This window comes from Bradyrhizobium sp. WSM1743 (assembly GCF_000473065.1).
Taxonomy (GTDB): domain Bacteria; phylum Pseudomonadota; class Alphaproteobacteria; order Rhizobiales; family Xanthobacteraceae; genus Bradyrhizobium.
This window is the reverse complement of sequence record NZ_AXAZ01000016.1, coordinates 42,501-98,462: the sequence shown is the minus strand read 5'-3', so window position 1 is coordinate 98,462 and position 55,962 is coordinate 42,501. Positions and strand designations below refer to the sequence as shown.

Here is a 55,962-nt window from a genome sequence, read left to right as displayed (position 1 = left end):
GAATATGCAGCTGGTGTTCCAGGATCCGTTCGCCTCGCTCAATCCGCGCATGACGGTCGGTGCCATCCTCGGCGAGGCCTTCACCATCCATAATCTCGCGACCTCAGCCAAGGAGCGTGAAGAGCGCGTCGCCGGCCTGCTGGTCAAGGTCGGGCTCAAGGCCGAGCACATGCGGCGCTATCCGCACGAATTCTCCGGCGGCCAGCGTCAGCGCATCGTGATCGCGCGCGCGCTCGCGGTCGAGCCGAAGCTGATCGTCTGCGACGAGCCGGTCTCTGCGCTCGACGTGTCGATCCAGGCGCAGGTCATCAACCTCCTGGAAGACCTCCAGGCCGAGCTGAACCTGACCTATCTGTTCGTCGCCCATGATCTCTCGGTCGTCGAGCACATCTCCGACCGCGTCGCGGTGATGTATCTCGGCCGCATCGTCGAGCTGGCCAAGGCCAGCGACCTCTACCGCAACCCGCAGCATCCCTACACCAGGGCGCTGTTGTCGGCGGTGCCGGTGCCCGATCCAAAACTCAAGCGCGAGCGCATCCGTCTCAAGGGCGACGTGCCGAGCCCGATGAAGCCGCCGTCGGGCTGTCACTTCCACACCCGCTGTCCGATCGCACAGCCGCGCTGCGCGGAAAGTGCGCCGGCGCTGAAGGAGGGGGCGGGCGGCCACTTCGTGGCGTGCCACCTCGCCTGACGTGCGCGAAGCGATTCAGCCAGAAGCGTACGGTGCTGGCTGACGGCGGGTCGATGGTGGGCTCTGAGAGCACCGTCGGCGAGTCTTGCAGATGGCATCCAACGTGGGGCCGCAGTCACTCTTCGAGCGTGAAGCCTACGCGCAAGGTTACTTGATAGTGGCCGACAGTACCGTTCTCGATGTGGCCACGAGTCTGCACCACCTCGAACCACCTCATCTCGCGAATGGTCTTCGACGCGCGGCTGATGGCGTTCTTGATCGCGTCGTCGATCGAGGTTTCGGACGATCCGACCAGGTCCAGGATCTTGTAGACGTGATCGTGCTCGGCTGCGGGCATGATGGCCTCCCTCGGTTGGGCTGCGCCACGCGTCGACGCGTGTGCTCCCATTTGAACGAGCGCCAGGCGGTCCGGTTCCGTCCTGCGCGATGGCCCGCATGGGCCAGCCGAGGTGGAGCGGCCAACGTTCGCCTGCTAAGCGCTGTTCATGGATTCGACGCGGCGCGACGGGACGATCGGCTCTCTCTACCTCTGCGTGACGGCGTTCGGCTGGGCGTTGAACTGGCCGCTGATGAAGCTGTTGCTGCAGCAATGGCCGCCTCTGTTCGCGCGAGGCCTTGCCGGGGTCTGCGCCGTCTGCCACCGACCACCGCCTCGACCGGCATGCTGATCGCTCACGCTCGGCGGCGTGACGCTTGCCTTGCAGCGGGCGTAACGCGCGGAGGCTCGCGTCCTACGGATCCAGCTCCGTATCCCAGTACAGATAGTCGAGCCAGCTATCGTGCAGATAATTCGGCGGGAAGAGACGGCCGTTGCGGTGGAGCTGGTGCACGGTCGGCGCGAACGCGCTCTGGCGCGGAAACATTTTTGCTTGCGCCGGCGTCAGGTTGCCCTTGCGCAGGTTGCACGGCGAGCACGCCGCGACCACGTTCTCCCAAGTGGTCTGGCCGCCTTTGCTGCGCGGGATGATGTGATCGAAGGTGAGGTCTTCGGGCGAGCCGCAATATTGGCAGGCGAAACGATCGCGCAGGAAGACGTTGAATCGGGTGAAGGCGGGATGGGTGGTCGGCTTGACGAAGGATTTGAGCGAGACGACGCTCGGCAGCTGCATTTCCAGCGTGGGACTTCGAACCGCCTGATCGTAATGCGCTACGATGTTGACGCGGTCGAGGAACACCGCCTTGATCGCGTCCTGCCACGACCATAACGACAGTGGGTAGTAACTCAGCGGCCGGAAGTCCGCATTCAGCACCAACACCGGCCAACTGCCTTGCGAGACATGTGCGTTCAAGTAACGCTCCCGGCCTCCAATGTACGCTGCGAAGCAGCATGTATTGACATACTACATGCAGCGTGACGGGATTGTGAAGCCCGTTGAGCGACTTATTCAAGCGCAAGCAATGCGGCGGCGGGGTGGCAAAAGTGCTCAAAAAGCCGCGATCCCAGGGGGCGCACGGAACCGCCCGCCCCAGCAGGGGCTCGCCTTGCCATGGCAGCTACGCCCGTACCCGCTCCAGCTTCTGCAGGCACCGCGTCGCGCGCACCGCGGCCGGCATCTCCTCGTCCGGAAAGCTGGTCTCCCAGTTGGTGACGCCGACCTCGCCGACATAGATGTCGCCCCTCGAATCCAGTGCGACCCCATGCGGCGCGAGGAATTTGCCGCTGGCAACGCCCGGGCCCTCCTCGCCGCCAAGCCGTGCGATGCGATTTCCCCTGGCGTCCACGATCGACAGCCGCGGGCCCAGATTGGGCACATTGCGGTTGATGGCAAGGCCGGGGCCGAGCTCGCCGATCAAAAAGGTCGGGTTCTTGGTCCCGCCACAGCGGCACAGCGCGCAGGGGCGGTGCAAATTGTTCCACTGCGTCTCGTATTTCCCCTCGCCGTCGAACACCTGCACCCGATGGTTCTCGCGGTCGGCGACATAGACCCAGCCGTCGGCATCGGTGGCGATATTGTGCACGATGTTGAACTGGCCGGGGTCGGTGCCCGGCTCGCCCCAGCTCTTGATCAGCTTGCCGTCGGGCGTGAACTTGTGCACGCGCGCATTGCCGTAGCCGTCGGAGACGTAGATCTCGCCCTTCGGCGACAGCGCGGTGTGGGTGCAGCGGTGGAACGGCTCGCCGCTCATGAACGGCGCCGGCTTTGCGGGGATGCCGATCGTCAGCTGCACCTTGCCGTCGGTGGTGCATTTGCGCACGGTGTGGTCGCCGTCGTCGGTGCAATAGAGATTGTCGTCGGCATCGATGTGCAGGCCATGCGCGCGGGAGAACAGTCCTTCGCCAAAACTGCGGAGGAAATTGCCCTCGCGGTCCAGCACCACCATCGGATGGGCGCCGCGGTTGAAGACGTAGATCTGGTCCTTGCTGTCGACCGCGACCGAGGCGACGTCGGTGAGCTGCCAGCCGTCGGGCAGCTTTGCGAAGTGTTCGACGACGCGGTAGCGGTGCTCGCCGCTGCCGAGAATGGCTGGCATGTGTATCTTCCCTCAATTCCCTATCGGGGCTGCGATGCTATCTCCACGTTGTCATTGCGAGCGCAGCGAAGCAATCCAGAATCCCTCCGCGAAGACAGCCTGGATTGCTTCGCTGCGCTCGCAATGACGGAGTTCAAGTTGCACCCACCTCACGCCCCAGGACTCCCTGCTCGATCGCCTTGATCTGCAGCGCGAGATATTTCGAGTTGATCCGGCATTGCGCGAGGCTGCCGGCGATGAACCAGAGGCCGGGCTGCTTCGTGCGCGCATACATGTTGCGCAGCTCAAAGCCGTCGCCGAAGCCCCAGATCGGGCCGACGCGGTCGGCGATGGCATCGCCGAACAGCTTTCGCACGAGGTACTCCTGCGGCTTGTAGCCGGTCGAGAGCACGATGAGGTCGGCCGCAATGATCGAGCCGTCCTTCATCCGCGCGCCTTCGGTGACGAAGCTTTCGATCTCGGAAAACTGCCTGAGCTTGATCTTGCCCTCGACGATGAGGTTGGAGCAGCCGACATTGAAATAATAACCGCCGCCGCGGGTGAGGTATTTGAACTGCCAGCCGGTGCCGGCCTCGCCGAAGTCGAGCTTGAAGCCGACGCGGGTAAGGCCGTCGAGCAGCTCCTTGTCGAGCTGCTTCGACTGCTCGGTCAGCATCACATGCGTCTTCCTGGCGAGCGGCGTCGGCATCGAGGCTGCGATCAGATCATTGTCCTCGAGCGTGCCCTCATTGTAGGTGGCGTAGGCGAGCTGCGCCGACGGCTCGATATTGGTGACCAGCGTCGGCGAGCGCTGGACCAGCGTTACCTCGGCGCCGCTGGAATGGAGGTCCTGTGCGATGTCGTGGCCGCTGTTGCCGGTGCCGATGACGATGGCGCGCTTGCCTATCCAGCTCTCGCCGTCCTCGTAGCGGCTGGAATGCACCAGCGTGCCCTTGAAATTGTCGAGAGTCGGAATGTCTGGAATATTGGCGATGCCGCTGACGCCGGTCGCCATGATCACGTGATGCGGATGCATGGTACGCCGGCTGCCGTCGGCGCGCCGCAGCGTCACCCTCCACTGCCCATTGGCCTCGTCATAGGCGCCATCCTCGAACTCCGTGCCGGTCCAGAAGTTCAGCTCCATCGCGTCGACGTAAGCTTCGAACCAGTTGGCGAGCTTGTCCTTGGGGATATAGACCGGCCAGCTCGGCGGGAACGGCATGTAGGGGAGGTGATTGACCTGCACCTGGTTGTGCAGCGTCAGTGCGTGATAGCGCTTGCGCCAATTGTCGCCGATCCGCATCCCGCGATCGACGATCAGGGTATCGACCTTCAACTGCTTCAGCCGCGCCGCGATCGCGAGGCCGGCCTGGCCGCCGCCGACCACCAGCACGGCCGGATCGTGGTCGGCGTAGCCGCGCGAGGCGTTGCGCTGGTCGAGCCAGTTCGGCCCGCGGAAATCGCGCGAATAGGCCTGTCCCCGCGGCCGCGAGGTACCGAGCTGTTCCTCGAAGCCTTTCAATTCATCGAGCGCAGTGAGCAGCGTCCATGCCTTCAGTCGGTCGCCGTCGGCGGCATCAGGGACGAGCCGCACGATGCCGCTGCCGCGGCCGATCGAGGTCTCGAAACTGAAGATGGCTTCGATGTTGTTCGTGCCGGCCCGCATCACCCACCGCGGCGGCGCCCGGTTGGGTGCGATCTCGAATTTGGCTGGTGCCGCCTTGGGCGCGAGCGCTGCCAGCGCTTGCGTAATCGTATCGCGGCCCGCGACCGTCTGCAGGTTCCAGCTCAGCGCCAGCACGTCGCGCCAGAAGCCGTCGGTGACGAAGAGGGGAACCAGCGCGGCGGGATCGGGCTTGCCCAGCGTGCGCTCGAATGCGTCGAGCCAGGCCTGTGCGGCGATGGAAATATCCTGCGTCCGGTCCAGCATGCGCGACCTCATGGCCGTCTTCGCGGCGTTTCCTCTGAGATCGAACGCTATACGGTTTCGCCGCCGGCCAAAAGCGGCGAACCCGAGCGAGGCCGGCATGCGGCCCTGCTCGGACGGAATATGACCGGCATTCCACTCGCGCGGATGCTGGCCGGAGAACGTCTAAGCGCCGCCCCGCCTCCGATCTGCCCAATAAGGATCGCGCAGCTTGCGTTTGAAGATTTTTCCGGTTGCCTCGCGGGGCAACGCATCCAGGAACTGGACCTCCTTCGGCACCTTGAAGTTGGCCAGGCGCTCGCGCAGAAAAGCCTGCACCGCGTTGGCAGAGAGCTGTGCGCCGGCTTCCGGCTCGATGCAGGCGCACAATCGCTCGCCATATTCCGCGTCCGGAATGCCGAACACGGCGCAATCGCGTACGCCAGGCATGGCGATCAGCGCGTTCTCGATCTCGGCGGGATAGATGTTGACGCCGCCCGAGATCACCATGTCGCGCTTGCGGTCGCACAGGAACAGATAGCCGTCCTCGTCGAGATAGCCGACGTCGCCGACGCTGACGAGGCCATCGCGCCCGGCCTCGGCGCGGGCCTGAGCCTTGCCGTGATAGTCGAAGTCCGGCACGGCGGTCTGGCGCATGTAGATCTCGCCAACCTCATTGACGTCGCAGAGGCTGCCGTCATCGCGAAAAATCTTGACGATGCCGCCTTCGATGGCGCGGCCGACTGTGCCGGGCTTCTTCAACGCCTCCTCGGCCGAGTGCCAGACCGGGATGCCGGTCTCGGTCGAGCCGAAATATTCGTTGATGACCGGTCCCCACCAATCGATCATGGCCCGCTTGACCTCGGGCGGGCAGGGCGCCGCGCCGTGCACAACGAAGCGCAGCGACGACAGGTCGTAGCGCTGCCTGACCTCCTCAGGCAGGCGGAGCAGGCGGACAAACATGGTCGGCACCATGTGGATATGCGTCACACGGTGGCGTTCGATCAGCGCCAGCAGCTCCTCGGCGTCGAACCGTGCCTGGAGGACGATGGTGCAGCCGTTGCGGAAGGCCATCATGCCGTAGGAATGCGGCGCCGAGTGATACATCGGCCCATTGATCAGCACCACCTGGCCCTCGCGCGGCTTGATGCCGTAGGCGATCGCGCCAACGCGTTCGGAGGCGGCGGCCTGTTCCGGCTGCATCGGCATGCGCCGCACGCCTTTCGGCATGCCCGTGGTGCCGGAGGTGTAGATCATCGCCGCGGCCCGGCGCGGCGGCTCCTGCATTTCCGGATGGCCATCGCGCCAGCGATCCCAATCGGTCAGTCCCGCCGGGACGTGGGTCAGTTCTGGGGGAATGGCGAAGGTCGCCGCGAGCTCCGGCGGCGTCGCGACGACGAGCAGGCGGACATCCTCCGGAATGCCGCCGCGAATTTGCGGCAGCAGGTCGGCGTGGCAGACCAGAATCTTCGCGCCGCTGTCGGTCAGGATGTAACGGACCTCCTCGGCCTTGAGGTGCCAGTTGATCGGCACCACCGGGCTGCCCAGCGCGGCCGAGGCCGCAACCACCTCGAACAGCGCAAAATCATTGCGCAGCATCATCGCAACCGGGTCGCCCTCGGCGAGCCCGAGCGCGCGAAAGCCGCTCGCCGCGCGTCTGATACGCGCCTGGATCTCGTCGTAGCCGATCCGGCGTTCACCGCTGATGATCATTGTGTGTCCTCGAGTCTAGCGATCGTCCAGCACGTCGCCGAAGCCCACCCAGCTCTTGCCGTTGAAGCGGCGGAGCTGAAGCTGCTGGAACGGCAGATAGTCGTCGGGGCCGGTCGAAACCGCCATGCCCGGGAGCAACAGCGGCAGCTTCACCTCCTTCAGCGAGGCCGCCTGGCGCATGATGTTGTCCCGGCTGAAATCATCCTTGCACGCCTTCAGCACCGTCATCAGCAGCGTCGCATAGTGATAACCGGCCGCGTAGTTGGAATTGGAGAGGTCCGCGTTCGGCATGTATTGCTTCATGAAGGTGAAATACTCCTTCACGCCGGGATCGCTGGCCCATTGCGGGTCCATCGTGTCCTTCTGATTGCTCGACGAGATCAGGCCGACGGCGTTGTCGAGGCCCGCAGGCTCCAGGAACGAGATCGACGAGGCCGAGGTCGGCACGAAGAACAGCTCGGGCTTCCAGCCGATCTCGGCCACGCCCTTGATCATCTGCGAGGTGAACTTGCCGAGCACGACGCCGAACAGCACGTCTGCCCCTGACGCCTTCAAAGTTGAGAGTTGCGAGCTGATCGTCGGCGCGCTGGTCTCATAGGTCTGCTCCGCAACGATCATGCTCGCTGCCTTGTCGCCGAGCGCGCGCTTGAATCCGGCGACATAGTCGCGGCCGAAATCGTCGTTCTGGGACAGGATGGCGATCTTCGCGTCGGGCTTGGTGCGCAGCACGTGCTTGGCATAGACCACGCCCTCAGATTCGTAAGCGGCCATGCCAGGCATGGTCCACGGGTATTTCTGCGGATCGGCCCATTTTGTCGCGCCCGAGAGCACGAACAGCTGCGGCACCTTCTTGCCGTTGAGGTAGCGCTGCACGGCGCTGTTGGTGGCGGTGCCGAGCGAACCGAACATCATCAGCACCTCGTCCTGCTCCACCAGCTTGCGGGTCTGCTCGACCGTCTTCGGCGGCGAATAGGCATCGTCCAGCGTGATGAACTTGACCTTGCGGCCGTTAATGCCGCCTTCGGCGTTGATCTTCTCGAAGAACGCCTCCTGCGTCCGTCCGATCGCGCCGAAGCCGGAGGCCGGGCCGCTATAGGGCAGGGTCTGTCCGATGCGGATCTCGCCCGTGCCTTCGGCATGGGCGCCGCCGCCGCTGAGCGCCAGCAGGGACAGGCCGAGCAATGCGGCTGCCAGCTTCATGATGTCCTCCCGTTTTATGTTGACAGTCCGAGACGTCAGGCGCTCACGCGCATCAGGAAATCGCGCCTCGCTTGATCGAATTCACCCTTCATGCGATCGACGAGCTCGGCGACGGGAGGGACGTCGGTGATCTGGCCGATGCCCTGGCCCGATCCCCAGATGTCGCGCCATGCCTTGGATTTCATGTTGCCGCCGGAGCCGAAATTCATCTTCGATTTGTCGGCGGCGGGAAGATTGCCCGGGTCGAGCCCGGCGGCGGCGATCGAGGGGCCCAGATAGTTGCCGTGCACGCCGGTGAACAGGTTGGTGTAGACGATGTCGTGCGCGGCGTGCTGTGTCAGCGCCGATTTGTAGGCTTCATCGGCATTGGCTTCCTTGGTCGCAATGAAGCGCGTGCCCACATAGGCCAGGTCGGCACCCAGCGTCAGCGCGGAGGCGATGCCGAAGCCGTCGCTGATCGCGCCCGACAGCAGGATCGCGCCATCGAACCATTGCTTGACCTCGCGCACCAGCGCGAAGGGCGACAGCGTGCCGGCATGTCCGCCCGCGCCGGCGCAGACCAGGATCAGGCCGTCGACGCCCTGCTCGGCGGCTTTGCGCGCATGCTTGACATTGATGACGTCGTGGAACACCAGCCCGCCATAGGAGTGCGCGGCCTCGACGATCTCCGCCGGCGGCCGCAGCGAAGTGATGATGATGGGCGCCTTATGCTTCACGCAGGTCTCCATGTCCTTCATCAGCCGGTCGTTGGAGGCATGGCAGATCTGGTTGACGGCGTAGGGCGCGACCTTCTTGCCGGGATTGCGCGATCTGTATTCGCCGAGCTCGTCCTCGATCCGGCTCAGCCATTCGCCGAGCTTCTCGACCGGGCGGGCATTGAGCGCGGGAAACGAGCCGACCACGCCCGCCTTGCATTGGGCGATCACCAGCTCCGGGCCGGAGACGATGAACAGCGGCGAGCCGACCACGGGCAGCTCGAGCGAATCCTTCAAGAGAGTGGGCAGCGCCATCATGTCCTCCCGAAACGCGGTCCCGCCGGCGGGCGGATGACGAGGCGTTTCCCTGTTGATTGTCGCCCGGGCGGATCGCCGCCCGTGTTGCGGATTTGATCCCACTATAAGGTTGGACGGCGCGCTCCGGCCGTTCAATAATGAACGGATGGTCATTCGGATATGAACGGGACAGCCGATGGACTGGGACCTTTGCAAGACCTTCGTCGCGGTCGCCGATACCGGCAGCTTCACCGCCGCCGCCCGCCGGCTGCACACCAGCCATCCCACCGTCAGCCGCAAGATCGCGGCGCTGGAAGCCCAGCTCGGCACCCGATTGGTGGCGCGCGCCACCGACGGCCTGGCGCTGACGGCAGATGGAAGGACGTTGCGCGAGCACGCCGAGGCGATGGCGGCCGCGGCCCTACGGGCCGAGACCGCGGTCGCAGCGGGAGGACACAAGGCGCGCGGCATCGTCAAGCTGTCGATCGGCGCGACGCTGGCCTCGCACTGGCTGATGCCGCGCTTGCCGGCCTTCCTGCGTGCGCACGATCATATCCAGCTCGAGATCATCACCCATCCGTTTCCGGCGAGCGTGCGCCGGCGTGAGGCGGACGTGGTGCTGCGGCCTTTCGACAGCGGGGAGGAGAACCTGGTCGGCCGCAAGATCGGCCGTCTCGGCACGGGCTTCTATGCCTCGCGCGATTATGCCGCCGGGCGGTCCTTGCCTGAACGCCGTGGCGAGTGGAAGGAGCACAGCGTCATCGGCTTCGCCGACCAGGCATCCAATGCGCAGCTTGCGCGCTGGAGCGACGTCGTCACGCGGCAGGCGAGGGTGGTGATGCGCTGCTCGTCCCAGGGGGACATGCTGGCGGCGGTCCGCGCCGGGATCGGAATCTCGGCGCTGTCGTGCTTCGTCGCCGAAGCCTATTCCGATCTCGTGCGCGTCGCGCCGCAGAAACTCGCCAGCGTCGCGGATCTCTGGCTGCTGGCCCATCCCGATCTCGTCGAGCTCCCGGCGGTGCGCGCAGTGGTCGATTTCGTCGCCGAATGCGCCCGGGTCGACCGCGCGAGGCTGCGGGGTTAGCCTGATGCCGCGAGCACGCCCTCGCGTTTCTTCACGGCACGATAGTAGCTCCACCACAGATGCGCGGCGGCGCCGCGCAGCGGGCGCCAGGGTTCGGCGAGCGGCGCCATCTGCTTCTCCGTCGGCCGCGCCTTGAGGCCGAGCCCGATGCGGATGCCCTCCTGCACGGCGAGGTCGCCCGCCGGCCAGGCATCGCCGTGGCCGAGGCAGAACAGCAGGTAGACGTCGGCGGTCCAGGGGCCGATGCCCGGCAGCGCGATCAGCGTGTGATGCGCGGCGTCGGCATCCTCCTCCGCGAGCACGTCGAGGTTCAGTCGCTGCGCGGTGATCTCGCGGGCGAGATGCTTCAGCGTCTTGATCTTGGCGGCGGAGAGGCCGAGCCGCCCCAGCCGGTCGGTGCGGGCGCGGCGGACGGCGTCATGGTCGAAGGGATCGAACGCGGCCGACAGCCGTCCCCAGATCGCCGCGGCACTCGCGGTCGAGAGCTGCTGCCCGCAGACGATGTGTGCCAGCCCCGTAAAACCCGGCTCGCGCCGCCGCAGGGCCGGCATGCCCGCGAGCTCGAGCACGGGTTTGAGACGCGGATCGCGCTTGATCAGCGCGTGGACGGCCTCTTCGAGATCGGACTGGGTTTCGAGGTGGATGGTCATGAATTCATCGGCTCGCCGCGATGCGGATTGGTGTCCTGTGGACGGCTTGGGACGATAAGATTAAGACCATACTATCGGAATCCCGGAAGCGTTCGATGACTTTGAGAAGTATTCCCGTGGAGATGGACGGCGAGAAAGTCGCCCTGATCGATGCCATGCTGGATCGCGTCGTCGACGAACACCGCGTCTTCCTGCCGCTGGCCATCGAAAGCGGCAGCCGGGCCTGGGGTTTTGCCTCCCCAGACAGCGACTATGACTGCCGTTTTGTGTACGTGCGTCGCGCGGTCGATCACATTACGCCTTGGGTAAGTCGCGACGTGATTGAACTCCCGTTCGAGGGGGATCTCGATACCAATGGATGGGACTTGCGCAAGGCGTTGCAACTCCTGTTGAAGGGAAATGCGGTGATTGTGGAGTGGCTGTGCTCGCCCGTCGTTTACAGGGGGCAGGCATGGTTTCGCGAAGAGTTTCTGGCGTTTGCCAGAAAGGCCGCGAGCCGGGAGGCCGTTTGCCGGCACTATCTTCATCTCGGAGAGCGTCAGCGCCGGGTCTATTTTGGGGACGGGACGAGCGTCGCGCAAAAGAAGATCTTCTATGCACTTCGGCCCGCTGCCGCTTTGCGATGGCTGCGCATGCGTCCAACCGAAGCCGTCGCGCCGATGCATTTCCCGACCCTTATGGAGGAGTGTGATCCGCCGGGCGAATTGAGAGCGGAGATCACCAGTCTCATGGAGCGGAAGGCAGTCTCGCACGAACTCGGCTCTGCACCTCTGCCGCGTGCGGTCGCCAACTTCATCGATTCGGAATTCGAGCTGGCGCGCGGGATATTCGAGGGAGGTGGAGCGGGTGCATCGGAAGACATGATCCTTCGGGCGGAGCAGTTTTATCGCGACGTGGTCGAGCGCCTCGAGCGGGAGAACGGCGCCAGTTTTCCGTTTCGACCCGTCTGATGCCACCCGTTTTCCGATTTGCCCCGAGCCCGAACGGCTTCCTGCATCTCGGCCACGCCTATTCCGCGCTGCTCAACTTCGATCGCGCGCGGCAGACCGGCGGGCGGCTGTTGCTGCGGATCGAGGACATCGACGCGGCGCGCTGCCGGCCGGACTATGAGACGGCGATCTACGAGGACCTCGCCTGGCTCGGAATTGCCTGGGAAACGCCGGTGCGCCGGCAGTCCGAACATCTCGCCGACTATCACGCCGCGTTGGAAAAGCTCTCTGCGCTCCGTCTCCTCTATCCGGCCTTCGAAAGCCGGGCCGAGATCGCAAAGCTGGTGGCCGCGCGCGAGGCCGGTGGGCCGTGGCCGCGTGATCCCGATGGCGCGCCGCTTTATCCCGGTGATGCCAAATCGCTGTCGGCTGACGAGCGGACACGACTGATCGCCTCGGGCGTGCCCTACGCGCTCCGGCTCGACATGGCGGCCGCCTGCCGCCGCGCCGCCGGCCTGAGCTGGAACGAGCTCGGCGAGGGGCCCGATGGCGAGCGCGGCATCGTCCCGGCGCGACCGGAGGCCTGGGGTGACGTGATCCTGGGCCGTAAGGAGACGCCGACCAGCTACCATCTGTCTGTTGTCGTCGACGACGCGCTCCAGGGCGTCAGCGAGATCGTGCGGGGCCAGGACCTGTTTTACGCCACCTCGGTGCACCGTTTGCTTCAGGTCCTGCTCGGCCTGCCCGAGCCCGCCTATCGCCATCACCGGCTGATTCGCGATGAGGCGGGTCGGAAGCTCTCGAAATCGAGCCGTTCGACCGGTCTGCGCGAATTGCGCGCGGCCGGCGTGACGCCTGCCGTTATCCGCCAGCTGGTGGGATTAGGTTAAGTTTCTCTGGGGGTTAGCTTAAGGTCGCCGTGACTCCGGGCGTTCCTCCGTGTCATGCTTGGCCAGCGCGGGGTTCGAAGAGGGTACTTCGAAGGGGATTCATGGCGGCGAAAACGCGTCCAGTGCGCACCACGCGGACGTCCAGGCGGCTGCCTCGGAAGCGGCCGGGGGCGGCCGGCCGGTTGCGCAAGCGCAGCACCAAGGCCGTCGCGCCGGACGTCGTCCAGGCGGCGCTGGCCGCCTTTGCCCATGAGGTCCGCACCCCCCTGACCGGGATTCTGGCGATCAGCGACCTGCTCGCGACGTCCGATCTCGGCGAACGGGAGCGGCGCTGGGCCGATACCATCAAGGCCGGCGCCGAGCATCTGGCGAGCCTTGCCACGCTGTTCGTGGACGCTGCCAAAACGGGCAAAGGCGCCGGGAAGGGCGGCAGCACGCTGCGGCAAGACCTGTTCAATCTGCGCACGCTCGCCCGCAGCGCCGGCGATTCGCTGGCCGGCCGCGCCGCGGCCAAAGGTCTCCAGGCCGAGGTCAAGATCTCCGAAAAGCTGCCTGGACTCGTGGTCGGTGATCCCGTCCGCCTGCGCGCGGCGCTCGAGAACCTGATCGACAATGCCGTGAAATTCACCGACCAGGGTGGCGTGGCGATCGCAGTCGAGCCGTGGCGTCCCGCCAGAGGGAAAGCGAAGGGCAAGGGCAGGGCCGGCGTCGCCTTTGCGGTCTCCGACAGCGGGATCGGCCTCACCATGGCCGAGATCAAGCGGCTATTCCGCCCGTTCACCCAGGCCAATGTCACCATCGCCTCACGCTTCGGCGGCGCCGGCTTGGGGCTCTCCTCGGTCAAGCAATTGGCGCGCGCGATGGGCGGCGACATCACCGTCGCTCCGCGCCGCGGCGGCGGCGCCACCTTCACGTTAACGGTGTCGCTGGACGCGGCGGGATCGGGCAAGGCCCGCAAGGCGAAGAACGGCAGCGAGCCCGAGGTGGTGGCCGCCCTTCGCGTGCTCAGCGTCGAGGACAATCCGTTCGGCCGCGTCGTGCTCAACACCATCCTGACCGAGCTTGGCCATCATGCCGAGTTCATCGGGCGCGGCGAGGATGCCGTGAACCGGCTGGAGCAGGGCGCGTTCGACGCGGTGCTGATGGACATGGTGCTGCCGGGCATCGACGGCATCGAGGCCATCAGGCGGATCCGCGCGCTGCCGACACCGCTGGCTCAGATCCCGATCATCGGCGTGTCCGGCCGCGGCGAGGACGAGGCGGCCTCGCGCGAGGCCGGCGCCGACGCCTTCCTCGTCAAGCCTGTGTCTCCGCGGGCTTTAGCGACTGCGCTGCTTGAAGTGACACGCCGTGAGGCAGCCGCGACTTGATGATCGCGGCGTTGAGTTCGCCGCCGTAAACGAAGATCGCGGCGATGAAGTATAGAAACACCAGCGCGATGATCACCGAGGCGAGCCCCGCATACATCGTCACGTAGTTGTTGGCGAAGCGCGCCAGATATTGTCCGAACACGATACCGGAGATCAGCGACGCCACGATGGTGAAGACGATGCCGGGCAGGATCTGGAGGAAGCCGCGCCGTCCCGCCGGCAGCCAGGCATGCAGGATGATCAGCGCCACCACCAGCGCGCTGATGGTGATGCCGTAGCGCAACCAGGTGAGAATGCTTTCGTTCGACTCGACGAACAGCGGAATGTGCCGCCGCGCGGCCTCGATGATCAGCGGGCCGAGCACGATCAGGAACGCCATGGCGAGCGCAGTGAAGGCTGCAATCAGCGTGTAGGCAATCGATTCCAGCCGCAGCCAGTACCAGCGCCGCATCTCCACCACCGCATAGGCGCGGTTGAGCGCGACCCGCAGCGCCTCGACGCCGTTGGAGGCGAAATAGACCGACAATGCCGCGCCGATGGTCAGAATGCCGGTGCGGGTGGTGGTCAGCACGTCATGCACCTCGCCCGAGATCGAATCAGCGACCTGCTTGGGCCAGATCTGGAGCATCAGGCTGGCGGCTTGGTCGGCAAGTTCCTTGGAGCCGAAGACGCCGGCGAGCGAGGTCAGCACGATCAGGAACGGGAACAGTGCCATCAGTGTCGACAGCGCGATGTGGCTTGCGATCGCCCAGCCGTCATCGGCGAGGAACGTGTAGAAGGCGTCTTCCACGACGCAGTAGATGTAGCGGATGGCTTTCACGGCTCGCTCCGGAGCACCATTGCTCTCACGCCGCTTGCGGCCTCTCCCGGCAAGTGGCAGGGCAATCGCATATGGATTTCACGGGGATTGTCGGCGAGTTTGCTCCGCCTCTCCCGCTTGCGGGAGAGGCCGACGCGCTCGCAGAGCGCGGCGGGTGAGGGCTCTCGCCACGCAGGGACATTCTCCGCAATCCTTGGCAACCCCGACGCGGAGGTACCCCCACCCCAGCCCTCCCCCGCAAGCGGGAGAGGGAGCGCAGCGCCGATGCCGCCGCATCGTGCACACCATATGCGATTGCCCTGCCGCAAGCGGGGAGAGGCGAAGAGAACAGACCGCTCGCGCAAATCGAAAATCATCCTGCCAGCTTCTGATATTATTGGCCTAAAAGCCAGATCGCGAACGCCATGGCGGAGCGGCGCTCACGGTGTTATCTACCCTCAGATGGCATCTCTCTTGAGTACTTTCATCCTGCCGGCGGCAGCCGGCGCCGTGGCGTTGGTACTGCTGCTCGGGCTCATCAACATGATGCGCGGCGGCTCGCCCAACATCTCGCAGAAGCTGATGCGCTGGCGCGTGCTGCTTCAGTTCGTGGCGATCATCATCGCGATGCTCGCCGTCTGGGCGATGGGACGCTAACCATGGTCGTATTGAACCGCATCTACACGAAGACCGGTGACGACGGCACGACGGCGCTCGGAACCGGCGAGCGGCGTCCGAAATACGATCTGCGCATCGATGCCTATGGTACCGTCGACGAGACCAATGCCGCGATCGGCGTGGTCAGGCTCCACACCCGGGACATGCCCGAGTTCGATGCGATGCTCGGCCGCATCCAGAATGATCTGTTCGACCTTGGCGCGGATCTCGCCGTGCCCGAACGGGAGGGGAAAGCCGAGCGGCTGCGGGTGGTGACGAGCCAGGTCGAGCGGCTCGAGCGCGACATCGACACACTCAACGACAAGCTCGCACCGCTGACCTCCTTCGTGCTTCCCGGCGGCACGCCGGCCGCTGCCCATCTGCATGTGGCGCGCACGATATGCCGCAGGGCGGAACGCGTGATCGTGGAACTGGCGGCTCGGCCCGGCGAGCCGGTCAGCGCGGCTGGCATCCAATATATGAACCGCCTATCGGATTTCCTGTTCGTGGCCAGCCGGGCTGCCAACGGCAATGGCGCCGGCGATGTGCTCTGGGTTCCCGGCCAGAACCGCTGACCCGTCGGGCTCCGCATTTCAGAAGGTCAAAATTAGACCCGTTCGCGCGTTGACCGGGGCAGATCAGGCCTTTAGGTTCCGCGCCAGTTGATAACCCCTTCCCAAATTGAGTGAAAGAGGATCGATGAAGGTCTTAGTGCCGGTAAAGCGGGTGGTCGATTACAACGTCAAGGTCCGCGTCAAGGGCGATGGATCGGGCGTTGAACTCGCCAACGTCAAGATGTCGATGAACCCGTTCGATGAAATCGCGGTCGAGGAAGCGCTGCGCCTGAAGGAAGCCGGCAAGGCGACCGAAGTCGTGGTTGTTTCGATTGGACCGGCGCAGGCGTCGGAGACGATCCGCACCGGCCTCGCCATGGGCGCCGATCGCGGCATCCTGGTGAAGGCCGAAGGCAATGTCGAGCCGCTCGCGGTCGCCAAGATCCTGAAGAAGGTCGCGGAGGAAGAGCAGCCCGGCCTGATCATTCTCGGCAAGCAGGCGATCGACGACGACAGCAATCAGACCGGCCAGATGCTGGCCGCGCTGCTCGGCTGGTCGCAGGCGACCTTCGCCTCCAAGCTCGAGGTCGAAGGCTCTGACTTCAAGGTCACCCGTGAAGTCGATGGCGGCCTGCAGACCGTGAAGCTGAAGGGACCGGCGATCGTCACCACCGACCTGCGTCTCAACGAGCCGCGCTACGCCTCGCTGCCCAACATCATGAAGGCGAAGAAGAAGCCGATCGCGGAAAAGACCGTCGCCGATTACGGCGTCGACATCGCCGCGCGTCTCGAGGTTCTCAAGACGGCTGAGCCGGCGGGCCGCAAGGCGGGCGTCAAAGTCAAGGACGTCGCCGAGCTGGTGTCGAAACTCAAGAACGAAGCCGGGGTGCTCTGATGACGACGCTTCTGATTGCCGAACACGACAATGCGTCGCTCAAGGATGCGACCAACAAGGCCCTGACCGCGGCTGCCGCGCTCGGCGCGGATGTCGAGGTGCTGGTCGCCGGAAAGAACGCCAAGGCCGCGGCGGATGCCGCTGCCAAGCTTGCCGGCGTGAAGAAGGTGCTGCTCGCCGATGGCGATCTCTACGCGCACGATCTCGCTGAGCCGCTGGCCGCACTCGTCGTGTCGCTGGCGTCCGGCTACGACGCGATCGTCGCGCCGGCGACCTCGCGCTTCAAGAACGTGATGCCCCGCGTCGCCGCTCTGCTCGACGTCATGCAGGTCTCGGAGATCATCAAGGTGGTCGCCCCCGACACCTTCGAGCGCCCGATCTATGCCGGCAACGCCATCCAGACGGTGAAGTCGAAGGACGCCAAGAAGGTCATCACAGTCCGCACCTCCACCTTCGCCGCAGCGGGCGAGGGCGGCAGCGCGCCGGTCGAGAACGTGGCGGCGGCGGCCGATCCGGGCCTGTCGACCTTCGTCGGCGAGGAAGTCGCCAAGAGCGACCGTCCCGAGCTGACCTCGGCCAAGATCATCGTCTCCGGCGGCCGGGCCATGCAGAGCCGCGAGAACTTCGCCAAGTACATCGAGCCGCTCGCCGACAAGCTGGGCGCCGGTGTCGGTGCCTCGCGCGCGGCGGTCGATGCGGGCTATGCGCCGAACGACTGGCAGGTCGGGCAGACCGGCAAGGTCGTGGCGCCCGAGCTCTATGTCGCGGTCGGCATTTCCGGCGCCATCCAGCATCTGGCCGGCATGAAAGACTCCAAGGTGATCGTTGCGATCAACAAGGACGAGGACGCGCCGATCTTCCAGGTTGCCGATTACGGCCTGGTCGCCGATCTCTACCAGGCGGTTCCGGAGCTGACGGCCGAACTCGCCAAGCTCGGCAAGTAAAAGGCATCACAAACACCGGCCGGAGGTATAAACTCCGGCCGGTGTTGCATTTCTGGGGCGTTTTCTTTGGCGTGGGGGCGCCTTCGAAGCGATCCAATCTAGGTTTCGAGCCAAGGTTCTGATTAAATCAGGCTTCTGGTCAAATCAGACCTCCCGGCTCGGGGGATAGGCAGGGCGCGATGTGCGCGCCGTTCCGGTGGATGACATTATGGCGGCAGTGATCAAGAAGGTCGGCGTGATCGGCGCGGGTCAGATGGGCAATGGCATCGCGCATGTTGCGGCGCTCGCCGGCTTCGACGTGGTGCTCAACGACGTTTCGGCCGACCGCCTCAAGTCGGGCATGGCCACCATCAACGGCAATCTGGCCCGCCAGGTCTCCAAGAAGGTCGTTACCGAGGACGACAAGGTCAAGGCGATGGCGCGCATCACCCCCGCCGAAAAAGTCGACGATCTCGCTGATTGCGACCTCGTCATCGAGACCGCGGTCGAGAAGGAAGAGGTCAAGCGCAAGATCTTCCACGAGCTCTGCGCCGTGTTGAAGCCGGAGGCGATCGTCGCCTCCGATACGTCCTCGATCTCGATCACGCGGCTGGCCGCCGCCACCGACCGCCCGGAGCGCTTCATCGGTATTCACTTCATGAACCCGGTGCCGTTGATGGAGCTGGTCGAGCTGATCCGCGGCATCGCTACCGACGACTCCACCTTCGAGACTGCCAAGGAATTCGTCGGCAGGCTCGGCAAGCAGGTCGCGGTCTCCGAGGATTTCCCGGCCTTCATCGTCAACCGCATCCTGCTGCCGATGATCAACGAGGCGATCTACACGCTGTATGAAGGCGTCGGCAATGTCGAGGCGATCGACGCCGCGATGAAGCTCGGCGCGCACCATCCGATGGGCCCGCTGGAGCTTGCCGATTTCATCGGCCTCGATACCTGCCTCTCCATCATGCAGGTGCTGCACGAAGGGCTCGCCGATTCGAAATATCGACCGTGCCCGCTGCTGGTGAAATACGTCGAGGCCGGTTGGCTCGGCCGCAAGACCCAGCGCGGCTTCTACGACTACCGCGGCGCCAAGCCGGTGCCGACAAGGTAAGATTCTCTCGTGCCCCGGACGGCTGCGCAGCGCTTCAGCGATGCGCAGTAGAGCCGGGGCCCAGAAGCCGCGTGCGCAGGCATGGGTCCCGGCTCTCCGGCGTGTCACTGCGTGCCGCGCCTTGTCCGGGACACGGACAAAGCCCATCCGACCGTGACAATTCATGTCCCATTAACCCCTCGCGCCTAGGTTACGCCCGGTACGAGGGTTCGCGTAATGGACATGATGGCAATGGTCAGCACCATGCTGGCCGCTCAGCGAGGCGCGCTGCAGTCGAATATTGCGGCGACGCTGACCAAGCAGAACATGGATATGGAGAAATCCACCGTCCTGACGCTGCTCGGTGCCGGCCAGCCTTCGCTTGCCAATGTCGGCCCCGGCGTCGGCGGCAATCTCAACGTCGCCGCCTGAACCACTCTAGAGCGCCGCGGCAGCCTTGCCGGTCGCGGCGCGGATCAGCTTGAGCGCGTCCTCGCTCGCCCATTCCGCCGGCCCCGCGATCGTCGCGATCTCGCAGCCTTGGGGGTCGACCAGCACCGAGGTCGGCATGCCCAGCGCCCGGCCTATGGCCTTAAGATCCTGAAAGACCTTTGCTTTCTGGTCGCTGAAATAGCTGAGCCGGGTCAGATTGGCCTCTTTCAGGAAGGTTTTGGGCTTCTCGGGGTCGCGGGTGTCGATGTTGATCGCCACCACCTCGAAATTCGGGCCCGACAGCTTGCCCTGGAGCTCATCCAGCGCCGGCATTTCCTTGCGGCACGGCACGCACCAGGTCGCCCAGAGGTTCACCAGCAGTGTCTTGCCGCGGAAGTCGGACAGCTTTTTCGGCTTGCCGTCGGCATCCTCGAAGGCGAGGTCGGGCAGCTTCAACGGGGCGCTCGCCATGGTTAGCGCCGCCACCTCGCCATGGGCGAGCGGGGCAATCTTCTTCGCCGTTGCCACCGCCGTTCGGCACGCAGGGTCACCTGACGGCGCCCGGCTGAGGCCCAGTCCGTACAGCGCGGCGAAGCCGGCCAATCCGCCGATCGCCACAGTGGCGATGACGAGGGGGATGCGGCGCGTGGCGGAAGGCTTCTGGTCGAGCATATCGTTTGTCATCCGGTCGCAGATATGGCTATCAGGGGCCTCTTAATACGGCTGGCCGTGGCCAGCAAACGTGCGGCAAATCAAGGCGTGAGCAGGGGATCATGAGCAACAAGATGTGGGGCGGCCGGTTCTCGGAGCGTCCCGACGAGATCATGGAAGAGATCAACGTTTCCATCGACGTCGATCGTCACCTCTTCGCCCAGGACATTGCCGCGTCCAAGGCCCACGCCGCGATGTTGGCCAATCAAGGCATCATCACGGCTTCTGATGCGAAAAATATCGGCAAGGGTCTAGACACGATTTTGTCAGAGATCGGCAAGGGCGGCTTCGAGTTCAAGCGCGCGCTCGAGGACATCCATATGAATGTCGAGAGCCGCCTGTCGGAGCTGATCGGTCCTGCGGCCGGCCGGCTGCACACCGCGCGCTCGCGCAACGACCAGGTCGCGACCGACTTCCGTCTCTATGTCCGCGACGTGCTTGACGAGACCGACGCCGCCCTCGCCGCATTCCAGCAGGCACTGGTTGCGCGCGCGCTCGAGCATGCCGCAACCGTGATGCCCGGCTTCACGCATCTGCAGACCGCGCAGCCCGTCACCTTCGGCCATCATCTGCTGGCCTATGTCGAGATGGCCGCGCGCGACCGCGGCCGCTTCCAGGACGCGCGCAAGCGGCTGAATGAATCCCCGCTCGGCGCTGCCGCGCTCGCCGGCACCTCGTTCCCGATCGACCGCCACGCCACCGCCAAGGCGCTCGGCTTCGACCGGCCGATGGCGAACTCGCTCGACGCGGTGTCCGACCGCGACTTCGTGCTGGAGGCGCTGTCGGCGGCCGCGATCTGCGCCGTGCACATGTCGCGCTTTGCCGAAGAGATCGTGATCTGGACCTCGCCGCTGGTCGGCCTTGTCAGGCTCAGCGACAAGTTCACCACGGGATCCTCGATCATGCCGCAGAAGCGCAATCCGGACGCCGCCGAGCTGGTGCGCGCCAAGACCGGCCGCGTCATCGGCGCGCTCAACGGGCTTCTGATCGTCATGAAAGGCCTTCCGCTCGCCTATCAAAAGGACATGCAGGAGGACAAGCAGGGCGCCATGGAGGGGTTTGCCGCGCTATCGCTGGCGATCCGCGCCATGACCGGCATGGTCCGCGACCTCGTGCCCGATGAAGCCAAGATGAAGGCCGCCGCGGGCGAGGGGTACGCCACCGCGACCGACCTTGCTGACTGGCTGGTGCGGACGCTGAAAATGCCGTTCCGCGAGGCCCACCACGTCACCGGCCGGATCGTGGCGAAGGCGGCCGAGGGCGGTGTGGCGCTGCACGAGCTGCCGCTCAAGGAGATGCAGACGATCGAGCCCAAAATCACCAAGGACGTGCTCGGCGTGCTCTCGGTCGAATCGTCGGTGAAGAGTCGCACCAGTTTTGGCGGCACCGCACCGAAGAACGTGGCGTCCCAGGCGAAGGCCTGGGCGAAGCGGCTGGAAAAAGAGCGAAAATTGGGCTGAGGGCAAAATTTCGCTTATGTTTCATGGTCATCCGGCTCTCGCCAGAACGCGCCAATCTCTGTATGGTGCGCCGCGCGTAGTGGGGATTTCGTCGTGACGTCAAAGTTTCGCCCGGCCGGCTCGGGGTGGGCCATCATTGTCTTGAGCCTGACGGCGCTCGCGCTGGCTGGCTGCGGTCGCAAGGGCCCGCTGGATCTGCCGCCGACCGCCTCCAACGCGCCCACGGCCGGCGGTGCCGCGCCTGTTGATACCGAGACCGAAGCCCAGCGGACGCCGAGCGTGTTTAACCCGACCTACGGCGCGGATGCCGCGCCCGCGGCGGCCAAGGGCAGGAAGAAACCGTTTATTCTCGACCCGCTCCTGGACGAACCTCCCGGCAAGAAATAAGCCGGGACAACCGAGCCTGCGCCATGAACCATTTCGACTATCGCAACGGCGTGCTGCACGCCGAGGCGGTGAACCTGTCCGAGCTGGCCGCGACCGTCGGCACGCCGTTCTATTGCTATTCGACCGCAACGCTCGAGCGGCACTACCGCGTCTTCACGGACGCCTTCGCCGGCGAGAAGGTGCTGGTCTGCTACGCCATGAAGGCGAACTCCAACCAGTCGGTGCTGCGCACGCTGGCCAAGCTGGGCGCCGGCGCCGACGTCGTCTCCGGCGGTGAGTTGAAGCGGGCGCTGGCCGCCGGCATTCCCGCCAGCAAGATCGTCTTCTCAGGCGTCGGCAAGACGGAAGCAGAGCTGCGCGCGGCGCTCGCCGCCGACATCCTCTGCCTCAACGTCGAATCCGAGCCCGAGCTCGAATTGTTGTCGCGGCTGGCGACCGAGATGGGCAAGACCGCGCGCATCTCCGTGCGCGTCAATCCGGATGTCGACGCCGGCACCCACGCCAAGATTTCGACCGGCAAGTCGGAGAACAAGTTCGGCATTCCCATCGCCCATGCCCGCGAGGTCTATGCCCGCGCCGCGAAGCTGCCGGGGATCGAGGTGACGGGCACCGATGTCCATATCGGCAGCCAGATCACTGACCTCTCCAAGATGGAGACCGCGTTCCGCATCCTCTCCGAATTCGTGCAGACGCTGCGCGCCGACGGTCGCAACATCAGCCACGTCGATTTCGGCGGTGGCCTCGGCATCCCCTATTACATGGATCGCGAGGCGCCGCCGGCGCCCGACGCCTATGCTGCCATGGTCAAGCGCGTCAGCCACAATCTCGGCTGCACGCTGATGTTCGAGCCGGGCCGCATGATCGTCGGCAATGCCGGCATCCTGGTCGCGAAGGTGATCTATGTGAAGCACGGCGACGGCAAGAACTTCGTCATCATCGACGCCGCCATGAACGATTTGATCCGGCCGACGCTGTACGAGGCCCATCACGACATCCTGCCGGTGACGCAAGCCCCGGAGGGCGCCGCCACCATCATGGCTGACGTCGTCGGCCCGGTCTGCGAGACCGGCGACTATCTCGCCCTCGACCGCACACTGCCGACGCCGCAGGTGGGCGATCTCCTCGCCATCATGACCGCAGGCGCCTATGGCGCGGTGCAGGCCGGCACCTACAACACCCGGCCCTTGGTGCCGGAGGTGCTGGTCAAGGGCGACCAATACGCGGTGGTGCGCCCGCGCATCGAGGTCGAGCAGCTGATTGCGATGGATACGCCGGCGCCGTGGCTGTGAGCAATTGATCTACGGAACCGGCGTTATTTCGTACCACCAACCACAACACCCGCCTTCTTCTCGATCGGCTTGATCGCCGCGGTGAAATCGGACTCGGCGCCTTCCGCAGCTATCACCGTTTCCCACAGCCGTCCCACCGCGTCGGCGACCTCCATCGACAGGCCGAGCTGCTTCATCTCCTCCAGCGCCAGCCGCACGTCCTTCACCATCAATCCCGTGGCGAAGCCGAAGTCGAATGTGCGCGGCAGCACCGCGCGCGGAAACTTGTCGCGGCTCGCGGTGTTCATGCCCGAGCCCGCGTTGATGACGTCGATCATCCCGGCGGGATCGAGCCCGGCCTTCACGCCCATCACCACCGCTTCCGACGTCGCCACGATCGCGGTGGCCGAGAGGAAATTGTTGGCGAGCTTCATGGTCTGCGCCGCGCCGGGCTTCTCGCCGATGAAGAACACCTTTCCGATCACGTCGAGCGCGGGCTTGAGCAGCTCGAACTCGGCTTTCGGGCCCGACACCATCACCGCAAGCGTGCCCTTCTCGGCGCCGCCGACGCCGCCGGAGACGGGACAGTCGATCTGCACGATGCCGCGCTTGGCGAGCAGGCCGTGAATCTTCGCGGCCATCGCCGAGCCGACGGTGGAGAGGTCGATGAAACGTTTGGCCCGCTTGCCCTCGATCACGCCGTTCGCTCCCGTTGCGACCTCGAGCGAAGCCTGCAGCGACGGCAAGCTCGCCATGACGGTCTCGACTTGATCGGCGACGTCCTTCGGCGACGACGCCGCAGTCGCGCCGCGCGCAACCAGCTTGTCCATGACCTCCTTGCGCGTGTCGAACACGACGAGCTTGTGTCCCGCCTCGATCAGCCGCCGCGCCATCGGAAAACCCATATTTCCGAGCCCGATGAATCCGATGTCCATGGTGTTTCCTTATTGCTTCTTCGTTGTTGTGAAAGATGCGCATTCCACCCTGGCCGTCCTCCCGGACAAGCGCGCCTCAAGCGCGCGCCGATCAGGGACTCATAGTCCCAGAGAGGAGGAGTTTCGCTTGTCCGGGACGACAGCGGGGAATTGGCTACACCTTCCTGTCGATCTCCGCGAACACCTCGCGCGCGATGCGGAAACTGTCGACCGCGGCGGGCATGCCGCCATAGATCGCGACCTGCATCAGGATCTCGCGGATCTCCTCGCGCGTCACACCATTGGTCAGAGCGCCCTTCAGGTGCGCGCGAAACTCGTGCTGGCGGTTGAGGATCGCGATCATGGCGATGTTGAGCATGCTGCGGGTCTTGCGCGGCAGCTGCTCGCGGCCCCACACCGCGCCCCAGCAATATTCGTTGAGCATCTCCTGGAACGGGCGGTTGAAATCGTCGATGTTCTTCAGGGCGTTGTTGACATAGGCCTCGCCCAGCACCGCTTTGCGGACTTCCAGGCCCTTGTCGTGCATCTTCTTATCCATGACGTTTCCTTCGTTCGCTCGGGGATGGCGCGCGGAAACTACGGGGTTGCGCGGGGCCAGTCACGTCCTCGTGTTATGCGGGAAAAGGAGGCTCTCCCGTACGGGAACGGATGCCTCAGTGCTGCCGTTGTGATAGGCTCTTCTCTACCGGGCAACCTGGAGAGTTGATTGAACGGCGTCACCCCCGGCCCGTCAGACCCGATCCGCAACAGTGACGCGCTGTCGCGGCTGAAGCTGGCGCAGGCCCTTGATCGGGCTATTTATGCCATCGCGTGGGAGCGGGCCTGGCCCAATGCGGCGCGCCTGCTGACCGTGATCGGCTTGTTCCTGGTGGTGTCCTGGGCCGGCCTGTGGCTTGCCGTGCCGTTCGTTGCGCGGGCCATCGGCCTTGCGCTCTTCGCCGTGATCGCGGTCGTCGCCCTGTTCCCGCTGATTCGCTTCCGCTGGCCAAGCCGCGAGGAAGCGCTGGCCCGGCTCGACCGTGGCTCCGGCATCCGTCACCGCCCCGCCACCGCGCTCACGGATACGCTGACCTCGCAGGACCCGGTCGCGCAGGCACTGTGGCAGGCGCAGCGCGAGCGCACGCTGGCCTCGCTCAAGCGCATCCGCGCCGGTCTGCCGCATCCGCGGCTCCCGCTTCACGACCCCTGGGCGCTGCGTGCCCTGGTCATGGTGATGCTGGTTGCGACCTTCTTCGCCGCCGGTGACGAGCGTGCGATGCGGCTTGGCGCTGCCTTCGACTGGAACGGGGTGCTGGCGCCGACCAATATTCGCGTCGATGCCTGGGTCACGCCGCCGCTCTACACCGGCAGGCCGCCGGTCATCCTGTCGGCCGCCAACAAGGAGGCTGCGGCCTTGCCCGCCAGCGGTCCGCTGGCCGTTCCCGCCGGCTCGACCCTGATCGTGCGCTCCTCCGGTGGCAACCTCGATGTCGCCGTCTCCGGCGGACTCAAGGAGGTCGCCCCCACTGAAGCCAGCCCCAAGGGGACCAACGAAAAGCATTTTGCCATTTCCGCCGACGGCACCGCGCATGTCCGCGCGCCTTCCGGCCAGCCGCAATGGGCGTTTGCGGCCACGCCGGACCGTCCGCCGACGATCGCGCTCGCCAAGGACCCGGAGCGCCAGGCGCGCGGCGCGCTCCAGCTCTCCTACAAGATCGAGGACGATTACGGCGTCACCGGCGCCGAGGCGAAATTTGCCCCGCGATCGACCGATGCCAAGGACGGCGCAAAGGACGGTACGAAGGCGGCTGCCGGCGATGGTGACACCAGGACGGCGCCGCGGCCGCTGTTCCAGCCGCCGCAATTCCCGCTCGCGCTGCCGAATGCGCGGACCCGCAACGGCGTCGGACAGTCGGTGAAGGATCTCAGCGAGGATCCCTATGCCGGCGCCGAGGTCACGCTGACCCTCACGGCCAAGGACGAGGCCGGCAACGAGGCCGCAAGCGAACCGTTCAACATGCGCCTGCCCGAACGGCTCTTCACCAAGCCGCTGGCACGTGCACTGATCGAGCAGCGCCGCATTCTTGCGCTCGACGCCAACAAGAATTCCGACGTCTATGCCGCGCTCGACGCGCTGATGATCGCGCCCGAAATGTTCACGCCGGAGCCCGGGCAGTATCTCGGCCTGCACAACGTGGCCCGACAGCTCGAGGCCGCGCGCACCGATAATGCCCTGCGCGAGGTCGTGGCAAGCCTGTGGGCGCTTGCGGTGACGATCGAGGACGGCAAGATCTCGGACGTAGAGAAGGCGTTGCGCGCGGCTCAGGACGCGCTGAAGCAGGCGCTGGAGCGCGGCGCGAGCGACGAAGAGATCAAGAAGCTCACGCAGGATCTGCGTCAGGCGCTGAACGATTTCATGCGCCAGCTCGCCGAGCAGTTCCGCAACAACAATGATCCGCAGCAGCTGGCGCGACCGCTCGACCCGAATACCAAGGTTCTGCGCCAGCAGGATCTGCAGAACATGATCGACCGGATGGAGCGCCTGTCGCGCTCCGGCGACAAGGATGCCGCCAAGCAGTTGCTCGATCAGCTCCAGCAGATGCTCGAGGGCCTCCAGATGGCGCAGCCGGGGCAGTCCGGCGAGAGCGACATGGAGCAGGCGCTCAACGAGCTCGGCGACATGATCCGCAAGCAGCAGCAATTGCGCGACAAGACCTTCAAGCAGGGCCAGGATTCCCGGCGCGACCGCTCGCGCGGCAAGCAGCAGGGCGATCAGTCGATGTCGGAGCTGCAGCAGGACCAGCAGGGGCTGCGCGACCGCCTGAAGAAGCTGCAGGACGAGCTTGCCAAGCGCGGCCTCATGCAGAAGGGAGAAAAGGGACAGAAAGGCCAACAGGGACAGAAGGGCCAGCAAGGGGACCAGGGCCAGCCCGGCCAGAACGGCGATCAGGACGGCGACCAGGGCGATGACGACGGCAGTCTGGATGCAGCCGACGGTGCCATGGGCGATGCGGGATCAAAGCTCGGTGAGGGCAATGCCGACGGCGCCGTGGACTCGCAGGGCAAGGCGCTCGACGCGATGCGCAAGGGTGCGCAGAAAATGGCCGAGGCGATGCAGCAGGGCGATGGCGACGGCCAGGGCGACGGACCCGGCCAACGCGCCGGCCGTCAGCAGAGCGGTGGCAACCAGACCGATCCGCTCGGCCGTCCGCTGCATGGGCGTGAATATGGCGACGATTACACGGTCAAGATTCCCGGCGAGATCGACACCCAGCGTGTCCGCCGCATTCTCGAAGAGCTCCGCCGTCGTCTCGGCGATCCCTCGCGCCCGCAGATCGAGCTCGATTATCTCGAGCGGCTGCTGAAGGAGTTTTGACGTCACACTCGGTGTCATCGCCCGGCTTGACCGGGCGATCCAGCATTCCAGAGACCGGCGTTGAAGAGCTCGCTCTTGCCAGATCCGCCGCGGCGTGCTGGATGCCCCGGTCAAGCCGGGGCATGACGGCGGAATGTGTGGCTGCCGGCGACGCTAGCCCTTCTTCGCTGCCAGCGCATCGGCCACGGCCGTGCGGATGTCGGCGACCGAGAAAGGCTTGGTCACGACGTCATGCACCAGCGCATTCAGGTTCGAGGCGCGCTCGCGCTGGTCGGCAAAGCCGGTCATCAGCAAAATCGTCAGATCAGGGAAATCGCGCGCGGCGGAGAGCGCCAGCGCGATGCCGTCCATGACCGGCATCTGGATGTCGGTGAGCAGGAGGTCGAAGGCGCCGTCCTCGCGGGTCAGGATCTCCAGCGCCTCGGCGCCGTCCTGGGCTGTGACGGTCTCGTGGCCGTCCATGGCGATGGCGCGCGCCACCAGCGTGCGCATCGAATCCTCGTCGTCGGCGATCAAGATTTTCGGCATGAGACCAACCTTGGGATCAACCTCCCCTGCAGGGCCGATTATACGCTGCCGCCGGCTATGTCGCGCCGGTTGAAGAAACGAACGTCGATATTGCGGCCCTCCGCCGGCGGCGAGGCGAGGCGCGAGCGGAAGAAGGCGCGCTCGCCGGGCCGTAGCACGGTCTGTTCAAGCACCGTGTTCCAGGCGTAGATCTCCGCGCCTTGCGCGTCGCGCACGGCAAAGCGTAAGCGCGGGATGTCGAGCGGCTTCTTACCCTCGCCGACGATCACGCCCTCGATCACCAGCACCTGCTTACCGTCCACGGTCTCGCTGGAGAGCTTGACGTCCTTGAAGGCGAGGCCCCGCAGGTTCACCTCGAGCCCGACCATCTTGTAGAACGCCGCCGTCTGGGGCAGCAGACGCACCACGTCGCCGCGCCAGATCACCAGTGCCAGCACCAGCGCGCCCATCGCGGCGCAGGCGGTCGGCAGGCCAAAATAGGATTTGCGCGGAGCCGTGGTGGCGACCGGGCGGCTCACCCGCGCGCCGCGGCGGCGGAACAGCCCGCGGAACCAGGACTGGTGCTGTGCGCCGGCGGCCTCCTCCTCGGCCTGACGGGCCGCCGCTGACCATTCGTCCTCGGTTTCGCGGGCCTCCTCATCCGGCCAGTCGCTGGCGATCGAGGGGCTATCGACGACAGGCGCATCGCTGGTGCCGTCGTCCTTGGCATAGGAGTTCCATTGCTCGGCGAGGTCGGACTGGTCGTCCGCTCGGCTGGCCGCGGCCATGGCCGGAACGGACGCCTCCTCGATGGCATCCTCGGCATGGGCGATCCAGGTCTCCTTGCAGCGGGAGCAGCGGACCGCCCGTCCGTTCGCCCCAAGGCTCGCGAGCTTGATGGCGTAGGATGTCATACAATGGGGGCAGACGATATGCATGGACGAGCCTTGATGCATGAACGAAGGTCTTGGACTGGTCTTGACGATGCCACGGTCGCGGAGAACCGGGCGCCCCTTATGCTACAGGGCGACCGTTAACGAACCGGAAACCATAACGGCGGCAAAACCCGTTGATCGCGCATGGCGGAACGCTGCGGTGCGACCCGCGCCCCCTCTCGAACGGAGCTGAGCTTGGTTCGGTTCGAAAATGTCGGATTGCGTTACGGTCTGGGGCCGGAGATCCTGCGCGACCTCAGTTTCCAGATCCCGGCGCATTCCTTCCAGTTTCTCACCGGACCGTCAGGTGCCGGCAAGACCTCCCTGCTGCGCCTGTTGTTCCTGTCGCATCGGCCGACGCGGGGCCTCGTCAATCTGTTCGGCCACGACATCTCGCAGCTCGGCAAGGACGAGATCGCGGACCTGCGCAAGCGCATCGGCATCGTGCTGCAGGATTTCCGCCTGCTCGACCACATGACGACCTATGAGAACGTCGCGCTGCCGTTCCGAGTCATGGGCCGCAGCGAGTCGAGCTACCGCAAGGAGGTGATCGACCTGTTGCGCTGGGTCGGCCTCGGCGACCGCATGGACGCGTTGCCGCCGATCCTGTCGGGCGGCGAGAAGCAGCGCGCGGCGATCGCACGCGCCGTGATCTCGCGCCCGCAGCTGCTGCTCGCGGACGAGCCGACCGGCAGCGTCGACCCGACGCTCGGCCGCCGCCTGCTGCGGCTCTTCATCGAGCTCAACAAATCAGGCACCGCCGTCATCATCGCCACGCACGACATCGGCCTGATGGATCAGTACGAAGCACGGCGGCTGGTGCTGCACCAGGGACGGCTGCACGTCTATGAGTAGGCTAGATGAGCGCGGCGTGCTGGTTGATCTCGGACAGGAGCGTCCGCAGCTTCCGGCCAAGGCGCGCAACATGTCGCCGATCGTGCCGCGCGCCTCGATCCACGGCAGGGCGCTGGTTGCGGTGGTCGCCATCATGACCTTCCTCGCCTCGATGGCCACGGGCACGGTGCTGCTGGTGAGTGCCTCTGCCGCCGAATGGCAGTCGGACGTCGCGAGCGAAATTACCATCCAGGTTCGTCCGCAGGCCGGCCGTGATCTCGAGCGCGACACCGCCGCCGTGACGGAGGCGATGCGCGCGCAGGCCGGCATCGTCGAGGTCAAGCCGTTCACCAAGGAGGAGAGCGGCAAGCTGCTCGAGCCCTGGCTCGGCACCGGCCTGTCGATGGATGATCTACCGGTGCCGCGCATGATCATCGCGCGCGTGCAGCCGGGCACGCCGCTCGATCTCGGCGCCTTGCGCGCGCGCGTGACGCAGGTCGCGCCGGGCGCCAGCGTCGACGATCACCGCGCCTGGATCGAGCGCATGCGCTTGATGACGAACGCCACCGTGCTCGCCGGTCTCGGCATCCTCGCGCTCGTCATCATCGCCACGATCATCTCGGTTTCGTTCGCGACCCGCGGCGCCATGGCGGCGAATCGTCCAATCGTCGAGGTCCTGCATTTCGTCGGCGCCGGCGACCGCTACATCGCCAATCACTTCCTGCGTCATTTCCTCAGGCTGGGCCTAGAGGGCGGCGTGATCGGCGGCGGCGCCGCCATGCTGGTGTTCGGCTTCTCCGAGTCCGTCGCAGGCTGGTTTTCCGGTACCCCCGTTGGCGACCAGTTCGCCGCGCTGCTCGGCACCTTCTCGCTGCGGCCATCCGGCTACATCGTGCTCGCGATCCAGGCCGTGCTGATCGGCGGCATCACCGCGGTGGCCTCGCGCCAGACCCTGTTTGCGACGTTGAATGATGTTGATTGAGTGTAGCGTGGTTTGAGTTGGACGAAATGCTCGCTCCGGACGCTGCCTTCCCTTCTCCCCTTGTGGAAGAAGGTGGCGCGAAGCGCCGGATGAGGGGTTCTATCCACGCGTACAAATGCTGAGGTGAGCTCGCGGAGAAATACCCCTCACCCGGCTTCGCTGCCGCGAAGCCACCCTCTCCCACAAGGGGAGAGGGTGAGTTCGCAGCCCGGGTGTTCTTCACATTCGCAGGACTCCACTTCGCCTCAAAACGTCATAAAATCATTCAGGGAAGGGATCACCGACATCGCATGACCTCGCCGACCGACGATCGATCGCCGAAACTGCCGCGCGGCTGGCTGCGCGCGACGATCGTGTCGACGATCGCGCTCGCCTTCGTCGGCGCGGCGGCGGGCTTCGTCGCGTTCCTGTCGCAATTGCGCGGCGCCGAGATGGTACCGGACCGCAAGGCGGACGGCATCGTGGTCCTGACCGGCGGCTCCTCGCGGGTATCGGACGCCATGGAGCTGCTCGCGGCCGGCTACGGCAGGCGGCTGCTGATCTCCGGCGTGCATCCGACCTCGACGGCGAACGACATCTCCCGGACCTTGCCGGAGAACCAGTCCTTCATGACCTGCTGCGTCGACCTCGACCGCACCGCGCTCTCGACCCGCGGCAACGCGGCCGAGGCGCGGCGCTGGGCCGAGGGGCGCCGGTTCAAATCGCTGATCGTAGTCACCTCCAACTATCACATGCCGCGCGCGCTAGTGGAATTCTCGCATGCGATGCCACAGACGACGCTGATCCCGTTCGCGGTGGTCGGCGACAAATGGCGCGAGGAGCCGTGGTGGACCTCAGGCTCGACGCTGCGGCTGCTCCTGTCGGAATATGTCAAGTACATCGCGGCCGAGCTCAGGGTCCGGCTGGAGGATTTCGGGATTGACCTTTCGCCCGAGATGTCGGAGCAGCCTGCAGGTCAGCAACTGAGGCGGCCCGCCACCGCCCAGGCTAATTGATAGGCCAATTGACCGGCAAATTGATCGGACCGTCGATGTTTCTGATTTTCCTGCGCTCGCTCGTGTTCAACGTGCTGTTCTATGCCGTGCTGGTGTGCCTTGCGATCGTGGCGCTGCCGACCTTCGCGTTGCCGCCGCGCGCGATGCTGACGGTGGCGGAATGGTGGGCCAAGGCCACGCTGGTCCTGATGCGCGTGATCTGCAACATCAAGGTGGAGTTCCGCGGTGTCGAGAACATCCCGAAAGGACCGCTGCTGATCGTGGCCAAGCATCAGTCGTTCTGGGAGACGTTCGTGCTGCCGGGTTTCTTCGACCGGCCGATCTTCATCCTCAAGCGCCAGCTCATGCAGATCCCGGTGTTCGGTCAATTCCTGGTCAAGACCGGGATGATCGCGATCGACCGCAATGCCGGCGTGAAGGCGCTGCTGGACATGACGCGGCGGGCGCGCGAGGCGGTGCGCAGCGGCCGCCAGCTCGTGATCTTTCCGGAAGGCACGCGCCGCGCTCCCGGCGCGCCGCCCGGCTACAAGACCGGCTTTGCGCAGATCTATTCGTCCTGCGGCGTGCCCTGCCTGCCGATCGCGCTCAATTCCGGCCTGTTCTGGCCGCGCCGCACCTTCATGCGCTATCCCGGCACGCTGGTGGTGGAGTTTCTCGAACCGTTGCCGCCGGGTCTGCCGAAGGACGAGTTTCTCTCCCGCGTGCAAGCCGCGATCGAAGGCGCGACCGGCCGCCTCGTCGAGGCCGGCCGTAAGGAGCAGGAGCAATTGATCGGCTCGGCGCCGAGCTACGCGCCGACCGGCGGCTAGCGGCTTTCGCTGTCTTCGCCCGGAGCCGGTGCGTGCAGCGAATGTGCTTCCGCGTGCAGCATCGTCGCAAGCTGATGCAATTGCGTGTCGCGAAAACCTTCGGCCTCGATCGCCTTCACAGTTGCCGTCACGTAGTCGCGGTTGGCGCCGGACCGGCCGTGGCCCTGGATGACATGGCGGTGCTGCTCGGCGAGCGACAGCCGGCCGGCATATTGCACATGCCCGCGATCGACGACATAGGCGAGCGCGGAGACGCGCTGGCGCGCATCGTTCTCCAGCCACACCGAGCGCATCACCTCGCGATAGACCGAGGTGACCTGCTCGCGCTCCCGCAAATAGGCGACGACCTCAGTGCGGTTCTTTTCAGCGACGCGGAAGGCGATGCCGCGGCAGGCGCCGCCGCGGTCGAGGCCGAGCACGAGGCCCGGCTTCTCCGGTGTGCCGCGGTGCACGAAGGAATAGACGCAGAGCGCGCGATGCTCGCCGACCAGCCGCGCCGGGACGCGTTCCTCGAATTCGAAGCCCGGCCGCCACATCAGCGAGCCGTAGCCGAACACCCAGAGGTCGCCTTTGGCAGTGGTGACGGAGGGGAGGGTGATTTCCGACATTTCGGGCACGGCTACCAGAACTGTACCGCCAAGCGAAGCGATTTCTCCGCCTTTTGTCGCAGGCGGGCCTCGCTTACATTTGCCTGAATCTGGGATCAAAGGGTTGCCGCATGTCCAATATGACCGTTGCCGCAGGCCGCCGCTCCCGTTGGGGCCTTTTCATCGCACCCGTTTTCGTTTTGATCCTCGCCGTGGCGTGGAGCTGCTTCTGGTTCTATGCCGCGTCGCAGGCCGAAATCGCCGCCGACGCTTGGCGCGCACAGGAGGCCAAGTCCGGCCGCATTTATGATTGTACCAAGCGCTCGATCGCGGGCTTCCCGTTCCGCTTCGAGGTCCAGTGCTCCGGCGCCAGCGTCGCCCTGGTCTCGCAGAACGCGAGCAAGACGCCGTTCACGGCGAAGCTCGACAACATCCTGGTCGTGGCTCAGGTCTACGATCCCAAGCGTGTCATCGCCGAATTCTCCGCGCCGGCGACGCTGATCGATGGGGTCACGCAAAACACCTTCGCGGTGAATTGGAGCAAGGGCCGCGCCAGCGTGGCTGGCCTGCCGGCCGTGCCGGACCGTGCGTCCATCGTGTTCGACGATCCCAGCCTCAACCGTCTCGACGGCAGCGTGCAGGTGCCGCTTGCGCGCGCCAAGCAGGTCGAGCTGCACGGTCGCCTCGCCGACGGATCGCCGTCGGATCACCCTGTGATCGAGACCGTGCTCCATGTCGCGCAAGGCAGCATCCAGGGCGTGCATCCGCTGCTCGCCGAGTCGTTCGAGGCCGATACGCGCGCCAAGATCACGGGCCTTTCCGACCTCACGCCAAAACCCTGGCCGCAGCGCTTCCGCGAGATCCAGGCTGCTGGCGGTCATATCGAGATAGTTCAGTCGCGGATCCAGCAGGGCGAGATGATCGCGGTTGCGGCCGGCACGCTCGGCCTTTCGGCCAATGGCCGACTCGACGGCGAATTGCAGATGACGGTGGCCGGCCTCGAGCGCGTGATCCCGGCGCTCGGCATCGAGAAGATGCTGGAGGAGGGCGTGCCGCAGGCAACGCTCGACCGCGTCGCGCCCGGCGTGAAGTCGCAGGATCTCAACAATCTGTTCGGCGCGCTCGACCGCGCCGTGCCCGGCCTCGGCAAGGTCATCAAGCAGAACGCCAATGCCGGCGTGGCCGCCGGCATCAATTCAATCGGCACCGAGAGCACGCTGGAAGGCAAGAAGGCGCGGAGCTTCCCGCTGAAATTCGTCGACGGCGCCGTGCTGCTCGGCCCGGTCAAGGTCGGCCAGATCCCGCCGCTGTATTGACTGATTTGTCGTCATTCCGGGGCACGCGAAGCGTGAACCCGGAATCTCGCGCCACACCTCGGGATTCCGGGTTCGACGCTGCGCGTCGCCCCGGAATGACGGGAAATTAGGAGGCGCGTGCTACGGCTTCTTCAGTGCCGCGTGCGGCCGGCCGAAATCCGGCGCGGCGGAATCCTGGCCGATCTCGACGATGCCGCGGCGGATGGCGCGGGTGCGGGTGAAGTGGTCGAACAGCGCCTCGCCGTCGCCGCGCCGGATCGCGCGGGTGAGCTTGGCGAGATCCTCGGTGAAGGTGCCGAGCATCTCCAGCACGGCCTCCTTGTTGGCGAGGAAGACGTCGCGCCACATTGTCGGGTCGGACGCCGCGATGCGGGTGAAATCGCGAAAACCGCCGGCGGAGAATTTGATCACCTCGGATTCCGTCACCTGCGCCAGCTCGTCGGCGGTGCCGACGATGGTGTAGGCGATCAGATGCGGCAGATGGCTGGTGATCGCGAGCACGAGATCATGATGATCCGGCGTCATCACCTCGACCTTGGCGCCCATCGCTGCCCAGAAGGCGCGCAGGCGATCGGTCGCCGCCGCGTCGGTGCCATCGGGTGGGGTCAGGATGCACCAGCGGTTGATGAAGAGCTCGGCAAATCCCGAATCCGGGCCCGAATGCTCGGTGCCTGCGACCGGATGCGCCGGCACGAAATGAATGCCCTGCGGCAGATGCGGGGCCATGTCCCGGACCACCGCGCCCTTGACCGAGCCGACGTCGGAGATGATCGCGCCTGGTTTCAGATGCGCGGCGATCTCCTGCGCCACGGGTCCGCAGGCGCCGACGGGAATGCAGAGGATGACGAGATCGGCATCCTTCACCGCCTCCGCATTGGTCGAAACGACCTGATCGACGATGCCGAGCTCGGCAACGCGTGCGCGCGTCTTCTCCGAGCGCGCGGTGGTGACGATCTCGCTAGCTAAGCCCTGGAGCTTCGCGGCGCGCGCGATCGAGCCGCCGATCAGGCCGAAGCCGATCAGCGCGACGCGCTGGAAGTGCGCCTGCGCGCTCATTTGCCGCCCATGAAGTCGCGCAAGGCCTCGACCACGAGGCGGTTGGCCTCCTCGGTTCCGATGGTCATGCGCAGCGCATGCGGCAGGCCGTAGTTCTTCAGCGCGCGCAGCACGAGGCCCCGCTTGGTCAGGAACGCGTCGGCGTCATCAGCGGTCTTGCCCTTGTCGGTCGGGAAGTGGATCAGCACGAAATTGGCGACGCTCGGCGTCACCTTCAGCCCAAGCTTGCCGATCTCCTCGGTGAGCCAGTTGCGCCAGGTCTCGGTGAACTGCTTCGACATCGCCTGGTGCGCGGTGTCCTCGATCGCGGCGACCGCGGCATACATCGCCGGCGTCGACACGTTGAAGGGGCCGCGGATGCGGTTGACGGCGTCGATGATGTGCTCGGGGCCGAACATCCAGCCGATGCGCAGTGCCGCAAGACCATGGATCTTGGAGAAGGTGTGCGTCACCACCGTGTTCTCGGTGGTGGCAACGAGCTCAATTCCCATCTCGTAGTCGTTGCGCGAGACGTAATCGCAATAGGCGGCATCCAGCACCAGCAGCACGTGCGAGGGCAGGCCGGCGCGCAGCCGCTTGACCTCGTCGAACGGCAGATAGGTGCCGGTCGGGTTGTTGGGGTTGGCGAGCCAGACCAGCTTTGTCCGCGGCGTCACGGCCTTGAGGATGGCATCGACGTCGGCGGTGAAGTTCGTCTCGGGCGCGACGACGTTCTTGGCCCCGTTCGCCATGGTTGCGATCGGGTAGACCAGGAAGCCGTGGGTGGTCGAGATCGCCTCGTCGCCCTGGCTAAGATAGGTGTGCGCGAGCAGGTTGAGGATCTCGTCCGAACCGGCGCCGCAGATGATGCGGTTGGGGTCGAGCCCGAAAGAGCGGCCGATCGCCTCGCGCAGAACGCGCGAGGTGCCTTCCGGATAGTCCTCCAGATGATCCGCCACATGCTTGAACGCCTCGATCGCCTTGGGCGAGGGCCCGAACGGCGTCTCGTTGGCCGAGAGCTTGAAAACCTTGCGGCCCGGCTCCGGCACCGGGCTCTTGCCGGGGGTGTAGGGCGCAATATCGAGAATGCCGGGATTCGGCACGGGGCGGGACATCTTGGACTCCGGATAGGCTGGGCTGCTCGCGATTTACGATTTCGCCCCGGTCGGGGGCACCGTATAGCGCGTTGCGTGGCTGCCGACGAGGGCCGTGGAGCGCACCGAGGCCCCCGCCTCGATCAGGGCAGCCCTGATTTTGTCGATGCTGGTCGCGCTGGTGACCGAGACCAGCAGCGCCGCGCCGTCGAAGGCGGTATCGGGCACCGCCACGATCTCGGCGAGCGGCGACAGGGCGCGCGCGACCTCGGCGTTCCACCCGGAGACGCGCACGCTGAAGGTCTCGACTTCCGTCACCAGAGCGCTGTCGGCGACGCGCGAGATTGCGAACACGGGCAGTGCGGCCGGATGGTCGGCGCGCTCGACGAAAGGCAGCCGCGCGATGATCTTCGGTGCGCCTTCCGCTTCGAGCTCCAGCCACCACGGTGTGCGGCTGGAGGTCGCCGAGACCAGGGCCAGGTCGCCCTTGGATTTCGCCACCGCCTCGACCGCCGCCTGCGCGCTGAAATGCGCGACGTAAGGCACCGTGAAGCCGAAATGGAAGCGCGCGGAATCGCGCATCGCCGGCTCGCTCACCGAGATGTCGGCATGCACGGAGAACGGCGCCTGCACATAGGTGAACGTCGAGATGATGACGCGCCAGATGCTCTCGACGGTGTCGAGCGGCAGGATGCCGCGATGGCGCTGCACGAGGTCGCGCATCATGGCGGCCTCGCGCGCAGGCCGAAATGCCGAGCCGACCTCCTGGGTCTGCTTCACCTGGATCAGGCGGTCGATGATGTCGCCGCGCTGCATCAAGAGGCGATGCATGCCCTCGTCGATCGCGTCGATCTCCTTGCGCAGTTCCTGAAGCGATGGTGGCGCGGGCGGACGTTGGGTCATATCTGAGAGGCTGTTGAAGGACGTTCCAGTGCGGATCGGCAAGACAATTGGTAAGGCCGTCACCGCTGCGATCAATGTCCTGATTAGGCAGTCGGGGCGGCGAAAGCAAAGAGAAATGACGGCCCTTTCCTTTCACGGCGCGAGAGGCGAATTGGCTCGATCCGGGCCGCGACTTGACGAAAACTGCCCAAGACGGTAGTTTTTGCGCGTTCCGTGGTCATTTGAGCCGGCCGGCTTGCAGCCACGTTAAAAAATTCGCTAAACAGGCCGGGGACGCTTCCGATCCCGGCCGAACCTATCGTTCAGGCCGGGTTTTTCATGGCCTGATGTCAGCGGCGCGGTCCAGCAGCCAGTCGCAAACGAGGTCGATGTCAGAGATGGGTAGCGTCAAGTCGATACCGAGTCCTGCGATCAGCGCCGACGAACGGTCGCACGAGGTGGATCATCCAAGCTCGCAGGTCATGCATTTCGGTACAGAGCAGCCGCTGCGGCTCGATTGTGGCGTCGATCTCTCCCCGTTCCAGATCGCCTATCAGACCTATGGCGAGCTCAACGCCGATCGCTCCAACGCGGTCCTGATCTGCCATGCGCTGACCGGCGACCAGCATGTCGCCAATGTGCATCCCGTCACCGGCAAGCCCGGCTGGTGGGAGACGCTGGTCGGCGCCGGCCGCCCCATCGATCCCAAGCACTACTTCATCATCTGCTCGAACGTAATCGGCGGCTGCATGGGCTCGACCGGGCCGGCGTCGATCAATCCCGCCACCGGCAAGGTCTGGGGCCTGGATTTCCCCGTCATCACCATTCCCGACATGGTGCGCGCGCAGGCGATGCTGATCGACCGGCTCGGCATCGACACGCTGTTTGCCGTCGTTGGCGGCTCGATGGGCGGCATGCAGGTGCTGCAATGGACCGCGGCCTATCCTGCCCGCGTGTTCTCCGCGTTGGCGATCGCCTGCGCAACACGGCACTCGGCGCAGAACATCGCCTTCCACGAGCTCGGCCGCCAGGCCGTGATGGCCGATCCCGATTGGCACGGCGGCGGCTATGCCGATCGCGATATCCACCCGCATCGCGGGCTCGCGGTGGCGCGGATGGCGGCGCACATCACCTATCTCTCGGACGCGGCGCTGCATCGCAAGTTCGGCCGGCGCATGCAGGACCGCGAGCTGCCGACCTTCTCGTTCGATGCCGACTTCCAGGTCGAAAGCTATCTGCGTTACCAAGGCTCGTCCTTCGTCGAGCGCTTCGACGCCAATTCCTATCTGTATCTGACCCGCGCGATGGATTATTTCGACATCGCCGCCGACCATGGCGGCGTGCTGGCGAAGGCGTTCGCGGGCATCAAGACGCGCTTCTGCGTGGTCTCCTTCACCAGCGACTGGCTGTTCCCGACCTCGGAATCGCGCGCGCTGGTGCACGCGCTGAACGCCTCGAGCGCCCGGGTGTCGTTCGCCGAGATCGAGACCGATCGCGGCCACGACGCCTTCCTGCTCGACGTGCCCGAATTCTTCGACATCTCCCGCGCCTTCCTGCAATCGGCAGGCAAGGCCCGCGGGCTCACCCTCGAGGACCGCTAGCGATGTCCGTGCAGGAAGTGCTGCCCTTGAACGGCGTTGCGACCGGACCGTCCGGCCAGTTTCGCGCCGATCATCTGCTGGTCGCCGAGATGGTCAAGCCGGGCTCGAAAGTGCTCGACGTCGGCTGCGGCGAGGGTGATCTGCTTCAGCTGTTGGAGACCCGCGGCATCGACGGCCGCGGCATCGAGCTGTCGCGCGAGGGCGTCAACCGCTGCGTCGCCAAGGGCCTCGCGGTGGTGCAGGGCGATGCCGATACCGATCTCGTCAATTATCCCGACGATGCCTTCGACTACGTGATCCTGTCGCAGACGCTGCAGGCGACGCGGCAGCCGAAGGTCGTGCTGGAGAACTTGCTGCGCATCGGCCGCCGGGCCATCGTGTCGTTCCCGAATTTCGGGTTCTGGAGGATGCGGCTGCAGCTCCTGATCGGCGGCCACATGCCGCGCACGGAGAATCTGCCGGCGACCTGGTACGACACCGCCAACATCCATTTCTGCACCATCAAGGACTTCGTGCAGCTCTGCGACGAGATCAACGTCAAGATGGAGCGCTCGGTCGCGCTCGATCTCTACGGCCGCCCCGTGCCGCTGAACCTGCCCTGGTGGGTGTGGAACATGTTCGGCGAGCAGGCGGTGTTCTTGCTGAGCAGGGGCGGGGGGAAGTAGTCTCTGCGTCATTCGAGATTTGAGCGAGCGCCATCGACACGCTCAACTGTCATCGCCCGGCTTGACCGGGCGATCCAGTACGCCGAGACGGGAGTAATCAAACGATAGGCCGCGGCATACTGGATTCCCCGCTTTTGCGGGGAATGACAGCGGAGTTTGGTGCGAGAGCTCAGCCTAACTCACCGCCAGCGATCGCGGATCGCGCACCGGCCAGCGTCCCGCTTCCACCAGCGTCACGAACCGCTCCACGCTCGCGTTGAACAGCGCCGGCTCCTCAAGATTGAGCACGTGGCCCGACTTCGGAAACATCGCGAGGCCCGCCGCGGGTAGGTGCTTCTTCAGGAACAGGCTCGGCCCGATGCACGGATCGTCCTCGTCGCCGCAGATGATCAGCGCCGGTGTCGTCACCTTCGCGATCGCGTCCGTCATCGTATAAATCGAAGGGCGGCCGCCCTGGAAGCCGCGCATGGTGCGCGCCGACCCCTTGGCATCGTGCCGCGCCAACGCGGCGTAGAAATCGGCGTGGCCGCGCGGGTCTTTCACCAGGAACGGAATCCGGCTCGGTGCCTCGCGCGTGACCTTCGCGACTTCGACGGAGCCGAGCGTCTCGAACTGCTCGGCATTGGCGCGGCACTGCTTGCGCCAATTCTCGAGATTTTCGATCTCCGAGCCGGAGCCGACGCCGGCGAGCGTCATCGACAACGCGCGCTGCGGCGCGTTGAGCCCGATCTGAAGCGATGAGTAGGCGCCCATCGACAGCCCGACGAGATGCGCGCGATCGATGCCGAGATGATCCAGCACCGCCAGCGCATCGGTGTAGAAATGCGTGTAGGTGTAGACCTCGCCGTCAGGCACGTCCGACGGCGTGTAGCCGCGCGCCGAATAGGTGATGCAGCGATGGCCACGCGAGAAGTAGCGCATCTGCGGCTCCCAATTGGTGTAGTCGGCCGCGAACTCGTGCAGAAAAAGTATCGGCGTTCCCTGGCCCGCCTCCTCGAAATAGATGCGGACGTCGTCCCTGGTCGTGGCGTGGGGCATTAACTGTTTCCCTCTCTTCAAGCCGCGTTTGCAGGATTGCAGTTAACGCAGTTGTCCGCAATGCGGCAGCATCAGGCCAGTCCCGATACAAAATCATCGCAGCCATTCGCCGGCGTGGCGTCTTTTTCTCGCCACATCCGGAAGCTTTACGCCCCGGCGGATGTCGGCCAGCGCATCGGGCCGATGGGAAGTGGGGTGTAACGAAGGATGAAGTATGGTTGAGTTGTTTGCGTTCCGCCAGTCGCGTTGTGTTGTCGCGCTGGCGCTCTTCTTCGCGGCGGTCGCCGCGTTCGTTTCTCCGGCCTCGGCTCGGCCTCATCATCGTCATAGCGCAGAGCGGCACGCATACGTGCACCACGCCAGGCATCATCACCACCGCCATCATGGACGCAGCTCGCGCTTCGAGCGCAGCGCCGCGCAGTTGCAGGCGGGCGGCTTCGCCGACACCCAGGCCAGCTACAATCCGAACGCCAACGGTGTCGGCATGGGCAATGACAGCACGGCTGCGAGCGGCGGCTTCGCTGGCGGATCGGGCCTCGTGTCCGAGGCCCGCCGTTATCTCGGCGGCAATCCGACCGGGCGCGGCAGCCTGTGGTGCGCGCGCTTCATGAACATGGTGCTCGAGCACACCGGCCATCGTGGCACCGGCTCGGACATGGCGAGCTCGTTCGCACGTTACGGCACACGCGTCTCCGGTCCGCAGGTCGGCGCCATCGCGGTGATGTCGCGCGGCCGCCGCGGCGGTCATGTCGGCATCATCACCGGCATCGATGCACAGGGCAATCCGATCATGATCTCCGGCAACAACGGCAACCGCGTCCGTGAGGCGCCGGTTTCGCGTGGCCGGATCTATGCCTATGTGATGCCGAATTGAGGTGACGACGAAACCGTAGGATGGCTGAACCGTCGCATCATACGAGACTGTCGTCCCGGATCGGCGCGCGCTGAGGCGCGCTTGTCCGGGACGACGTAGGGAAGGCGCGGCGGCTCACACCAATCTCGGCTCTTCCACCGCAACCGCATCGCCGATGCCGATCTCGCCACCTTCGATCACCTCGGCGTAGATGCCGCAATCCATGTGGCCGAGATGGCGTGAGAGCGTGGGTGGGATTTCGAGATCGCGCTTGGCGGTTTCAGGATCGACGTTGGTGGCCGGGCAGCGGACGATGCGCTTGACCACCTTGAGCCGGGCCTGCCCGATCGCGAGCGTCTGGCCGACGAGATCGAGCTCCGACCAGGCCGGCCAACCCTTGACATAGAGATTGGCGCGAAAGCGCAGGGGATGCACGGCGACGCCGCCGAGCATGGTCTCGATGGCGCGGACGCTGTTGATGTTGATGATGGAGACGACCTTGCGGGCGACATCGGAGAAGCTGTGGTCCCGGCCGGACAGAACCTTGGGCGGGCCCTTCAGCTCGGGCTGAAAGTTCTCGCTGAAATAGGCCTCGATGGCGGCGCGCCCGGCGGCGGTCTCGAGATCGCCGCTGGCGACGATCTGGCCGTCCTTGCGGATGGTCAACACATTGGTTGCGTCGTCGAACCGGCTGTCGAGCTCAGCCAGCCGCTCATTGCGCGCCAGCATCAGGAACTGGATTTTCGGCTTCCACTGGGGCGCCTCAGGGTCGAATCCGCTCGGGCCGTTCTCGATGGCGTAGCGGCGGTCGGCCGGCAGGGTCTGGCCGACCCGCAAGGCGGCGCGCGACAGGCGTTCCGGCGTCAGGCCCTTGATCGGGTAGCGGTAGAGGCCGGTGATCTCGGCGGTATAGCTGGCTGTCATGCCGCAACTTAAGGGATTCGGCCCGTCACCGCCAAGCCCGCCCACGAGCGCACGAAATTGTGAAGCCGCCTCTTTCGCATCCGCAACCCGCTTCCCACATCTGCCTCAGGCCGGTGCAACGCCGGCCAAACACGTCCGTTACCGGTTGAGAAACGTCAATGCGGTAATGGGAAACCCAATGAAGATGCCGTCTGGAGTGCCTTTGAGGGCTCCGAGGGCAGGCCGAGGGATAGAAAAGACACATGAATATCGAGAAGTATACCGAACGCTCCAGGGGCTTCATTCAGTCTGCGCAATCGCTCGCGATGCGCGAGGGGCACCAGCAGTTTTCCACCCTGCACGTCCTGAAAGTCCTCTTGGACGACAATGAGGGGCTCGCTGCCGGTCTGATCGACCGCGCCGGCGGTAATTCCCGTGCAATCCTGAAGGCGACCGAGGACGCCCTTAACAAGGTGCCGAAGGTTTCCGGCGGCGGCGCCGGCCAGATCTATCTCGCGCCCGAGCTGGCCCGCACTTTCGATGCCGCCGAAAAGGCCGGCGAGAAGGCCGGCGACAGCTTCGTCACCGTCGAGCGGCTGCTGCTCGGGCTCACGCTGGAGAAGACCAGCGAGGCCGGCGCCATCCTCGCCAAGGGCGGCGTCACGCCACAAAATCTCAATGCGGCGATCGAGGCGCTGCGCAAGGGCCGGACCGCGGATTCCGCGACCGCCGAGAACGCCTATGATGCCCTGAAGAAATATGCCCGCGACCTGACCCAGGCCGCGCGCGACGGCAAGCTCGACCCGGTCATCGGCCGCGACGAGGAGATCCGCCGCACCATCCAGGTGCTGTCGCGCCGGACCAAGAACAACCCCGTCCTGATCGGCGAGCCCGGCGTCGGCAAGACCGCCATCGCGGAAGGGCTCGCGCTGCGCATCGTCAATGGCGACGTGCCGGAGAGCCTGAAGGACAAGAAGCTGCTCGCGCTCGACCTGGGCGCGCTGATCGCGGGCGCAAAATACCGCGGCGAGTTCGAGGAGCGGCTGAAGGCCGTGCTCCAGGAGGTGACCGGGAGCGAGGGCACCTTCATCCTGTTCATCGACGAGATGCACACGCTGATCGGCGCCGGCAAGGGCGACGGCGCGATGGACGCTTCCAACCTGCTCAAGCCGGCGCTCGCGCGCGGCGAGCTGCACTGCATCGGCGCGACCACGCTCGATGAGTACCAGAAGCACGTCGAGAAGGACGCCGCGCTGGCGCGGCGCTTCCAGCCGATCTTCGTCAGCGAGCCCTCGGTCGAGGACACCATCTCGATCCTGCGCGGCTTGAAGGACAAGTATGAGCAGCACCACGGCGTAAGGATCGCTGATTCCGCGCTGGTGGCGTCCGCGACCCTGTCCAACCGCTACATCACCGACCGCTTCCTGCCCGACAAGGCGATCGACCTGATGGACGAGGCTGCGGCGCGGCTGAAGATGCAGGTCGATTCCAAGCCGGAAGAGCTGGATTCGCTGGATCGTGAGATCATCCGGCTCAAGATCGAGCAGGAGGCGCTGAAGAAGGAAAGCGATCCCGGCTCCAAGACCCGGCTCCAGACCCTGGAGAAGGACCTTGCCGGGCTCGAGGAGAAGTCTGCGGCGCTGACGGCGCGCTGGAGCGCGGAGAAGAGCAAGCTCTCCGATGCCCAGAAGCTGAAGGCCGAGCTCGACGGCCTGCGTGTCGAGCTCGCCAACGCGCAGCGGCGCGGCGAATTCCAGAAGGCCGGCGAGCTGGCCTATGGCCGGATCCCGGAGCTCGAGAAGAAGCTGTCGGATATCGAGGCCAAGGAGAACTCCGGCGAGATGATGGAGGAGGCGGTCACCGCCAACCACATCGCGCAGGTGGTCTCGCGCTGGACCGGCGTGCCCGTCGACAAGATGCTGGAGGGCGAGAAGGAGAAGCTCCTGAAGATGGAGGAGCAGCTCGGCAAGCGCGTCGTCGGCCAGGCCGAGGCCGTGCGTGCGGTCGCAACCGCCGTGCGCCGCTCGCGCGCAGGCCTGCAGGACCCGAACCGACCCACGGGCTCGTTCATGTTCTTGGGCCCCACCGGCGTCGGCAAGACCGAGCTGACCAAGGCGCTCGCGGAGTACCTGTTCAACGACGAGACCGCGATGGTCCGCCTCGACATGTCCGAATACATGGAGAAGCACTCGGTCTCGCGGCTGATCGGCGCTCCTCCCGGCTATGTCGGCTATGACGAGGGCGGCGCGCTCACCGAGGCGGTGCGGCGCCGGCCCTACCAGGTCGTGCTGTTCGACGAGATCGAGAAGGCGCATCCTGACGTGTTCAACGTCCTCTTGCAGGTGCTCGACGATGGCCGCCTGACCGATGGCCAGGGCCGCACCGTCGACTTCCGCAATACGCTGATCATCATGACCTCGAACCTCGGTTCGGAATTTCTGGTGAGCCAGCCGGAGGGCGAGGACACTTCGGCCGTACGCGAGCAGGTGATGGGCATGGTGCGGGCGCATTTCCGCCCCGAATTCCTCAACCGCGTCGACGAGATCATCCTGTTCCACCGCCTCCAGAAGAGCGAGATGGGCCGGATCGTCGAGATCCAGTTCGCCCGGCTGCAGAAGCTGCTGACCGATCGCAAGATCGTGCTGACGCTCGATGCCGCCGGCCGCGACTGGCTCGCCGCCAAGGGCTGGGATCCCGCCTATGGCGCAAGGCCGCTGAAGCGGGTGATCCAGCGCTACCTCCAGGACCCGCTCGCCGAGATGATCCTCTCCGGCGACGTCAGGGACGGGGATACCGTTGCGATCTCGTCCGAAGGAAACGTGCTGACCTTCAACGGCAAGGCGCCGCAAACCGCGGAGATCACCCAGTTCGAGGCACCGGTGCCGAAGCGGAAGCTGAACTGAGCACACCTAACGCGGCAGCGACCCCGTCCAAACCTCCCCGCCATGCGGGGAGGTTTCTTTGTACCGTGACGCGAGCCAAGGGCTTCAGCCCACGAGGCGGTCCGGTGTTGTACTCTATGCACGATCGACATCACACAACCATCAGGTGTGTCGCCGCAACGCACGCAAGAGCAGTGTGTTATAAATAGAACACGCCTCGCGCTTTCGCTGTGAGCGTGCATGAATCTGCTTGAACAATTCGGACGAGGCTCGGCACAATCCCTCATAATTACTTAATGGGATTGCGTCGATGCGTAGCGTTTGGGGAATCGTTGCGTTCGTGTGTCTTGGGCTGCTCGTTGGTGGCTGCGACCCCAAGGAGAGGGACTATTTCCGCGAAGGTATAGGTAGTGATCTTTACACTGCCGACATGACTGCAGCCGCTGAGTTGCAAAATATCTATCTCGACACACTGTGCCGCCAGGCGACGCCCTATGTCGGGCCAGATGTGCCCAGTTGCAGCGGTTTAGGCCAATTACCGAACGCTTCTTGGCCGTTGATCGTTCAGGCAGGGATGAACGACATCGACCGGCGATGCGACGCGTATCTCGCTTGGCTGGACCAAAAGAAGCGTGACAATTCCGCGATCCTCGCAGAGATCGGTGCCATTCGCGTTGCTGTTGACGCGTTGACCAATCCCGCCATCTCGCCGGGTATCACGCCGATCGCGCTCGCCTCGGTCGCCGCCGCGTTCGGTCTCGCGACAAGCACGCTTGGAAACGTCAATGCATTGCTGCTTCAGGTCGACCACACGACGGTGCAGTCCGTCGTCTTCGTCAACCGTCGCAAGTTCCGAGAGGACGTCCTTGGACTGCCCATTAGCAACAAGCCTATCGCGGTCCACGCGTTAAGGTCATATCTGACGATCTGCATGCCGATGACCATCTCGGCGAACATCAATTCCACCGTCACGGTATTCGAGCAGGCCGGCGCCGCGGCTGTCAGACGTCAGCCATTGGTGTCGACAAGTACGATAGCAGAGGCGCATTCCGCGCGAGATCGAGTGACGCCAAGTGGGACTTCAAATCCGAATTCTGACCCAGCGCACGAAGCTATCATCGCGAATTACAACCCCAAAGTACACAGTATCGGCTTCGTTCAAGGGATCTTGAAGAAACTTTGCGCTCCCAAATCCGAGGTTCTTCATGTGACGACAAAGACGAACGCGCGCATCGCGGCCTATCAGCAGAGCCTTCGCGATTCCGGAGATACCACGACACTCGTCACCGGAAAACTGAATGCAAGACAGTTAGGGCTAATCCAGCCAAAGAAGGAATGTGCGACCCAGCAATTCGAAAACCTATATGAAGTTGAAAATTTCCCCCAAGGTATCAGCAGCGCTTCGGAGTTGATGAATAGTAAGCTGCCGAAGAACAAGCAGCTCGCGACGAATCCTAACGTAAAAGACGTAAGGGCTCGGATCGCCGATGTGAGAAAAATTCTGGATTCAAAGCTAGTTCTTAAAAGCAGGAACGCGTCAGATCCATTGACAGCAGATCTATCCGATCAGCTGACTTCCGATTTGGTGAATGCGCTAGCGACGTCGGATTGAAGGAGCACGATATGGCTTATCAGACTAAGGCGTTGACCATTGTCCGTGCCAATCCGGCAGTCGACGCCCAAGTATTTTCAGTTTTCGGACCGGGGAAGGTCTTGCTGGCAACGGGCAAGAAATTCGACAGCGATCCAGCAAACGTTTGGCTCAACGTTATTGTGCCACCCGGTCAGGGTGACGGGTGGTTGCAGCGATCGAACGTCGACGAAGTGGCCGATCCAGAACGGCAAGAGATAGAACCCGAAGACTTCGTGAGGCAGTGTATTCTAGTAGAACGAAGCTTCAATGTCGTTCCAGAAAATGCGCCATGGTTGGTGTCAGCAGATTTCTTGTTAGCTCGCGCGCAGATCGAAACCAAGATCAAGAATCTCGGACCGGTACCGGGCTCCGATGCCGTTGGGCCTTTGCGGGTTTCATCTGCTGAATGGAGCGATTTTCTGACTAACGGCAAGCCGCTATCGGATGGTTACGGTCCAAAGGACTTTGATTATCCAATGCTTCAAGTCTATGCTGCCGGGCATCGCATGCGGGCAGATGCGAAAGCGATGAGCGAGCAAAGCCTTGCCGATGCCAATGATCCATTCATTCCCAGCTATTTAGACCTGTTCCACGCCTATCTGACAGACGTCAACGCTGCACTGGCAATACGCGAAAGCGAAAAAGACTCGACGAAGAAGATCAGCGACGCCGTTACCCACAATCAGTTTGCAAGTCTCAAGGCACGAGAACAGTTCAGTGCCTTGGACGAAAGCGATACGATTCCGCATTTTGTATCGGTGACAGAAGCGCTGCTAAATTCCGAGTTGAAGAGCGCGTTTGATTTGATCAAAGAGGCCGCTCCTGACGAGTTGCCCCAGGCAAGCCCGGGTGAAGCCCCTTGGTTGCACTTTGCAGAACAAGAGATGCAGGCTGGAGTCTCTGAGGCAACCTCGGTGGAGCGGATCAAGAGTTACTTTGCGGCTACGGACTTCGGTCCAGTCCACGGAAGCATACCCCATTGGTGTGGGGCGTTTGTGGCTTTCTGCATCAAGCAGAGCGGCCACGAAAATTCAATCCCCAAAGGAGCGGCGCTCGCCGCACATTGGAAACAATGGGGTCAGAGTGTTCCACTTGGATCCTCAGAGATTCCCGTAGGAGCGGTCATCGTTTTAACACCGGGCGAGAATACGAATACCAGCGGGCACGTCGCGTTTTTTTCTGAGGCCATGCCGGCGACCAAGCAGGTCAAGCTCTTGGGCGGCAATCAGCACAACGAGGTCAACAAGACGCCGTTTTCGAGCTCACGAATATCCGCGATTAGATGGTTTGAGACTGAGTCTTCCAGCGCCGGCGCTGCTGGACAGGCTTCATTCAACCTAGAAGCGGCAGGCATTCCTCAAGAGTTTCGACAGTTTGGCGACATGATCGTCGATCGATTTAGTCGCTCTGGTTTTTCGAAAGAGCAGCAACTGGCAGCCTTGGCGAATGCAATTGGTGAATCAGGACTGGATCCAAATTGTGTCTCACCGGCTCCGGAGAAAAGCTTCGGTCTATTTCAATGTAATCAGAAGGCTGGCCTCGGAATTGGATTTACCGTTGAGCAGCTAACGAATCCCGAGATCAACATTGGCATCATCATCAAAGAATCAAAGAAGTTCACGGAGTTTACGTCCGCGCATACTGTTGCGGATGCCATTCGTGCATTCGTAAAGTTCATAGAAAGACCGAAGCATCCAGAGGCTGACATTATCAAGCGCATGGCCATAGCTGAGAAGCTACAGAAGCCGATATAGCTGGTTGCAGAAAATTGCTCTTAAGTTGGACCGATTGATTGTTTGGTCCAACGTTGCGCAACATTGGGCGATGCTTGTTCATCCTTTTCTAGGAAAGCCTCGCGAGGCCAGAACTTTCAGCTTCTGCTGTCAATGCCAGTCGGGATGTGCATCGGCCGGCTGGCGGGCGCACCATGGGGCCGAGAGATAGACTGAGCTCTCGGTGACGTTGCTGTTTTTCGGTGCGCTCTCGACCAGCCGCTTGGTCCCGCCCCCTCTGCGACGATTAAGCTTGCCGTGGCTGGCGCGGGACGTCTTCAGGCATTTTCAGTTTCTTGGGAGGTGCGTCTGCTCGTGTTGCTACCGATCTGGGACACGCTTTCGTAAAAGGGTTCGCTGAGAGAGAATTCGACCTTCAGTCCTCTGACTTCTGCGGTCGAAGAGACTTCGCTTCTCCGGCCTGCCCCACGGTCATCCGCCTGTCGCCGCCGGCCCTGGCTCAATACCGTCCTCCTCGTCCTCTTCCAGCTCCGAAAGAATATCCACCAGCTCGCGTACCCGTCCCTGCGCCAGCGGCCGCAGATCGTTGATCATTGGCTCGTCATTGGCGAGCCAGGCCTGGGCTTCAGCGAGTTCCTCGACGGTCGCGCCGGTCCCGATGATCTGGGCAATGGTGACGTCGTCGGCCCGGTCCACGGCCTTGATGACATCGTCGCGTGAGAGGCGCGTCATGGGGCGATCCTCCTGCTGGTCGATCCCGTTAGCCTCTAACCGGGAACCGGGGGACCGGTTCCCTCGCAGCCGGATTCCGCTGCCAGACGTTATTTCTTCACCACCTTGTAGATCGCATTCTCGACGTCCGAGCTGAAGTAGATCACGCCCGTCGCGCCGACAGCGACGCCCGTCGGAATATGCGTCGGCAAGCCGCCGGGGGCGGCGGTCAGGCCGATCGGGAGATTGGCGGCGATCTCGGTGATCTTGCCGCTCTCCGGTGCGATCTCGATCAGCCGCTTGGCGCCGACTTCCGCCACGATCAGCTGGCCGTCGCGACCTCGTGCGATGCCTTCGGGCATTTTCAGCTCCTTGGCGACCACGGTCTTTTCGCCATTGCTGTCGATCCTGGAGACGATGCCGGCAAAGGCTTCGGTGACGTAGACCTCGTCGGTTGCCCCGCGAACGAGGCCGACCGGACCCTCGAGCGCGCCGATCAGCGTGGTGCGATCCTTGCCATGCTCACCGCTCACCTTGACCAGTGACTTGGTGCCGAGCTCGGCCACCAAAATGCTGCCGTCGGCGAGCACGACCGCGTCATGCGGCGCCTTGAAGTCGTGCAACATGTCGCGCGTCGCGCCGGTCTTGCCGTCGATCACCTGCACTGTGCCGGTGAACCAGCTCGACAGCACCACGTCGTTGCCCTTCGCCGTCGCGCTCATCGGATATTCGAGCGTGACGCCGGCGGCATGCATGCGCGCCTTCTCGGTGACCTCGCCGGTCGCCCCGTCCACGGTGCGATAGGCAAACACGTCGGCGACGTGGATCGTATCCTTACCGTTCTCCGAGGTGACGCCGATGCCGCCGGGCAGGGCGAGCTTGCCGATGATGATCTGCTTGGCCTGGCCGGTCGCGGGATCGACCTCCTGGATGCCGTTGTCGGCCATGTTGGAGATGTAGATGCGGTCTTTGTCGTCGATGGCGAGATTGTCCAGCGAGGGCTTCAGTTGCGCGACCATGGTCTTGGCGCCCGACTTGGGATCGACCCGGACGAGCTGGCCGAGCGCGGTGTCGACCACAAAGAGATTGCCCTTGGAATCGAAGTTCACGGCGGCCGGGACCTTGAAGCCGTCGGCGACGACGGTGAGCTCGGCCTTGTCGACGTCGACCTTTGCGATCTGGCCCTTGAACCAGAGCGGACCGTAGAGCTTGTCGTCGGGACCGAACTCGAGGCCGTTGAGGCCGCCCATCTTCTCCATGATCTGGTGGGGCGGTTTGACGCCCTCGACGTCGATCTCGTAGAGCGCATCGCCGAGGAAGACGGTGGTGGCGTAGAGCCTGCCGTCCTTGCGGAAGGCGAGCGAGTTGATGCCGGGAAGGCCGGAAGCAAGCTTCTTGATCGGGCCGTCGCCCTTGCGCGCATAGAGGTCGCCAGCGAGGAATCCGGTCCAGGCCATGGTGCCGTCGGGCGCAAACGCGATGTCGTCGGCCATTCCGACCGGCGCGGGAGTTGCAACCTTGGCGCTACCGCCCGCAATGTCGACCTCATAGAGCGCCGCGCCCGCCACGCTGCCGGCAAACAGATGGCCGGCCTTGTCGATACCAAGCCCGTGCACGCCATGAAATGCCGAGCCGGGGACCAGTCGCGTCACCTCCCAGGTTTCTGCCGATGCGCTCGTGACAGCGAAAATCGCAGCGATGATGGCTGCGCAGGCGAGCCTGTTGCCCACGACTTGACCTCCCGATTTTTTGGAAAGTATTTGCCCGTCATGCGGCTTTGGCAAACGAAACTTGGCGTTGTGCCGGCAAGGCGGCGTGCCTTACGGCACCTCGTCACTATGATGGCCCCGCCCGATGGTCCGGGCGGGGCTTTGCATGCTACCGGCTTGTCGTCAGCCGCGGCGGGTTCTGGGACATCATCCAGATTTCGATCGCAGCAAGCACGGCGACCAGAATGCCGACCGCGACGTGAACGGTCATTGCCGTCTTGGCGCCCTGGAACCCGAGCACCCAGGGTGCAATGAGCGTCCACAGGCCGACGATCAGGTTGAGCCACTCTTCCCACACCGCGAAGGCTGCGAGGGCTGCGATGGCCAGGATCGCAATCACGATGCCCGCGACATACGCGTTCTGAGAGGCCGGTCCGGCATCGAAACCGAAAATCCAGGGCGAGAAGAACAGGAATGCGCCGAGGATCAGGTTCGCGACGTCGCACCATTTTGCGTTCGTCCAGTTGTCCATGACACTCCTCCGTGAACTCCGCCCCCTCATGCTAGAACAACTGGGCCATTCCCCAGCGTGTTCCCTGCGGTTCCACCGAAATTGAATGAAAGGGAGGAGGCGCGCCCAGCCGCGCCACGAGGTCGGCCCGACCGATTTACCGGTTGGTGACCTGCAGCGGGCCGCCGGTGGCGTCCGACATGCGGGCGATGGCGCCGCCACGGCCGCTCATCATGCCGTCGAGCCGGTCGCGCTCCTTCTCGAAGCTTGCCAGCATCGGGCCTTCCAGCGAACGGCCGCGCGGCAGCTTCACGCGCATCGGGTCGACGAAGCGGCCGTTGACCAGGATCTCGTAGTGGACGTGCGGGCCGGTCGACAGGCCGGAAGAGCCGACGAAGCCGATCACCTGGCCCTGCCGCACCTTCTTGCCGACCTCCATGCCCTTGGCGAAAGCCGACATGTGGCCGTAGGCGGTCTCGTAGCCGTTGGCGTGCTTGATGCGGATGTACTTGCCGTAGCCGCCCTCGGGGCCGGCCTTCTCGATCACGCCGTTACCGGAGGCGAAGATCGGCGTGCCGTAGGCGGTGGACCAGTCAACGCCGGTATGCATCTTCACGTAGCCCAGGATCGGGTGGCGGCGGCCGCCGAAGCCGGAGCGCATGATGGCGTTGTTGACGGGCTTTCTGACCAGGAACTTCTTCGCGCTCTTGCCGGTCTCGTCGTAGTAGTCGACGAGGCCGTCGTCGGGGCTCTGGTAGCGATAGTATTTCTTGGTCTCGCCGCCGACGGTGAGGGAGGCGAACAGCACCTCGTTCTTCTCGCTCGACGTCACGCCCTCGTCCTCGCCGGCGTAGAACACGTCAAAGGAATCGCCAGGCTGCACCTTGCGCTGGAAATCGACGTCGTAGGAGTAGATCTTGATCATGTCCTCGATGACCGGCATCGGTACCTTGTTGCGCATCGCGGTCTCGTAGATGCTCTGGTAGAGCCGCACGCCGGAGCCGTCGTCATCGTCGTCGTCGTCGCTGCTGGCGCTCGCCGCGGTATCAGTGACGGTGTTCATGCTGGAGACGTCGACCGCGACGTATTTGCCGAGATCGGACAGCGCCGCGATCGCCTCGACCATGGTCTCGTTGGCGATGACGACACGGTAGGGTTGCAGGCGGGCGCCGGGGCTCGCTGGCGCCATCAGGATGCGGAGCTTCTCGCCTTCCTTGAGGCCGCCGTCGCGGCCGCGCGGCCCGAGCGTTGCAGTGATCGCCTTGATTTCCTCGGCATTGGCGCCGAGATCGCGCAGCACGCCGGCGACGCTGTCGCCCTTCTTGACGATGTGGACGCGTTCGCCGTTGGGATTGCCGCCGGTGATCTGCTCTTTGGTCTTGGGCAGCAGCGTGACGTTTTCCGGCACCACGCGCGTCTCGAAACCGGCATAGGGATCGGACGACGACGCTTCGGTGGCATAGGCCATCTTGATGTCGGACGGGCCGGTCGCGCCGGAGACGTCGGCCGTGGCATTGGCGAGCGAGGCGTAGCGCACCCCGCCATTGCCGCGCCAGTTGGCGGCATCGCGCACCCGCATCAGGATGTCGTCGAGCGCCACCACCGCGGAAATCTTGGCCTTCGGCAGCACCGGCGACAGGTCCTTGGTGACGAAGGACACTTCCGCGTCGGGCTCGACGGCTTCCGGATTGTTGGGATCGTCGGACGCAGTCTTCGGATCGGAACCGACATCGGTGAGCAGGCGCTGGGCGTTGAACGGCGGGATCTTCGCCGACAAATCGCTCGTCGTCATCGACAAATTGCCTGCGATCCGGACGAACGGACGCACCCGCATCACGTCACGGTTGCCGACGCGGGCGACCGTCGAAACCCGCATGACGTTGCGCGAGGCTGTGGATTCGCTCGGCGGCGGCAGGCGGTCGCTCTTGTGCAGCGTGGCGGCGCGATCGGCGGCGCCGAATGCGCCGCGCAGCGCGCCTTCGACCCGCTCCGGCACCTTGGCGAAGGTCATTTCGCCGTCGAGCGATGCGAAAACGGCGCCGCCGATCAGGGCCGCGCCGCAGAGTCCGGTCAAGATTGTCCCGCTGAACCATTGCACCGAGACGCGGCGGCGGTCGATCACGGCGGCTTCCGAACCATCGACGGACAGCGGCGGCTCGTGGCCGAGATCGATGATCCCGGTCTCACGCCCATAAGTGCCGCGCGACGTCCTGTGGTTCAACCCAAGTCCCCCAACTCAACGACCCAAGAAAGCCCGCTTCGAACCTCGTCTCTGGTCCCCTCTTGAAGGGGGATCGCCGGATAAAGGCAAGCCGTACGGCCGTCCGCGCTCAGAAAGCCCCGGAACAGGGGCGGCGGAAATTACGAACAGCTGGACGGGTAAAGCTCTCTCGATGTCTTTCGAACGCCGAAGGAAGGTCGCGTCATTTGCAAGATCGCCTTCCTTTGACCCCATGAAAATCGCCGGCAGCCCCCACAGGCATCCCCGCGATTCAAGCTCGTCTCTTATCAGAACGCCGCGGGATTGTGGCTCAAGTACGGCGCCAAATATGGAAAAAACTTCCTCAAGGGGGCGGCGCGCGGGGCGCCCCCGGCGGGGCGCCGCAAGCCGCCTCAGGAGCCCCTCCGGAGCCCTTCGGGCCCCCAAACTTTTTTTCAGTTTTTTCTTCGACCAAGCTCGCTTCGCGCGCTCCATGCCGTTCTAACTGCCTGTAAACGTGCGATTTTTTCCGATGATCCACTGTGCGACGATTTGTTGACGATGGGCGTTGACAGCCCGGAAGGCGGGGCCTATAACCCCAACCACTGAGCGCGGCGCCGCCGGGTCACTGACCAAGGCGAGCGAACGCGCCACTGATGCTCCTCACCTTGTTGAGTGACACAACAATCGACGCCAGTCGGTTGGAGTCATTCATCGTCGGTAAGGGTGTCGGAACCCTTCCACCTTGGAAGGTTGGGGCCTCTCCGGTCCCGGGCTGTTTGACAAGTGAAGATGAAGAAAGAGAAACGTGGACGGCGGAGTCCTTGCGGGTCTCGCTTCTGAAAAGCCTCGGCTTTTCTGATCGAGACCGGACGAAAGACTTCGGCGGTACACGTTTTAAAGGAAACACCATCGTTGCCAGCGATGTGAATCGCAGGCAGCTCATCGGCTTCGGTCGATGAAAAATGGTGGGACCTCGTCAAACGTTGTGATCAGCCGGTTCAAAGTTCAAGTCCAACTTGAGAGTTTGATCCTGGCTCAGAGCGAACGCTGGCGGCAGGCTTAACACATGCAAGTCGAGCGGGCGTAGCAATACGTCAGCGGCAGACGGGTGAGTAACGCGTGGGAACGTACCTTTTGGTTCGGAACAACACAGGGAAACTTGTGCTAATACCGGATAAGCCCTTACGGGGAAAGATTTATCGCCGAAAGATCGGCCCGCGTCTGATTAGCTAGTTGGTGAGGTAATGGCTCACCAAGGCGACGATCAGTAGCTGGTCTGAGAGGATGATCAGCCACATTGGGACTGAGACACGGCCCAAACTCCTACGGGAGGCAGCAGTGGGGAATATTGGACAATGGGGGCAACCCTGATCCAGCCATGCCGCGTGAGTGATGAAGGCCCTAGGGTTGTAAAGCTCTTTTGTGCGGGAAGATAATGACGGTACCGCAAGAATAAGCCCCGGCTAACTTCGTGCCAGCAGCCGCGGTAATACGAAGGGGGCTAGCGTTGCTCGGAATCACTGGGCGTAAAGGGTGCGTAGGCGGGTCTTTAAGTCAGGGGTGAAATCCTGGAGCTCAACTCCAGAACTGCCTTTGATACTGAAGATCTTGAGTCCGGGAGAGGTGAGTGGAACTGCGAGTGTAGAGGTGAAATTCGTAGATATTCGCAAGAACACCAGTGGCGAAGGCGGCTCACTGGCCCGGTACTGACGCTGAGGCACGAAAGCGTGGGGAGCAAACAGGATTAGATACCCTGGTAGTCCACGCCGTAAACGATGAATGCCAGCCGTTAGTGGGTTTACTCACTAGTGGCGCAGCTAACGCTTTAAGCATTCCGCCTGGGGAGTACGGTCGCAAGATTAAAACTCAAAGGAATTGACGGGGGCCCGCACAAGCGGTGGAGCATGTGGTTTAATTCGACGCAACGCGCAGAACCTTACCAGCCCTTGACATGTCCAGGACCGGTCGCAGAGATGTGACCTTCTCTTCGGAGCCTGGAGCACAGGTGCTGCATGGCTGTCGTCAGCTCGTGTCGTGAGATGTTGGGTTAAGTCCCGCAACGAGCGCAACCCCCGTCCTTAGTTGCTACCATTTAGTTGAGCACTCTAAGGAGACTGCCGGTGATAAGCCGCGAGGAAGGTGGGGATGACGTCAAGTCCTCATGGCCCTTACGGGCTGGGCTACACACGTGCTACAATGGCG

At 64.3% G+C, this 55,962-nt stretch carries 51 protein-coding genes, 1 rRNA gene and 1 riboswitch (2 of these 53 running past the window's edge); of the genes, 28 read left to right on the top strand and 24 right to left on the bottom strand.

The annotated features are described in order from the left end of the window. A protein-coding gene (locus YU9_RS0113385) for an ABC transporter ATP-binding protein (protein WP_027573297.1) crosses the window boundary here: on the top strand, window positions 1-691 show its 3' portion. Its footprint begins 278 nt before the window's first position; only the last 691 of its 969 coding nucleotides appear in the window; the start codon falls outside the window, past its left edge; the stop codon is at window positions 689-691. Between the two features lie 115 nt (window positions 692-806). Here the strand turns inward: YU9_RS0113385 and YU9_RS0113380 are convergent, their stop codons facing one another. The 7 genes from YU9_RS0113380 to YU9_RS0113345 form a co-directional block, all read right to left on the bottom strand. Next, complete coding sequence (locus YU9_RS0113380) at window positions 807-1,028, bottom strand: dodecin (protein WP_027573296.1); 222 nt, start codon at window positions 1,026-1,028, stop codon at window positions 807-809. 394 nt (window positions 1,029-1,422) lie between these two features. Beyond that, window positions 1,423-1,980 carry an HNH endonuclease gene (locus tag YU9_RS0113370; RefSeq protein ID WP_008543309.1) on the bottom strand — a complete coding sequence of 186 codons (558 nt, stop codon included), beginning with the start codon at window positions 1,978-1,980 and terminating at the stop codon, window positions 1,423-1,425. 205 nt (window positions 1,981-2,185) lie between these two features. Continuing rightward, the gene (locus tag YU9_RS0113365; RefSeq protein WP_027573294.1) at window positions 2,186-3,163 is read right to left on the bottom strand and encodes a peptidyl-alpha-hydroxyglycine alpha-amidating lyase family protein; all 978 of its coding nucleotides are present in this window, start codon (window positions 3,161-3,163) and stop codon (window positions 2,186-2,188) included. A 133-nt stretch (window positions 3,164-3,296) separates the two neighbouring features. Further along, on the bottom strand, window positions 3,297-5,072 hold the full coding sequence (locus tag YU9_RS0113360) for an NAD(P)/FAD-dependent oxidoreductase (protein WP_027573293.1): 1,776 nt from the start codon (window positions 5,070-5,072) through the stop codon (window positions 3,297-3,299). Between the two features lie 162 nt (window positions 5,073-5,234). Then, window positions 5,235-6,761, bottom strand: coding sequence for an acyl-CoA synthetase (locus YU9_RS0113355; RefSeq protein WP_027573292.1), 1,527 nt, complete (start codon window positions 6,759-6,761; stop codon window positions 5,235-5,237). A gap of 15 nt (window positions 6,762-6,776) precedes the next feature. Beyond that, window positions 6,777-7,961 (bottom strand): ABC transporter substrate-binding protein, encoded by a 1,185-nt coding sequence (locus tag YU9_RS0113350; protein WP_027573291.1) that lies wholly within the window; start codon window positions 7,959-7,961, stop codon window positions 6,777-6,779. 35 nt (window positions 7,962-7,996) lie between these two features. After that, window positions 7,997-8,971: a nitronate monooxygenase family protein gene (locus tag YU9_RS0113345; protein ID WP_027573290.1), complete on the bottom strand. Its 975-nt coding sequence runs from the start codon at window positions 8,969-8,971 to the stop codon at window positions 7,997-7,999. A gap of 178 nt (window positions 8,972-9,149) precedes the next feature. Between YU9_RS0113345 and YU9_RS0113340 the strand changes: the two genes are divergently transcribed. Next, entirely contained in the window at window positions 9,150-10,037 is an 888-nt protein-coding gene (locus YU9_RS0113340) for a LysR family transcriptional regulator (RefSeq protein ID WP_027573289.1), read from the top strand. Here YU9_RS0113340 and YU9_RS0113335 read toward each other — a convergent pair. Next, window positions 10,034-10,687, bottom strand: coding sequence for a DNA-3-methyladenine glycosylase (locus YU9_RS0113335; RefSeq protein WP_027573288.1), 654 nt, complete (start codon window positions 10,685-10,687; stop codon window positions 10,034-10,036). The two genes, YU9_RS0113340 and YU9_RS0113335, sit on opposite strands and share 4 nt — an antisense overlap. Before the next feature lie 122 nt (window positions 10,688-10,809). Here YU9_RS0113335 and YU9_RS41385 point away from each other — a divergent pair, with 122 nt between their 5' ends. The 3 genes from YU9_RS41385 to YU9_RS0113320 all read left to right on the top strand — a co-directional run bounded on the left by YU9_RS41385 (window position 10,810) and on the right by YU9_RS0113320 (window position 13,876). Further along, the gene (locus YU9_RS41385; protein WP_245266375.1) at window positions 10,810-11,637 is read left to right on the top strand and encodes a nucleotidyltransferase domain-containing protein; all 828 of its coding nucleotides are present in this window, start codon (window positions 10,810-10,812) and stop codon (window positions 11,635-11,637) included. Beyond that, a complete protein-coding gene (gene gluQRS / locus YU9_RS0113325; protein WP_027573286.1) occupies window positions 11,637-12,506 on the top strand; it encodes a tRNA glutamyl-Q(34) synthetase GluQRS in 870 nt (289 codons plus the stop codon). Before YU9_RS41385 ends, gluQRS begins: the two co-directional genes overlap by 1 nt. A 101-nt stretch (window positions 12,507-12,607) precedes the next feature. Then, window positions 12,608-13,876, top strand: a complete 1,269-nt coding sequence (locus YU9_RS0113320; protein ID WP_027573285.1) for an ATP-binding protein — start codon at window positions 12,608-12,610, stop codon at window positions 13,874-13,876. On the opposite strand, the gene YU9_RS0113315 is transcribed toward YU9_RS0113320, so the two are convergent. Continuing rightward, a complete protein-coding gene (locus tag YU9_RS0113315) occupies window positions 13,803-14,696 on the bottom strand; it encodes a YihY/virulence factor BrkB family protein (protein WP_027573284.1) in 894 nt (297 codons plus the stop codon). The two genes, YU9_RS0113320 and YU9_RS0113315, sit on opposite strands and share 74 nt — an antisense overlap. Before the next feature lie 441 nt (window positions 14,697-15,137). Between YU9_RS0113315 and YU9_RS0113305 the strand changes: the two genes are divergently transcribed. From YU9_RS0113305 to YU9_RS0113280, 6 genes are all read left to right on the top strand, one after another. Continuing rightward, entirely contained in the window at window positions 15,138-15,332 is a 195-nt protein-coding gene (locus tag YU9_RS0113305; protein WP_027573283.1) for a twin transmembrane helix small protein, read from the top strand. Window positions 15,333-15,334: 2 nt separating this feature from the next. After that, window positions 15,335-15,907, top strand: a complete 573-nt coding sequence (locus tag YU9_RS0113300) for a cob(I)yrinic acid a,c-diamide adenosyltransferase (protein WP_027573282.1) — start codon at window positions 15,335-15,337, stop codon at window positions 15,905-15,907. A 124-nt stretch (window positions 15,908-16,031) separates the two neighbouring features. Continuing rightward, window positions 16,032-16,781: an electron transfer flavoprotein subunit beta/FixA family protein gene (locus YU9_RS0113295; RefSeq protein WP_027573281.1), complete on the top strand. Its 750-nt coding sequence runs from the start codon at window positions 16,032-16,034 to the stop codon at window positions 16,779-16,781. Then, window positions 16,781-17,725, top strand: a complete 945-nt coding sequence (locus YU9_RS0113290) for an electron transfer flavoprotein subunit alpha/FixB family protein (protein WP_027573280.1) — start codon at window positions 16,781-16,783, stop codon at window positions 17,723-17,725. Before YU9_RS0113295 ends, YU9_RS0113290 begins: the two co-directional genes overlap by 1 nt. A gap of 208 nt (window positions 17,726-17,933) precedes the next feature. Then, on the top strand, window positions 17,934-18,815 hold the full coding sequence (locus tag YU9_RS0113285) for a 3-hydroxybutyryl-CoA dehydrogenase (protein WP_027573279.1): 882 nt from the start codon (window positions 17,934-17,936) through the stop codon (window positions 18,813-18,815). A 216-nt stretch (window positions 18,816-19,031) separates the two neighbouring features. Further along, a complete protein-coding gene (locus YU9_RS0113280) occupies window positions 19,032-19,226 on the top strand; it encodes a hypothetical protein (RefSeq protein ID WP_027573278.1) in 195 nt (64 codons plus the stop codon). A 6-nt stretch (window positions 19,227-19,232) separates the two neighbouring features. On the opposite strand, the gene YU9_RS0113275 is transcribed toward YU9_RS0113280, so the two are convergent. Next, window positions 19,233-19,898, bottom strand: coding sequence for a TlpA disulfide reductase family protein (locus YU9_RS0113275; RefSeq protein WP_027573277.1), 666 nt, complete (start codon window positions 19,896-19,898; stop codon window positions 19,233-19,235). A 101-nt stretch (window positions 19,899-19,999) separates the two neighbouring features. Between YU9_RS0113275 and argH the strand changes: the two genes are divergently transcribed. From argH to lysA, 3 genes are all read left to right on the top strand, one after another. Next, window positions 20,000-21,397, top strand: a complete 1,398-nt coding sequence (gene argH / locus YU9_RS0113270; protein WP_027573276.1) for an argininosuccinate lyase — start codon at window positions 20,000-20,002, stop codon at window positions 21,395-21,397. A 93-nt stretch (window positions 21,398-21,490) separates the two neighbouring features. After that, window positions 21,491-21,784 (top strand): lipoprotein, encoded by a 294-nt coding sequence (locus YU9_RS0113265; RefSeq protein ID WP_027573275.1) that lies wholly within the window; start codon window positions 21,491-21,493, stop codon window positions 21,782-21,784. Window positions 21,785-21,807: 23 nt separating this feature from the next. Continuing rightward, complete coding sequence (gene lysA, locus YU9_RS0113260; protein ID WP_027573274.1) at window positions 21,808-23,073, top strand: diaminopimelate decarboxylase; 1,266 nt, start codon at window positions 21,808-21,810, stop codon at window positions 23,071-23,073. Window positions 23,074-23,096: 23 nt separating this feature from the next. On the opposite strand, the gene YU9_RS0113255 is transcribed toward lysA, so the two are convergent. Both YU9_RS0113255 and YU9_RS0113250 read right to left on the bottom strand, forming a co-directional pair. Continuing rightward, window positions 23,097-23,987, bottom strand: coding sequence for an NAD(P)-dependent oxidoreductase (locus YU9_RS0113255; protein WP_027573273.1), 891 nt, complete (start codon window positions 23,985-23,987; stop codon window positions 23,097-23,099). A gap of 154 nt (window positions 23,988-24,141) precedes the next feature. After that, window positions 24,142-24,525 (bottom strand): carboxymuconolactone decarboxylase family protein, encoded by a 384-nt coding sequence (locus YU9_RS0113250; RefSeq protein ID WP_027573272.1) that lies wholly within the window; start codon window positions 24,523-24,525, stop codon window positions 24,142-24,144. A 168-nt stretch (window positions 24,526-24,693) separates the two neighbouring features. On the opposite strand from YU9_RS0113250, the gene YU9_RS0113245 reads away from it, so the two are divergent. Then, window positions 24,694-27,342, top strand: a complete 2,649-nt coding sequence (locus YU9_RS0113245) for a TIGR02302 family protein (protein WP_027573271.1) — start codon at window positions 24,694-24,696, stop codon at window positions 27,340-27,342. A 153-nt stretch (window positions 27,343-27,495) separates the two neighbouring features. Here YU9_RS0113245 and YU9_RS0113240 read toward each other — a convergent pair whose 3' ends face one another. Together YU9_RS0113240 and YU9_RS0113235 are read right to left on the bottom strand one after the other, a co-directional pair. After that, window positions 27,496-27,870, bottom strand: coding sequence for a response regulator (locus tag YU9_RS0113240; RefSeq protein WP_025033579.1), 375 nt, complete (start codon window positions 27,868-27,870; stop codon window positions 27,496-27,498). Between the two features lie 38 nt (window positions 27,871-27,908). After that, complete coding sequence (locus YU9_RS0113235; protein ID WP_027573270.1) at window positions 27,909-28,787, bottom strand: MJ0042-type zinc finger domain-containing protein; 879 nt, start codon at window positions 28,785-28,787, stop codon at window positions 27,909-27,911. A gap of 192 nt (window positions 28,788-28,979) precedes the next feature. On the opposite strand from YU9_RS0113235, the gene ftsE reads away from it, so the two are divergent. The 4 genes from ftsE to YU9_RS0113215 all read left to right on the top strand — a co-directional run bounded on the left by ftsE (window position 28,980) and on the right by YU9_RS0113215 (window position 32,404). Next, the gene (gene ftsE, locus YU9_RS0113230; protein ID WP_018646542.1) at window positions 28,980-29,639 is read left to right on the top strand and encodes a cell division ATP-binding protein FtsE; all 660 of its coding nucleotides are present in this window, start codon (window positions 28,980-28,982) and stop codon (window positions 29,637-29,639) included. Further along, window positions 29,632-30,600, top strand: coding sequence for an ABC transporter permease (locus YU9_RS0113225; protein ID WP_027573269.1), 969 nt, complete (start codon window positions 29,632-29,634; stop codon window positions 30,598-30,600). The genes ftsE and YU9_RS0113225 overlap by 8 nt, the downstream gene beginning before the upstream one ends. 290 nt (window positions 30,601-30,890) lie before the next feature. Further along, entirely contained in the window at window positions 30,891-31,595 is a 705-nt protein-coding gene (locus YU9_RS0113220) for a YdcF family protein (RefSeq protein ID WP_027573268.1), read from the top strand. A gap of 35 nt (window positions 31,596-31,630) precedes the next feature. Next, window positions 31,631-32,404, top strand: a complete 774-nt coding sequence (locus tag YU9_RS0113215) for a 1-acyl-sn-glycerol-3-phosphate acyltransferase (RefSeq protein WP_027573267.1) — start codon at window positions 31,631-31,633, stop codon at window positions 32,402-32,404. On the opposite strand, the gene YU9_RS0113210 is transcribed toward YU9_RS0113215, so the two are convergent. Continuing rightward, window positions 32,401-33,012, bottom strand: a complete 612-nt coding sequence (locus tag YU9_RS0113210) for a gamma-glutamylcyclotransferase (protein WP_027573266.1) — start codon at window positions 33,010-33,012, stop codon at window positions 32,401-32,403. The two genes, YU9_RS0113215 and YU9_RS0113210, sit on opposite strands and share 4 nt — an antisense overlap. A 110-nt stretch (window positions 33,013-33,122) precedes the next feature. Here YU9_RS0113210 and YU9_RS0113205 point away from each other — a divergent pair, with 110 nt between their 5' ends. After that, window positions 33,123-34,307: a DUF2125 domain-containing protein gene (locus tag YU9_RS0113205; RefSeq protein ID WP_027573265.1), complete on the top strand. Its 1,185-nt coding sequence runs from the start codon at window positions 33,123-33,125 to the stop codon at window positions 34,305-34,307. A gap of 120 nt (window positions 34,308-34,427) precedes the next feature. Here the strand turns inward: YU9_RS0113205 and YU9_RS0113200 are convergent, their stop codons facing one another. The 3 genes from YU9_RS0113200 to YU9_RS0113190 are packed head-to-tail and all read right to left on the bottom strand — an operon-like array spanning window position 34,428 to window position 37,339. Next, a complete protein-coding gene (locus YU9_RS0113200; RefSeq protein WP_027573264.1) occupies window positions 34,428-35,363 on the bottom strand; it encodes a prephenate/arogenate dehydrogenase family protein in 936 nt (311 codons plus the stop codon). Further along, complete coding sequence (gene hisC / locus YU9_RS0113195) at window positions 35,360-36,457, bottom strand: histidinol-phosphate transaminase (RefSeq protein ID WP_027573263.1); 1,098 nt, start codon at window positions 36,455-36,457, stop codon at window positions 35,360-35,362. Before hisC ends, YU9_RS0113200 begins: the two co-directional genes overlap by 4 nt. 33 nt (window positions 36,458-36,490) lie before the next feature. Continuing rightward, window positions 36,491-37,339: a chorismate mutase gene (locus YU9_RS0113190; protein WP_027573262.1), complete on the bottom strand. Its 849-nt coding sequence runs from the start codon at window positions 37,337-37,339 to the stop codon at window positions 36,491-36,493. Between the two features lie 203 nt (window positions 37,340-37,542). Then, window positions 37,543-37,622, top strand: a riboswitch (SAM riboswitch). Between the two features lie 94 nt (window positions 37,623-37,716). Here YU9_RS0113190 and YU9_RS0113185 point away from each other — a divergent pair. After that, window positions 37,717-38,919, top strand: coding sequence for a homoserine O-acetyltransferase (locus YU9_RS0113185; protein WP_027573261.1), 1,203 nt, complete (start codon window positions 37,717-37,719; stop codon window positions 38,917-38,919). Between the two features lie 2 nt (window positions 38,920-38,921). Further along, a complete protein-coding gene (gene metW, locus YU9_RS0113180) occupies window positions 38,922-39,584 on the top strand; it encodes a methionine biosynthesis protein MetW (protein WP_027573260.1) in 663 nt (220 codons plus the stop codon). A gap of 174 nt (window positions 39,585-39,758) precedes the next feature. Here the strand turns inward: metW and YU9_RS0113175 are convergent, their stop codons facing one another. Further along, window positions 39,759-40,622, bottom strand: a complete 864-nt coding sequence (locus YU9_RS0113175) for an alpha/beta fold hydrolase (RefSeq protein WP_027573259.1) — start codon at window positions 40,620-40,622, stop codon at window positions 39,759-39,761. A 214-nt stretch (window positions 40,623-40,836) separates the two neighbouring features. Between YU9_RS0113175 and YU9_RS0113170 the strand changes: the two genes are divergently transcribed. Then, window positions 40,837-41,496 (top strand): TIGR02594 family protein, encoded by a 660-nt coding sequence (locus tag YU9_RS0113170; RefSeq protein ID WP_027573258.1) that lies wholly within the window; start codon window positions 40,837-40,839, stop codon window positions 41,494-41,496. 114 nt (window positions 41,497-41,610) lie between these two features. Here YU9_RS0113170 and YU9_RS0113165 read toward each other — a convergent pair whose 3' ends face one another. Beyond that, the gene (locus YU9_RS0113165; RefSeq protein ID WP_027573257.1) at window positions 41,611-42,399 is read right to left on the bottom strand and encodes an MOSC domain-containing protein; all 789 of its coding nucleotides are present in this window, start codon (window positions 42,397-42,399) and stop codon (window positions 41,611-41,613) included. Window positions 42,400-42,641: 242 nt separating this feature from the next. On the opposite strand from YU9_RS0113165, the gene clpB reads away from it, so the two are divergent. The 3 genes from clpB to YU9_RS0113150 all read left to right on the top strand — a co-directional run bounded on the left by clpB (window position 42,642) and on the right by YU9_RS0113150 (window position 48,647). Further along, window positions 42,642-45,281 (top strand): ATP-dependent chaperone ClpB, encoded by a 2,640-nt coding sequence (clpB, locus tag YU9_RS0113160; RefSeq protein WP_027573256.1) that lies wholly within the window; start codon window positions 42,642-42,644, stop codon window positions 45,279-45,281. 289 nt (window positions 45,282-45,570) lie between these two features. Continuing rightward, entirely contained in the window at window positions 45,571-46,872 is a 1,302-nt protein-coding gene (locus tag YU9_RS0113155) for a hypothetical protein (protein WP_027573255.1), read from the top strand. A gap of 11 nt (window positions 46,873-46,883) precedes the next feature. After that, complete coding sequence (locus tag YU9_RS0113150; protein ID WP_156951853.1) at window positions 46,884-48,647, top strand: hypothetical protein; 1,764 nt, start codon at window positions 46,884-46,886, stop codon at window positions 48,645-48,647. 450 nt (window positions 48,648-49,097) lie between these two features. Here YU9_RS0113150 and YU9_RS0113145 read toward each other — a convergent pair whose 3' ends face one another. From YU9_RS0113145 to YU9_RS0113130, 4 genes are all read right to left on the bottom strand, one after another. Beyond that, window positions 49,098-49,358, bottom strand: a complete 261-nt coding sequence (locus YU9_RS0113145; RefSeq protein ID WP_027573253.1) for a hypothetical protein — start codon at window positions 49,356-49,358, stop codon at window positions 49,098-49,100. An 89-nt stretch (window positions 49,359-49,447) separates the two neighbouring features. After that, the gene (locus YU9_RS0113140; RefSeq protein WP_027573252.1) at window positions 49,448-51,067 is read right to left on the bottom strand and encodes an SMP-30/gluconolactonase/LRE family protein; all 1,620 of its coding nucleotides are present in this window, start codon (window positions 51,065-51,067) and stop codon (window positions 49,448-49,450) included. A 148-nt stretch (window positions 51,068-51,215) separates the two neighbouring features. Continuing rightward, window positions 51,216-51,578, bottom strand: coding sequence for an SPW repeat protein (locus tag YU9_RS0113135; protein ID WP_027573251.1), 363 nt, complete (start codon window positions 51,576-51,578; stop codon window positions 51,216-51,218). A 136-nt stretch (window positions 51,579-51,714) separates the two neighbouring features. Beyond that, window positions 51,715-53,778, bottom strand: a complete 2,064-nt coding sequence (locus tag YU9_RS0113130; protein WP_027573250.1) for a M23 family metallopeptidase — start codon at window positions 53,776-53,778, stop codon at window positions 51,715-51,717. Window positions 53,779-54,413: 635 nt separating this feature from the next. Between YU9_RS0113130 and YU9_RS47625 the strand changes: the two genes are divergently transcribed. Then, window positions 54,414-54,719, top strand: coding sequence for a hypothetical protein (locus YU9_RS47625; RefSeq protein WP_156951852.1), 306 nt, complete (start codon window positions 54,414-54,416; stop codon window positions 54,717-54,719). A 53-nt stretch (window positions 54,720-54,772) separates the two neighbouring features. Next, window positions 54,773-55,962, top strand: a 16S ribosomal RNA gene (locus tag YU9_RS0113125); it runs 299 nt beyond the window's last position.

Excerpts from the sequence above, each read along its gene's own strand:
- YU9_RS0113185 (WP_027573261.1), top strand. The coding sequence starts at position 37,717 with ATGGGTAGCGTCAAGTCGATACCGAGTCCTGCGATCAGCGCCGACGAA.
- YU9_RS0113165 (WP_027573257.1), bottom strand. The coding sequence starts at position 42,399 with ATGACAGCCAGCTATACCGCCGAGATCACCGGCCTCTACCGCTACCCG.
- YU9_RS0113155 (WP_027573255.1), top strand. The coding sequence starts at position 45,571 with ATGCGTAGCGTTTGGGGAATCGTTGCGTTCGTGTGTCTTGGGCTGCTC.
- YU9_RS0113350 (WP_027573291.1), bottom strand. The coding sequence starts at position 7,961 with ATGAAGCTGGCAGCCGCATTGCTCGGCCTGTCCCTGCTGGCGCTCAGC.
- YU9_RS0113225 (WP_027573269.1), top strand. The coding sequence starts at position 29,632 with ATGAGTAGGCTAGATGAGCGCGGCGTGCTGGTTGATCTCGGACAGGAG.
- YU9_RS0113275 (WP_027573277.1), bottom strand. The coding sequence starts at position 19,898 with ATGCTCGACCAGAAGCCTTCCGCCACGCGCCGCATCCCCCTCGTCATC.
- YU9_RS0113335 (WP_027573288.1), bottom strand. The coding sequence starts at position 10,687 with ATGACCATCCACCTCGAAACCCAGTCCGATCTCGAAGAGGCCGTCCAC.
- YU9_RS0113190 (WP_027573262.1), bottom strand. The coding sequence starts at position 37,339 with ATGACCCAACGTCCGCCCGCGCCACCATCGCTTCAGGAACTGCGCAAG.
- YU9_RS0113205 (WP_027573265.1), top strand. The coding sequence starts at position 33,123 with ATGTCCAATATGACCGTTGCCGCAGGCCGCCGCTCCCGTTGGGGCCTT.
- YU9_RS0113170 (WP_027573258.1), top strand. The coding sequence starts at position 40,837 with ATGGTTGAGTTGTTTGCGTTCCGCCAGTCGCGTTGTGTTGTCGCGCTG.
- hisC (WP_027573263.1), bottom strand. The coding sequence starts at position 36,457 with ATGTCCCGCCCCGTGCCGAATCCCGGCATTCTCGATATTGCGCCCTAC.
- YU9_RS0113280 (WP_027573278.1), top strand. The coding sequence starts at position 19,032 with ATGGACATGATGGCAATGGTCAGCACCATGCTGGCCGCTCAGCGAGGC.
- YU9_RS0113145 (WP_027573253.1), bottom strand. The coding sequence starts at position 49,358 with ATGACGCGCCTCTCACGCGACGATGTCATCAAGGCCGTGGACCGGGCC.
- YU9_RS0113300 (WP_027573282.1), top strand. The coding sequence starts at position 15,335 with ATGGTCGTATTGAACCGCATCTACACGAAGACCGGTGACGACGGCACG.
- YU9_RS0113200 (WP_027573264.1), bottom strand. The coding sequence starts at position 35,363 with ATGAGCGCGCAGGCGCACTTCCAGCGCGTCGCGCTGATCGGCTTCGGC.
- YU9_RS41385 (WP_245266375.1), top strand. The coding sequence starts at position 10,810 with ATGGACGGCGAGAAAGTCGCCCTGATCGATGCCATGCTGGATCGCGTC.
- YU9_RS0113250 (WP_027573272.1), bottom strand. The coding sequence starts at position 24,525 with ATGGATAAGAAGATGCACGACAAGGGCCTGGAAGTCCGCAAAGCGGTG.
- clpB (WP_027573256.1), top strand. The coding sequence starts at position 42,642 with ATGAATATCGAGAAGTATACCGAACGCTCCAGGGGCTTCATTCAGTCT.
- YU9_RS0113320 (WP_027573285.1), top strand. The coding sequence starts at position 12,608 with ATGGCGGCGAAAACGCGTCCAGTGCGCACCACGCGGACGTCCAGGCGG.
- YU9_RS0113355 (WP_027573292.1), bottom strand. The coding sequence starts at position 6,761 with ATGATCATCAGCGGTGAACGCCGGATCGGCTACGACGAGATCCAGGCG.
- YU9_RS0113135 (WP_027573251.1), bottom strand. The coding sequence starts at position 51,578 with ATGGACAACTGGACGAACGCAAAATGGTGCGACGTCGCGAACCTGATC.
- argH (WP_027573276.1), top strand. The coding sequence starts at position 20,000 with ATGAGCAACAAGATGTGGGGCGGCCGGTTCTCGGAGCGTCCCGACGAG.
- YU9_RS0113305 (WP_027573283.1), top strand. The coding sequence starts at position 15,138 with ATGGCATCTCTCTTGAGTACTTTCATCCTGCCGGCGGCAGCCGGCGCC.
- YU9_RS0113295 (WP_027573281.1), top strand. The coding sequence starts at position 16,032 with ATGAAGGTCTTAGTGCCGGTAAAGCGGGTGGTCGATTACAACGTCAAG.
- YU9_RS0113290 (WP_027573280.1), top strand. The coding sequence starts at position 16,781 with ATGACGACGCTTCTGATTGCCGAACACGACAATGCGTCGCTCAAGGAT.
- YU9_RS0113235 (WP_027573270.1), bottom strand. The coding sequence starts at position 28,787 with ATGCATATCGTCTGCCCCCATTGTATGACATCCTACGCCATCAAGCTC.
- YU9_RS0113340 (WP_027573289.1), top strand. The coding sequence starts at position 9,150 with ATGGACTGGGACCTTTGCAAGACCTTCGTCGCGGTCGCCGATACCGGC.
- YU9_RS0113365 (WP_027573294.1), bottom strand. The coding sequence starts at position 3,163 with ATGCCAGCCATTCTCGGCAGCGGCGAGCACCGCTACCGCGTCGTCGAA.
- gluQRS (WP_027573286.1), top strand. The coding sequence starts at position 11,637 with ATGCCACCCGTTTTCCGATTTGCCCCGAGCCCGAACGGCTTCCTGCAT.
- YU9_RS0113380 (WP_027573296.1), bottom strand. The coding sequence starts at position 1,028 with ATGCCCGCAGCCGAGCACGATCACGTCTACAAGATCCTGGACCTGGTC.
- YU9_RS0113175 (WP_027573259.1), bottom strand. The coding sequence starts at position 40,622 with ATGCCCCACGCCACGACCAGGGACGACGTCCGCATCTATTTCGAGGAG.
- YU9_RS0113220 (WP_027573268.1), top strand. The coding sequence starts at position 30,891 with ATGACCTCGCCGACCGACGATCGATCGCCGAAACTGCCGCGCGGCTGG.
- YU9_RS0113345 (WP_027573290.1), bottom strand. The coding sequence starts at position 8,971 with ATGGCGCTGCCCACTCTCTTGAAGGATTCGCTCGAGCTGCCCGTGGTC.
- YU9_RS0113210 (WP_027573266.1), bottom strand. The coding sequence starts at position 33,012 with ATGTCGGAAATCACCCTCCCCTCCGTCACCACTGCCAAAGGCGACCTC.
- YU9_RS0113240 (WP_025033579.1), bottom strand. The coding sequence starts at position 27,870 with ATGCCGAAAATCTTGATCGCCGACGACGAGGATTCGATGCGCACGCTG.
- YU9_RS0113285 (WP_027573279.1), top strand. The coding sequence starts at position 17,934 with ATGGCGGCAGTGATCAAGAAGGTCGGCGTGATCGGCGCGGGTCAGATG.
- lysA (WP_027573274.1), top strand. The coding sequence starts at position 21,808 with ATGAACCATTTCGACTATCGCAACGGCGTGCTGCACGCCGAGGCGGTG.
- YU9_RS0113360 (WP_027573293.1), bottom strand. The coding sequence starts at position 5,072 with ATGCTGGACCGGACGCAGGATATTTCCATCGCCGCACAGGCCTGGCTC.
- YU9_RS47625 (WP_156951852.1), top strand. The coding sequence starts at position 54,414 with ATGCTCCTCACCTTGTTGAGTGACACAACAATCGACGCCAGTCGGTTG.
- YU9_RS0113150 (WP_156951853.1), top strand. The coding sequence starts at position 46,884 with ATGGCTTATCAGACTAAGGCGTTGACCATTGTCCGTGCCAATCCGGCA.
- metW (WP_027573260.1), top strand. The coding sequence starts at position 38,922 with ATGTCCGTGCAGGAAGTGCTGCCCTTGAACGGCGTTGCGACCGGACCG.
- YU9_RS0113215 (WP_027573267.1), top strand. The coding sequence starts at position 31,631 with ATGTTTCTGATTTTCCTGCGCTCGCTCGTGTTCAACGTGCTGTTCTAT.
- YU9_RS0113255 (WP_027573273.1), bottom strand. The coding sequence starts at position 23,987 with ATGGACATCGGATTCATCGGGCTCGGAAATATGGGTTTTCCGATGGCG.